The organism is Mesorhizobium sp. M0437 (genome assembly GCF_040321335.1).
Classification (GTDB): domain Bacteria; phylum Pseudomonadota; class Alphaproteobacteria; order Rhizobiales; family Rhizobiaceae; genus Mesorhizobium.
The window spans coordinates 1-46,007 of the sequence record NZ_JAMYRK010000047.1 but is presented as its reverse complement, the minus strand read 5'-3'; the positions used below and the strand labels follow the sequence as shown (position 1 = coordinate 46,007).

Below are 46,007 nucleotides of genomic sequence, written 5' to 3'. Positions count from 1 at the left end.
GCCAAAGTTCCCATCAGCCATCGCATCAAGAAATGCGCCTGGAACGACGACTATCTCATCAATGCCATCACTCATATGCGATAGCCCTGCCCTCGTGGGGGAGATGTCCGGCAGGACAGAGGGGGGCGCGACGGAACGCAATCATCTCGGAAGCACTCTCCCCGCCGCTCGCCTCAAAACACCGTCCGCGAGCGCAGTGCGGCGGCCAGCGTGCCTTCGTCGAGATAATCGAGTTCGCCGCCGACCGGAACACCGTGCGCCAGGCGCGTCACCTTGATGTCGAAGCCGGAAAGCTGGTCGGTGAGGTAGTGCGCGGTGGTCTGGCCCTCGACCGTGGCGTTGACGGCGAGGATCACTTCCTTGACTTCGCCGCCGGCGACGCGGTCGACCAGCGAACGGATGTTGAGCTCATCAGGACCAATGCCGTCGAGCGGCGACAGCGTACCGCCGAGCACATGGTAGCGCACGTTCATGGCTGTCGCCCGCTCCAGCGCCCAAAGGTCGGCCACGTCCTCGACGACGATGAGCATAGTGGGGTCGCGGCGGGGGTCGGTGCAGATCATGCATGGATCCGAGGTATCGACATTGCCGCAGGTCGAGCAGATGCGCACCTTGTCGACCGCCTCGCCCATGGCGGCGGCGAGCGGCGCCAGCAGCTGTTCCTTCTTCTTGATGAGGTGGAGTGCTGCGCGCCGTGCCGAACGCGGACCGAGCCCCGGCACCTTGGCCAGCAGCTGGATCAGGCGTTCGATCTCGGGACCGGCGATTCGCTTCGACATCGCACCGGTTTAGGATTTTTCAACGCGTTTTGGAACTCTGCTGAGGCGGGCGACCGAGCAATCGCTTCAGGCTTGAATTCGCCCGTCACCCTTTTCCGGGCGTTGGCGCTGCCCCTCACCCGCCTGCCGGCGACCTCTCCCCGTATAGTGACGGGGAGAGGAACGCTCTTATCGACGGTTTCGCCAATCATCATCGTTGCAGAATGTACGCCAGGATTGCGGCCGTCCCACTTCTCCCCGTCACTATACGGGGAGAAGTGCCCGGCAGGGCGATGAGGGGCGGCGCCGACTCCTCGTATTTGTCCGAAGCGACTGCAAGCCACTAGGGCCCTCAGTTTTCTTCCAGTGGCCGGGTCTGGCCGGCGATCATCGCGCCGATGGCGTCGGTGTTCTCGGGCGTCGCCTCGAACGACATTGTCGGCTCTGCCGGCACGGCCTGGAAGGAGGTGACAGGCCGCTCGCTCACGGTTCCGCCAAAACGGGCCGCATCCGGCTCCTGCATTGGTTCCTGCAGCGCCACAAGCATCGGCTTCTCCGCCGTCGTCTTCTCCGGGGTCGCCTTTCCGGCGGTCACCCTTGTCTGCTTTGCCGGCAGCGATGCTGCGGCGGTCACATAGGTTGCCTTGGCGAATGTCGGCTTGACCTCGCGAGCCGGCTCCGCCGAGGCGACAAGTATGGCCTGAGCGGCAGGCGCTTGCGGCTTGGCCTGGGCCATGGCGACCACCGGCTCGTCCGGCAGCGGCTGCCAGTTGCGGCCGCGCTTTTCATAGAAGGCATTGCCGCCGGCGACCATGGTGTAGTGCATGTTCTTGTAGGGGAAGCGCAGGCCGGCGGTGTGGAAGAACATGGTATTCTTCAGCTTGGCTTTGCGCTCGCCCTTGAGCACCGCCTCGGCGGCTTCCTCGACGTCGGGCATCGCCTTCGAATTCATCGGCCGTGTCATGACGCCCGGCGCGAACTGCCCGCGCTCGCCGACGACCTGGCAGATGGTGTTGCCGTGATTGCCGGACCGCAACCGGTTCATCACCACCGTGCCGACCGCAATCATGCCGTCACGGCTCGACCGGTTGGACTCGAAGAACATTGCCCGCTCCAGGCATTCCTTCTCCTTCGGCGTGGAATTGTAGGAGCGCGAGCTCAGGAAACTCGGCGTAATGGCATCGGTCAGGCTGGACATGCCGTGCGAGGCGGTCTGACTGCAAGCGGCCAAAAACAGCGGCGAGATAACGACGCCGAGCCGCAACGGCGTCTTCCATCGGGTAGAGATCAACAGGTGTCCCCTCAATTCTGCTGCCAGCCCGCCCCTGGTTGCGGCAAGAATGAGACACTTTCAGGCAAAAAGATGGCTAAAGCGTTATTAAGTGTGGGGAGTTGCCTAATAGACACAGCTGGCGGTGGAGCGAGCACTGGGCCGCTGCACTCTTCGGCCACTGTAACGGCATACCGATTGACTAGCGCGTCGCGTTCGACCGGCTTATGCGACGCGCTTTAGGTTCTTGTTTTGATGCATGTCGTTATCGCAAAACCGCTGCACACTTTTGCGCGACATGCACTAGCCTTAGAACGGCAGTTTCATTCCCGGCGGGATCGGTAGGCCCGCGGTCAGCGCCCTGGTCTTCTCCTGCATGATCTGCTCGACCTTGGTCCTGGCGTCGTTGTGGGCAGCGAGAAGCAGGTCCTCGAGAATCTCGACCTCGTCCTCCTTGAACAGCGCCGGGTCGATCTTCAGCGACTTCATCTCGAATTTGCCGGTCAGCGTCACGCTGACCAGGCCGCCGCCGGCCTGCCCGGTGGCTTCCAGCGTGGCGATCTCATCCTGCATGGCCTGGAACTTGGCCTGCATTTCCTTTGCCTTGCCCATCATGCCGAGAAGGTCTTTCATCGCACTGTCCTTTGCAGCTGGTCCAGGTTGTTCAGGTTTCGTCGTCGTCGGCCGGCGGCTCGACCGGCACTTCGGCCTCGTCGGCTTCCGGCGCATCGGGAATGCGCACGTCGATGATCTTGGCACCGGGAAAGCGCGCCAGGATGGCGGCGACCGTCGGGTCGCTCTTGGCATCGAGGAAGGCGTTTTCGCGCTTTGTCGATTCCATCTCGGCCAAGGTCTGGCCGCCCTCGTCCTTCGACAGCGACACCAGCCAGTTGCGGCCCGTCCAGGCGCGCAGCTTGGCGGTCAAATCATTGAGCAACATCTTCGGCGCATCGTCGGTCAGGCTGACGTCGATACGACCGGGCTCGATGCGCACCAGGCGCACGCAACGCTTCACCAGCACCTTGAAGGCCATGTCGCGCTGGGCGTCGGCAAGGGCGATAATGTCGGCCAGCGATTTCACCGGCACCGGCGACGCCTCGACCGCCGGCTCCGGCGGAGCAACGAAGTTGGTCGGCACGGGCTCGGCCTCGACCAGGCGCATCGTCTCGACCAGGCGCATTGTCTGGGCGCCGCCATTGGACGTCGGCATCCGCGCCTGCGCCACGGCGCCGGCACCACCGCCTGCAGGCGCATGGTTTGCGGGGCCGGGGCTTGCCGGCGTGCCATTCGCGCGCGGCGCGGCACCCGGCAGTGTACCGCCGTTCTCCAGCGATTTCAGCGCCTCGTCCAGCGTCGGCAGGTCGGCGGCATGGGCCAGCCGGATCAGCACCATCTCGGCGGCGCTGACCGGGCGGTTGGAGGTCTGCACCTCGGGAATACCTTTCAAGAGGATCTGCCACGTCCGCGACAGCACCTTGACCGACAGCGTGCTGGCGAAATCGGCGCCGCGCCGGCGCTCGTCCTCGGACAGCGAGGCGTCGTCGATGGCAGCCGGCACGAAACGCAGACGGGTGACCAGATGATTGAACTCGGCAAGGTCGGTCAGCACCGCGGCAGGATCGGCGCCGGTATCGTACTGGGCACGGAATTCGGCAAGTGCGGCGGCGACGTCGCCCTTCATGACATGTTCGAACAGGTCGACGATGCGGGCACGGTCGGCAAGGCCGAGCATAGCACGCACCGCTTCGGCGCTGACCGCGCCGCCGCCATGGGCGATCGCCTGGTCGAGGATGGACTGCGCATCGCGCATCGAGCCTTCGGCCGCGCGCGCGATCATCGCCAGCGCATCGTCTTCGACTTCGATGCCCTCCAGACGGGCTATCCTGGCAAGGTCGGCCTTGATCATTGCCGCATCGATGCGCCTGAGGTCGAAACGCTGGCAGCGCGACAGGACGGTGATCGGCACCTTGCGGATTTCGGTGGTGGCGAAGATGAACTTGACGTGCGGCGGCGGCTCTTCCAGCGTCTTCAGCAGGCCGTTGAAGGCCTGGTTGGAAAGCATGTGCACTTCGTCGATGATGTAGACCTTGTAGCGCGCCGACACCGGGGCGTAGCGCACACGCTCGATGATGTCCCTGATGTCGTCGATGCCGGTATGCGAGGCGGCGTCCATCTCGATGACGTCGACATGCCGGCCTTCCATGATCGCCTGGCAATGCTCGCCGAGCACGGCAAGGTCGACGGACGGCTGGTCGACGGTCGATGTTTTGTAGTTCAGGGCCCGCGCGAGTATGCGCGCGGTCGTCGTCTTGCCGACGCCACGCACGCCGGTCAGCATCCAGGCCTGGGCGATGCGGCCGGTGGCAAAGGCATTGGTCAACGTGCGGACCATCGGCTCCTGGCCGATCAGTTCGGAGAAATTCGACGGTCGGTATTTGCGCGCCAGCACGCGGTAGGCGGCAGGCTTGTCCAATTTCCCGGCCTCGTTTCCGGCTTCGCTCATTCGCCCGTTAAGCTCCAAGGGCTGCCACTGGAGGCGGCCGATTCCTGCGCATAGTTTCGCCCGCGCGGCTTGGCGCCGTCAATGTCGGGGTAAAAGGCGAAGAGGCGGGAGGCTGGAACAATGACCCGTTCCGGGCTCGTTAGGGCTGCTTCCTTCCGGACCTGACCCGGTTGGCGAGTGGACCGTCCACCACCAACCTCCCAACCTCCATATCGGCAATCCGGCGATGAAATGCAAGTGCGGATGATAGGGTCCTTGAGCGATGGCGAAAGCTGAAACCAAAAACCCGCCTCGGCGGGCGGGTCGTTGGTGCGAATAATCACCATAGCGAGATTAGTAGCATAGCTGCCGGCACAAAGCAAGAACAAAATGTGGCCGCGATCAAAATCGTCAATCTCGGCGGGGCAGCGCCAAGCTGATGCAATTTGCCCGGGCCTCACTTCTTCGCGCACAATCAGCGCCGCGACGGCCAATGTTGGTTGCTGCCCCTTGCGGCCCTTCGGAAGCCGCTCTAGCGTCGATGGAGTTCAAAAAACGTCAAAAAGTGAGGGAAACGCCGATGCTGCCGGGCCTCAAGGCCGGATTCACGCTTGACGCCCAGCTGGAAGCCGACAGCGAACAGCTGATGTGGCTCGGCCTGTGCGAATTGCGCGTCATGAAAGACCGCCGCTGGCCATGGCTGCTGCTGGTGCCGCAGCGGCCGGGCATCGAGGAAATCCACGACATGACGCCGCTGGACCAGGCGATGCTGACCTTCGAGACCAACATGGTGGCGCTGGCGCTGAAGCGGGTGACCGGCTGCACCAAGATCAACACCGGCGCACTCGGCAACATCGTGCGCCAGCTGCATGTACACGTCATTGCGCGCTCGGAAGGCGATCCCGGCTGGCCTGGCCCGGTGTGGGGGCACGGCCTGCGCGAGCCCTATCAGCGCTCCGACCTTCGCAAGTTTGCGGAAAAGATCAAGGCAGCGTTATAAGCCTCTCCGTGTCCACCTTGAACCTTCCCGAGTCTGCATGAGCTTTCGCCTGTTTGACGCGCCCTTGCGCGAGCCGAGCCAGTTCGTCGGCTTCGCCGGCAACGTTATCGACCGGCAGTCCGAAAACCGCGCCGACGATTCCGTCGAAAAGGCACTCGCCGATCCCTCGGCGCGGCTTTTGCTGATGCGTGGCGGCCGGCTCTATTTGAAGCTTGCGCAAGGCGCATTCGACCCTTGGTTCGGCGTGGCCGAATGCCGGCCGCTCGAAGCATCGCTCGAAAACGGCGTCCTGCTCGGTTTTTCCGAAAGCGGCCCGGTGCTGGCGGTGCCGGCCGGGGTCGAGCCCGAGCAGCTTCCCGAGACGATCAAGGCGATCGACTATCGCTCGGTCTATATGCAGGGGCTGATCGACGAAGCGGCGGCCGGCGCGCTGGCGCAAGGGGCGGCGCTGCTCGCCTGGCATGCCAGCCATCGCTTCTGCAGCAAATGCGGCACCGAAGCCGCGATGCGGGCGGGCGGTTACAAGCGGCATTGCCCGGCCTGCGGTACGGAGCACTTTCCGCGCACCGACCCGGTGGCGATCATGCTGACGGCAACACGCGAAAAATGCCTGCTCGGCCGCGGCCGGCATTTCGGGCCCGGCATGTATTCGGCGCTCGCCGGTTTCATCGAGCCGGGCGAGACGATCGAGGCGGCGGTGCGCCGCGAAACGCTGGAGGAAGCCGGCATCAGGCTCGGCCGCGTCGTCTACCACGCCAGCCAGCCCTGGCCGTTTCCCTATTCGCTGATGATCGGCTGCTTCGGCGAACCGCTCAACGACGATATCCAGCCCGACCTCAACGAGCTGGAAGATTGCCGCTGGTTCTTTCGCGACGAGGTGCTCTCGATGGTGGCCCGCGAGCATCCGGGCGGCCTGGTGACACCGCCGAAGGGGGCGATCGCCTATAACCTCATCCGCGCCTGGGCTGACAGCGCGTGACACGAAGACATCGCAGGAGCAAAAAATGATCCGTCACACCGTCGTGTTCACGCTGAAACACCCGCCGCATTCGCTCGAGGAAAAACGGTTCCTCGCCGACGCCAAGAGGATTCTCACGGCGATAAAGGGCGTCACGCATTTCGAGCAGTTGCGGCAGGTCAGTCCCAAGAACGACTACCGCTTCGGCTTCTCGATGGAGTTTGCCGATCAGCGGGCCTATTCCGGCTATAACGACCATCCCGACCACGTCGCCTTCGTCCGCGACCGCTGGATCCCCGAGGTCGAGGCGTTTATGGAGATCGACTACGTGCCGCTCGGCTGGGGCTGAGACTGGAAAGCGGCGCTCTAAAAAATTAATACCCGGCGTCGCGATCCACTACATTTTCCAGCGCTTCGCCGCGCTCGAAAGCATCCATCTGACGCAGCATGATCGGCGCCAGGTGGACCGGATCGGAGGTTGCCGCCGCGTGCGGCGTCACGAACACTTTGGGGTGGCTCCATAGCGGGCTGGTCTTCGGCAGCGGCTCGACCTCGAAAACGTCGAGGCTGGCTTCCTTCAGCGTGCCGTCGTCCAGCGCGCGCAAAATGTCGGCGTCCTTCTGCAGCCTGCCGCGCCCGGCATTGATCAGCACTGAGCCGCCGAGCCCGTTGCGCTTGCGCAGCTCCTTCAGCACGCTGTGGTTGATGATGCCGTGCGTCTGCGGCGTCAGCGGCAGCAGCACCACCAGGATATCGGTGGCGTTGAGGAACGGGATCAGGCCGGCCTCGCCCGCGTAAGTCGAGACACCTTGCATCGGCCGGTCGCTGCGCGACCAGCCATTGACGGGAAAGCCGAGCGACAACAGCACCGATGCCGCCGCGCGGCCAAGCGTGCCGAGCCCCATAATGCCGACCGAGATGTCGCTGGCCGGCCGCTGCTGCGGTTCATGCCAGATCTTCTTCTGCTGCTGGGCGCGGTAGAGCATGCCCTGGCGATGGTGGTCGAGCACCCGCCAGACGACGTATTCGGTCATGTACTGGGTCAGGTTGTCGGCCACCACCTTGACGACCGGTACGTCGGGCAAGGTGGGATCGGCGAAGATGTGGTCGACGCCGGCGCCGATCGAGAAGATGGCGCGCAGATTGGGCAGCGACGACAACAGGTTCGGCCGCTGTTTCCACACCACCGCATAGGTGATCGAGGGATCGCCGGCGCCGTTCGGCTCGAGCACCACCTCGCGCTCCGCCGACAGCAGTTCGCGCCAGCGCAGCGGATGAATACCGGTGAGGGCAAGCAGGATGCGGCCTTTTTCCATTGCGGATTGTTTTTCCCTTTTTACCAACAGCGTTCGCGTCCCGACGCGCAAGGCGCGGCTGCGTTTTGATTTTGTGCATGATCTCTGGCGAAAATCTACTCGCTGACGATGCCGACCGGCGCCGTTTCGATCTTGAAGGCGGCCGAGATCAACGCCTTTGTATAGTCGGTCCGCGGTTTGCCAAAAATCTGTTCGGAAGGACCGGCCTCGACGATCCTGCCATTGCGCATGACGATGACTTCGTTGGCGAGCGCGCGGATGACCCTCAGATCGTGGCTGATGAAGAGGTAGGCGAGGTCGTGCTTGGCCTGCAGGCTGCGCAAGAGGTCGACGACCTGCGCCTGCACGCTCATGTCGAGCGCCGAGGTCGGCTCGTCCAGCATGACGAAACGCGGGTTGAGCACCATGGCGCGCGCGATGGCGACGCGCTGGCGCTGGCCGCCGGAGAATTCGTGCGGATAGCGGTTGCGCGTCGCCGGATCGAGGCCGACTTCCTTCAGCACGTCGACGACACGCTCGTCGCGCGCATCAGGCGACAGCTTCGGCTCATGGATCTTCAACCCTTCCTCGATGATCTCGGCGACCGACATGCGTGGACTGAGCGAACCGAACGGATCCTGGAAGACGATCTGCAACTCGCGCCGCAACGGCCGCATTTCGTTGAAGGACAGCTGATCGATGCCGCGTCCGTTGAACTGGATGTTCCCGGTCGACGAGATCATCCTGGCCAGCGCCAGGCCGAGCGTCGTCTTGCCTGAGCCGGATTCGCCGACGACGCCAAGCGTCTGACCGGCCCGTACGGTGACGTCGATGCCGTCGACCGCCTTCACATTGTCGACGGTGCGCCGGAAGAAGCCCTTCTTGATCGGGAACCAGACCTTGACGTCCTTGCCGACCATCACCGGCTTGGCGGCCTGGTTGGCCGCCGGCGGCTTGCCTTTCGGCTCGGCGGCAAGCAGATGCCGCGTGTAGGCGTGCTGCGGATTGGCGAATATCTCGTTGGTCGGGCCGGTCTCGACGATCTTGCCCTTGGTCATCACGCAGACCCGGTCGGCGATCTTCCTGACGATGCCGAGATCGTGGGTGATGAACAGCATCGACATGTTCTTGCGGCTTTTCAGGCCGGCCAGCAATTCGAGGATCTGCGCCTGGACGGTGACGTCGAGCGCCGTCGTCGGCTCGTCGGCGATCAAAAGTTCAGGCTCGTTGGCCAGCGACATGGCGATCATGACGCGCTGGCGCTGGCCGCCGGAAAGCTGGTGCGGATAGGCGTCAAGCCGCTTCTCCGGCTCGCGGATGCCGACCTCGTGCAGAAGTTCCAGCGTGCGCGCCTTGGCTTTGCGATCGCCCAGGCCCTGATGCAGCTTCAATACCTCGACGATCTGCTGCTCGATCGTATGCAGCGGGTTGAGCGAGGTCATCGGCTCCTGGAAGATCATGGTGATCTTGTTGCCGCGCACGCGGCGCAGGTCTCTCTCGTCGGCGGCAAGCAGGTCGGCGCCGAGGAACAGTATCCTTCCCGACGGGTGGCTGGCGGTCGGATAGGGCAGCAGCTTCAGCACCGACAGCGCGGTGACCGACTTGCCGGAGCCGGATTCGCCGACCAGCGCCACCGTCTCGCCCTTGGCAAGGTCGAAGGAAATATGGTCGACGGCGATCGACTGGTCGCCGGCTTGCGTGAAGGCGACGCTGAGATCCTGGACCGAAAGCAGCGGGGTGTCGCTCATCTGAACGTCTTGCGCGGATCGAAGGCGTCGCGCGTGGCCTCGCCGACGAAGACCAGCAGCGACAGCATCAGCGAGATGACGACGAAGCCGGAAATGCCGAGCCAGGGCGCGTTGAGGTTGCGCTGTGCCTGCTTCAACAGTTCACCGAGCGAGGCGGAGCCGGGCGGCAGGCCGAAGCCGAGATAGTCGAGCGAGGTCAGCGTCGAGATCGAGCCGCTGAGCAGGAACGGCAGGAAGGTCAGCGTCGCCACCATGGCGTTGGGCAGCAGATGCCGGAACATGATGGTGACGTTGGACACGCCGAGCGCGCGCGCCGCATTGACATATTCGAAGTTACGGGCGCGCAGGAACTCGGCCCGCACCACGCCGACCAGTGCCACCCAGGAGAACAGCAGCATCAATCCGAGCAGGATGAAGAAGCCGGGCGGCAGGATGGCGGCAACGATCAGGAGCAGATACAGCACCGGGATCGCCGACCAGATCTCGATGAAGCGCTGGAACAGAAGATCGGTCCAGCCGCCGAAATAGCCCTGCAGAGCGCCGGCCGCCACGCCGATCAGCGCCGAGCCGGCAGTCAGGATCAGGCCAAACAGCACCGAGATCCTGAAGCCGTAGATGACGCGCGCCAGCACGTCGCGGGCCTGGTCGTCGGTGCCCAGCCAGTTCCAGTTGCCGACGTTGCAATTGGGGTCTGCCTCGCCTTTCGGATACTGGTTGCAGCGCGTCTTCTTGTCGTAGAGCCAGGACGGCTTGGTCGGTGCTGCTTCGGGAATAGCGTTGTTGACGGTCTGGTAGGAGTAGCGCACCGGCGGCCAGACCATCCAGCCATTGGCGTTGATCTCGTCCTGGATGACCGGGTCGCGGTAGTCGGTGACCGCATAGAAGCCACCGAACTTCTCCTCGGGATAGGCGACCAGGACCGGAAACAGGATCTCGCCCTTGTAGGAGGCGATGATCGGCTTGTCGTTGGCGATCAGTTCGGAAACCAGCGACAGCACGAACAGGAACAGGAAAATCCACAATGACCAGTAGCCGCGCCGGTTGGACTTGAAGTTCTGCAGGCGCCGCTGGTTGAGCGGCGACAGAAAGGGCCGCGCGATCCGAGCCGGCGCCGTTTCGGCCATGGTCCGCGCCATCAGACGTCTCTCCGCTCGAAATCGATGCGCGGATCGACCCAGGTATAGATCAGATCGGACAGCAGCCCGACGAACAGGCCAAGCAGCGAGAAGATGTAGAGATTGGCGAAGACCACCGGATAGTCGCGCTGCACCACCGAGTTGAAACCAAGCAGGCCGAGGCCGTCGAGCGAAAAGATGTTCTCGATCAGCAGTGACCCGGTGAAGAATGCCGAGATGAAGGCACCGGGAAAACCGGCGATGACGATCAGCATGGCGTTGCGGAAGACGTGGCCATAAAGCACCTGCCGCTCCGACAGGCCCTTGGCGCGGGCGGTGACCACATATTGCTTGCGGATTTCCTCGAGGAAGGAATTCTTGGTCAAAAGCGTCGTCGTGGCGAAGGCCGACAGCACCAGCGCCGTCAGCGGCAGGGTCATATGCCAGAAATAGTCGACGATCCGCTGCGGCCAGGACAGCTGGTCCCAATTGTCGGAGGTGATGCCGCGCAGCGGAAACCAGTCCCAGAACGAGCCGCCGGCAAACAGAACCATCAGCAAGATGCCGAACAGGAAGCCCGGAATCGCGTAGCCGACGATGACGACGCCGCTGGTCCAGACGTCGAAAGTGGAGCCGTCCTTGACCGCCTTGCGGATGCCGAGCGGGATCGAGATCAGGTAGGACAAAAGCGTGATCCACAGCCCGATCGAGATCGACACCGGCATCTTTTCCAGGATCAGGTCGAGCACCGATATGTCGCGGAAATAGCTGTCGCCGAAATCGAAGCGGAGATAGTTCCACAGCATCATGCCGAAGCGCTCGAGCGGCGGCTTGTCGAAGCCGAACTGCTTCTCCAGCTTCTTGATGAATTCCGGATCGAGCCCTTGCGCGCCGCGGTATTTCGAGCCGACGTCGCCGGCGACATCGACATTGGCGCCGCCCGCATCGCCCCCGCCGCCGCCAAGGCGATTGCTGCCGCCCTGGTTGGTCAGCCTGGCGATGACCTGCTCGACCGGCCCGCCTGGAGCAAACTGGATGACGGCAAATGACACCGCCATGATACCGAACAGGGTCGGGATCATCAAAAGGATGCGGCGCAATATGTAGGCGCCCATCAGGCTTTACCCTCCTTGAGGACGACCATTGTGTCTGAAGGTGCCCCTAAGGCAATCGCCCCAGGCCAATTGCCGAAGACGGTGCCGCCCTTCATTGTCCTGCCGGACATTTCTCCCCGTATAGTGACGGGGAGAAAGGGGCTGGCCGTAGTCTCGGCGCTTCTATTGCGACGCTTATGATCGGCGAAACCATCGATGAAAGCGCCCCTCTCCCCGTCGCTATACGGGGAGAGGATGCCGGCAGGCAGGTGAGGGGCGGCGCCAGCGCTCGCAAGAAATTCAGGCTTTGCCAATCTTTGCCGCCTTGTCTTTATCGAACCACCACAGCGTCTCGACCGGAAAGTCGTAATCCGGCTTTTGAGCGGGAAAGCCGAACATGTCCCAGAAGGCTGCCCGGTGATTCGCCAGATGATATGTTGGAATCCAGTCTAGCCGCGCGCGCAAGACCCGATCGAGCGCGTTGAGCGCGGTGACGAGTTCGATCCGGCTCTGCGCCTTGCCGGCTGCCTCGATCAGCGCGTCGATGGCTTTGCTTTCCGTACCCGGATAGTTGCGCATCCCCGGCGTTTTCGCCATCCGGGAAGCATAGAGGATCTCCAAACCATCGGCGGTTGGCGTCGCTCCGATCGACCATGCGAGCATGTTGAAGTCGAAGTCGAAATTGCTCTGCCGCGCTTCAAACTGCGCCGAATCGACCTGCCGGACCGAAGCGTCGATGCCGATCGCCTTCATATTCTCGGACCACGGAAGGAAGATGCGAACGAGGCCATCGTCCTCGGCCAGCATTTCCACCCGCAGCCGGTCGCCCTTGTCATTGACGACGAAATTGCCCGTTCGCTTCCAGCCGGCTTCGGCAAGCAGTCTCGAAGCCTCGCGCAGCAGCTTGCGGTCGTGGCCCGAACCGTCGGAGAGGGGTTGCATCACCGGATCGCCGAAGGTCTCCGGCGGCAACTCGGCTCGAAACGGCTCCAGCAGTTTCAATTCCTGGGGTGAGGGCAGGCCCTTGGCCTTGTAGTCCGACCGCTCGAAGTTCGATTGCGAACGCTCGTAGGAGTCGAAAAACAGAACCCGCCTGGTCCATTCGAAGTCGAAGCAATAGGCGATTGCCTGTCTCACGCGAATGTCGCGGAACTGCGGACGGCGCTGATTGAGTGCGACAGCCTGCATGGATGGCGTTTTCTCGCCGGGAAATTCGCGTTTGACGACCCTGCCATCCTTCAGCGCTGGAAAGTCGTAGCCGGTCGCCCATACCCGCGCAGTGAACTCCTCGCGAAAATGCGTATCCCCTTTCTTGAACGCTTCAAACGCTGCCTGGCGATCAAGGTAGAAATCGATACGGATGCGGTCGAAATTATTAAGCCCGCGGTTCACGGCCAGATCGCGGCCCCAATAATCGGCGACGCGTTCATATTCGATGGTCTGCCCGGCCACCACCCGCCCCATTCGGTACGGCCCGGAACCGAGCGGTGGGGTCATCGTCGAGGCGTCGAAATCATTGGCCGTGTAGAAGGCTTTGGACACGATCGGCATTACGACGATCGCGAGGATATTCTGCGCCGACTGTTGGCCGTTGAAGGTAAGGCTGACTGTAAGCGGATCGATTGCGACCGCATCCGTCATGTGCCGCAGCGCTTGGGAAAGGTTCGGATGTCCCCGATCTTTGTAGAGGTTCAAGGCGAAGGCAACGTCCTCGGCGGTCAGCGGCGAGCCGTCATGGAAACGCGCTTGTGGCCGCAGGCTGAAGCGGAAGCCGTTGCGGTCCTGCGACAAGGTAACGGATTCGGCAAGCTGGCCGTAGACCGCATCCGGCTCATCGACTGCCCTTGCCATCAGCGAATCGAAACAGAGTTCGGTGCGCGGCGGCGAATCCCCTTTCAACACCAGCGAGTTCAGCGTGTTGAAAGTCAGGAAGCTCTGATTGAGGGTGGAGTTCGGCGGGGCGAAATTCATCCGGCCGCCCTTGGGAGCGTCCGGATTGACATAGTCGAAATGCGCGAAATCCGGAGGATATTTGAGATCGCCGAAGGCCGACAGGCCGTGCAGTTTCACGCCGGTCGGGATCGTGGCGAAAGCCCGGCCGGGCAGCAGCGCCGCGGCCGCGGCGGCACCGCCCAGGGCGAGGAAGTCGCGACGGGGCAGCACCGCCATCAATTGCCACTCTTGTATTTGGCCGCCAGCGCCTTTTCCTTGACCGGATCGATCCACCAGGAATTCTGGTCGACGCCGCTATAGGCGGGCTGCTTCTCCGGCATACCGAACTTGTTCCAGTAGGCGAGCCAGACCACGGCACGGTAATATTGCGGCACGACATAGTAGTTCCACAGCAGCACCCGGTCGAGCGCATGGGTGGCGGCAACCAGATCGTCGCGGTCGGTGGCAAAGATGATGCGGTCGACCAGCGCATCGACGACCGGATTCTTGATGCCGGCGTAATTGCGCGATCCCGGCGAATCGGCGGCCTTGGAACTCCAGAAATCGCGCTGTTCATTGCCAGGAGAGTCCGACTGCCCGAGTATCGAAGTGACCACGTCAAAGTCGAAGTGAGTGACTCGGTTGATATACTGGGTTTGGTCGATCAGGCGCAGCGTTGCGTCGACGCCGATCTTGCGCAGATTGGCGATGTAGGGGCTGGCGATGACCTGGTCGGTGTCGTTCCAGCCGAGGATTTCGAACTTGCATGGCTCGCCGGTCTTGGCGTTGACCATCTTGCCGCCCTTGATGATCCAGCCTGCCTTGGCGAACAGATCGACCGCGGTTTTCAGGTATTTGCGCTCAGCCTGCGGGTTGTCGTAGACCGGCAGCTTGAATTCCTGGGTAAAGACTTCAGGCGGCAGCTTGTCACGGTACTGCTCGAGGATTTCGAGTTCCTTGCCTTGCGGCAGGCCGCTCGACGCCAGTTCGGTGCCCTGGAAATAGCTGCTGGTGCGGGTGTTGGAACCGAAGAACAGGGTCCGGTTCATCGTCTCGAAATCGAACGGATACATCAGCGCGGCGCGCACCAGGCGATCCCTAAACAGCGGGCGCCTGGTGTTGAGCATGAAGGCCTGCATCGGTTCGGGCGACGCGGTCTTGAATTCCTTCTTGATGACGTCGCCGGCCTTGACCGCCGGGAAGTCATAGGCCGTGTTCCAGCGCCTCGAACTGTTCTCCGGCTTGATGTCGTCCAGCCCGCCCTTGGTGAAGGCCTGCCAGGCGGCATTGTCGTCGAGAAAATAGGTGAAACGCTGCCTGTCGAAATTCTCACGGCCAATTTTCACCGGCAGCTTGGCCGCCCAGTAGTCCGGCACGCGCTGCCAGATGATTTCGGACCCCGGCTTGAAGCTGGCGATCTTGTAGGCGGCCGAGCCGAGCGGCGGCTCCTGCGTCGGCTTTGTGACGTCGCGCTTCCTGCCGTTGGCGTCGGTACCTTCCCACCAGTGCTTCGGCAGCACGACGAGACCGCCGAGAATCTGAGGTAACTCCCGATTGCCCTTCTGGTTGAAATGGAACTCCACCTCGCGATCGGAGATCGCAACCGCGTCGGTGACGTTCTCGAAATAACGGCTGTACATCGGGCTGTTGGCCTTCAGCACCTGGAACGACCAGATCACATCGTCGGTCGTTATCGGCTGGCCGTCATGCCATTTCGCCCGCGGATCGAGCCTGTAGGTCGCCGAGGAATAGTCGGCCGGGTATTTGTAGGCATCGGCGATCAGCGGATGGTTGACGCTGCCCTCGTCGGTCGCCTGCTCCATCAGCGTGTCGTAGAGCAGGCCGCCGCCGAACTGCGCGAAGCCGGCGGCCGGCGAACCCTGCACGACATAGGGGTTGAAGCTGTCGAACGTGCCGAGCACCACTGAGTTCACTGTGCCGCCCTTCGGCGCATCCGGAGTGACGTAGTCGTAGTGCTGGAAATTGTCGCCATATTTGGATTCGCCGATCAGCGACGAGGTCGTGCGCCATTCGTCCGCAAAGGCCGCCTGCAGGCCGCCGGCAAAGGCAGCCAGCATCAGCACCGATTTCAGAAGCGTCCGCGCTCGGCCAACCGTCATGCGTTCTCCTCTTCGCGATATAGCGCCGTCACCATAGCGTCTGGGCCCAATCTAGATCATTTGGCGGCGCTGAAAACCGCAACCGAGGGGCTTTGTCGTCGCATATGCATTTTTCCTAACGAAAAAGCCGGGCTGAACCCGGCTTTTTCAAGGATAATGTCATTACAGTTTTGTTATTTTGCGGGTGCCGCCGGGGCGGCTGGCGCCGCGCCTTCTGCCGGCTTGGCAGGGGCTGCACCTTCGGCCGGCTTGGCGGGCGCGTTTTCGGCCGAGGCGCCGGGCGCCGGCAGCGGCTTCGGATTGTCCGACAGCGTGCGCAGATAGGCGATGACGTTGGCGCGGTCCTCATCCTTCGGCAGGCCGGCGAAGCCCATCGCGGTGCCCTTCACGAACTTCTTCGGCGAGGTGATGAAGTGGTTGAGATTGTCGTAGGTCCACTTCTCGCTGCCGCCCTTGGAGAACTCCTTCATGCCGGCCGAATAGGCAAAGCCCTCATGCTCGGCGACCGGACGGTCGACGATGTCCCAGAGATCGGGCCCAACCTTGTTGGGGCCACCCTTTTCGCCGGAGTGGCAAGCCTGGCATTTCTTGAAGATGGCGGCGCCCGCTTCGGCGTTGGCGGTGGTCAGCAGCTCGGCGATCGGCTTCACGGCCGCGGCGGGAACGGCCGGGCCGCCTTCGGCGGGCTCGGTCGCCTCGATGGCGAAGCCGGGCTTTTCCGGCGCCGGCGAGGCAAACAGCGCGTCGGACACGATGCCAACGGAAAAGACGATGAACACCGTGCCGAGAAAGCCGGCGAGCAGCTTGTTGACTTCGTTGGAATCCATACGCCCCAGGCTCCCTTTTCCGGCGGACCGATCCGTCCACTCCGTCCGTCGGTATCGTGAACCACCCTGCGAGGCGGTCAAATCGCGCGGAAACTAGGTCTTTTGCTCCGGCGTTGCAACACCTATAAGGGCGCTGCCAGTGAGACCTTTTGCCACTTTTGTCCCCCTCTTTTTCGAGCCCCTGCCCGCCTCATGTCCACGCTCATCCTGATCCCGGCCCGCATGGCCTCGACCCGCCTGCCGGGCAAGCCGCTGGCCGACATTGCCGGCACTCCGATGATCGTCCACGTCGCTCGCCGTGCTGCCGATGCCGGGCTCGGCCGGGTCGTCGTCGCCACCGACACGCAGGGCGTTGCGGGGGCGGTGCGCGCGCATGGTTTCGAGGCGGTGATGACGCGGGCGGACCACGAAACCGGTTCCGACCGCATCTTCGAAGCGCTGACCATTCTCGACCCTGGCAACAGCGTCGAGACCATCGTTAATGTGCAGGGCGATCTGCCGACCATCGACCCCCTTGTTATCGGCGCCGCGCTGAAGCCTTTCGAGAACGCAGCGGTGGATATCGCCACGCTCTGCGTCGAGATCGTACGCGACGAGGAAAAGACCAATCCGAACGTCGTCAAGCTGGTCGGCTCGCCACTCTCGACGACGCGGCTCAGGGCGCTCTATTTCACCCGCGCCACCGCCCCTTGGGGCGAAGGCCCGCTCTACCATCATATCGGCCTCTATGCCTATCGCCGCGCCGCGCTCGAACGCTTCGTTGCGCTGAGGCCGTCGCCGCTGGAGCGCCGCGAGCGGCTGGAGCAGTTGCGGGCGCTTGAGGCCGGCATGCGCATCGATGCGGAGATCGTGCAGTCGGTGCCGCTTGGCGTCGACACGCCGGACGATCTCGAACGCGCCAGGGCGCTCCTTTCCGACTAAGAAATTCCCTCAATTCCCGAGACTCCGCGCATGCCTGAAAAGACCAACAAAATATCCTTCCAGGGCGAGCCGGGCGCCAATTCCGACACCGCCTGCCGCAACATGTTCCCGTCAATGGAGCCGTTGCCGTGCCCGACCTTCGAGGACGCCTTCAACGCCGTCGAGACCGGCAAGGCCGATCTGGCGATGATCCCGATCGAGAACACCATTGCCGGCCGCGTCGCCGACATCCATCATCTCTTGCCGGAATCGAAGCTGCACATCATCGGCGAATACTTTCTGCCGATCCACTTCCAGCTGATGGTGCTGCCCGGCGTCAGGCGCGACGAGATCAGGACCGTGCACAGCCACATCCACGCGCTCGGCCAATGCCGCAAATACATCCGCAAGAACGGCTGGAAGGCGACGGTGGCCGGCGACACCGCGGGCGCCGCCAAGATGGTCGCCGCGATGAAGGACCGCACCATGGCGGCGCTGGCGCCGGCGCTGGCCTCAACGCTCTACGGGCTCGACATCATCGAGGAGAATGTCGAGGACACCGACAGCAACGTCACCCGCTTCGTCGTGCTGACCAAGAACAAGCAATGGGCTGAACGTCCCTCGGCCGACGCCAGGATGATGACGACCTTCATCTTCCGCGTCCGCAATGTGCCGGCGGCGCTCTACAAGGCGATGGGCGGCTTCGCCACCAACGGCATCAACATGACCAAGCTGGAAAGCTACCAGCTCGGCGCGTTTACAGCGACGCTGTTCTACGCCGATATCGAGGGTCATCCCGACGATCCGCTGGTGAAGCTGGCACTCGACGAGTTGCGCTTTTTCTCGCGCGAAATGCGCATCCTCGGCGTCTATCCCGCCAGCGCCTCGCGCGAGCAGTGGAAGGTGGCGGATTAAGATCCGGTCAGGTCAGGCCGAGCTTGTTCCGTTTGGCCGGCTTGCCGCATTCGCGCCGGCTGATCGACCGGTTCATGGCGTCGATCTTGCCGCTTGCCTGGTCGGCGTCGCGTTTGGCTTTTGAGCGCATATCCGGCGTGAACGGGCCAAAGCCCGTCGCCGGGTTGGAGAACGACGGCTTGGCGTCCACCGGCAGATGATATTGCTGCGCCAGGCCGTTTCGTTGCGCCAGCAATTGATCGCAAGGCACCTTGTCAAATAGCAGCGAGGACTGGACGTTTTCGTCCTGCCGTTCGGACATCGAATTGCCGACGCAGCCGGCCATCGCCAGGCAAGATGCCAAGACCGTCATGTTCCAGCGCATGAACGTGCTCCTTGTCTTTCGCAGCTGCGGCTTCTCATGCGCAGCGGCAGAAGTCTTAGCCAGATTTTACGCTGCCGGAAAGCGAGCTTGCCACTACGGCCAGCCCTTCGACCGGTTGGCGGCGATCCTGCCGGATGATCGTTGCCTGCAGCGACAGGATCGAAAAGCCGTCGGCATCCAGAACCCGCTCTACATAGCCTTGCGAATGCGCGTAGCGGCGCGACGGCTGCAAGGCGAAGCCGGCGCTGTCAGACGATTCTCCGCTCGGGAGCGTCTCGACGGAGAACGCAAACAGACCGCCGCCGGCAAGCATTCCGGCAATCTTGTTCACCACCCTGTCGAGCGCGCCGGCATAGATGAACACATCGGCCGCCGTCACCAGATCGGCTTTCGGGCCAGAATAGCAAAAGTCCTGCAGGTCCGTCTTGACGAGCAGATCGTAGACGCCTTTGGCGCGCGCCTGCCTCAGCATGCCGGCCGAGATGTCGTAACCCTCCAGCCGGTCGGCGATCGGCCGCAGCCTCTGGCCCATGAGGCCGGTACCGCAGCCGAGATCGAGCGCCAGCGAAAACCGGCCCGGCCGTGCTGCCCGGATGGCGCGGTCGAGGCATTCGGGCAGACGGTAGCCGAGCCTGTCGACCAGTTCACCCTCGAAACTCCCGGCATAGTGGTCGTACAGCGTCTCGACGAAGGCGCTGGGCGGCGCCTGGGCCGCCGCCGCCCTGCCGATCAATTGCAGCTTGAGCACCGCGCCGAGCCTGTCCGCCGGGTCCAGCCGCAGCGCCGTCGTCCAGGCCTGCGCGGCACGATCGCGCGCGCCCGCCGCTTCCTGCATCTCGCCGAGGCGGAACCAGCCGGCTGGCCATTGCGGCGCCAGTTCGAGCGCGCCGAGCAGCAATTCCGCCGCTGCCGTATGATCGCCGGATGCATAAAGCATTTCGGCATAGTCGGCGCGGCGGTCGGCGGTCAAATCGCCGGACGAGGTCTGGAGCGGTTTCATGCGATCGGGTTCCGCCGGGTGTTTGCAGCCGGCTTGCGCTCTATGCTGGAGTCAGCAGTGACTTACAACAGGCTTCCCGCGCCGGAATTAGCGCCTATCTTGGGGCCATGCGCGCCAGCGACCTGCTTCATCCCCGGCCGGAAGGGCTGTATTGCCCGCCCGGCGATTTCTTCATCGACCCGGTGCGGCCGGTCAACCGGGCGCTGATCACACATGGCCATTCCGACCATGCCCGCTCCGGCCACCGCTCGGTGATGGCGACGCAGCAGACGCTCGACATCATGGGGCTGCGCTACGGCGACAGTTTTGCCGGAACGACGCAAGCCGCCGTGCTCGGCGAGACGATTGCGCTCGACGGCGTCACCGTCAGCTTTCACCCGGCCGGCCATGTGCTGGGCTCGGCCCAGATCAAGGTCGCGCACCAGGGCACGTGCATCGTCGCGTCCGGCGACTATAAACGCCAGAAGGACGCGACCTGCGAGCCGTTCGAGCCGCTCAAATGCGATGTCTTCATCACCGAGGCGACGTTCGGCCTGCCGGTGTTTCGGCATCCGCCCGATTCCGAAGAGATCGCCCGGCTGCTGAAATCGACCGAACAGTTTCCCGAGAGAACGCATCTGGTCGGCGCTTATGCGCTGGGCAAGGCGCAGCGCGTCATGCGGCTGCTGCGCGATGCCGGCTACGAAAAGCCGATCTACATCCACGGCGCGCTGGCCAAGCTCAGCGAATATTACCAGAGCCAGGGCATCGATCTCGGCACATTGGAACCGGCGACCGTCGAGACCGGCCAAAAAAGCGACTTTGCCGGCGCCATCGTCGTCGGCCCGCCATCCGCCTTCGCCGATCGCTGGGCGCGGCGTTTTCCCGATCCGATGTCGTGCTTCGCCTCAGGCTGGATGCGCATCCGCCAGCGCGCCAAGCAGGGCGGCGTCGAGCTGCCGCTGATCATCTCCGATCACTCCGACTGGGACGAGCTGACGGCGACGATCAAGGAGACCGGCGCCGAAGAAATCTGGGTAACGCATGGCCGCGAGGAGGCTCTGGTGCGCTGGTGCGAACTCGAAGGCATTGCCGCCAGGCCGCTGCATCTCGTCGGCTACGAGGACGAGGGCGATTGATGGTGTTTTTGGATCCAGCAATCGCCGGTACGGCGCTCTGCGGCAAGCCTTTCTCATTGGCGTCGCCCCTTCCATGAACCGCTTCGCCGAGCTTCTCGACCGGCTGGTGCTGACGCCGTCGCGCAACGGCAAGCTGACGCTGTTGACCGACTATTTCCGCAGCGTCGAGGATCCGGACCGCGGGCTGGCGCTGGCGGCCATTACCGGCGATCTGTCCATCGCCGCGGTCAAGCCGGCGATGCTGCGCACACTGGTGATCGAGCGCATGGATCCGGTGCTGTTCGGCTATTCCTACGACTATGTCGGCGACCTGGCCGAGACCGTGTCGCTGGTCTGGCCGCAAGCGCCGGTCGACGTTGCGAACCACGAGCCGACGCTGGCCGAGGTGGTGGCCAAGCTGCAGGCGGCGAGCCGTTCCGACGGGCCGCAGGTGCTGGCCCGGCTGCTCGACAGCGCCAGCACGTCGGCGCGCTTCGCCATCATAAAGCTGGTCACCGGCGGCCTGCGCATCGGCGTCTCGGCGCGGCTGGCCAAGCAGGCACTGGCCGATTTCGGCAAGGTCGATATCGCCGAGATCGAGGAACTCTGGCACGGGCTGACGCCGCCCTATATCGGGCTGTTCGCCTGGCTGGAGGGTAAAGCGGAAAAGCCCAGGAAAACGGCGCTGGCGCTGTTCAGGCCGGTGATGCTGTCGAATGCCGTCGGCGACGGCGACCTCGAAAGGCTCGACCCGGCCGACTACGCGGCCGAATGGAAATGGGACGGCATCCGCGTCCAGGCGGCTTGCGAAGGCGGCATTCGCCGGCTCTATTCGCGCACCGGTGACGACGTCTCCGGCGCCTTTCCGGATCTTGCCGAGGCGATGGATTTTTCAGGCGCCCTCGACGGCGAGCTTCTGGTCGGAGACCCCAGGCAGGCGACGGGCACGTTCTCGGACCTGCAGCAACGGCTGAACCGCAAGAGCGTGTCGCCCAAGATCCAGCAGCAATACCCCGCCTTCATGCGGTGCTACGATGCGCTGCAGATTGGTGACGAGGATTTGCGCGGACTTCCCTTCCGCGAACGGCGCGGCCGGCTCGAGGCCTTCGTCAGGACGCTCGATCCGAGCCGCTTCGATCTGTCGCCGCTGGTCGAATTCACCAACTGGCAGGCACTCGAGGAATTGCGCCGCAAGCCGCTGCATCCGGTCATCGAAGGCGTCATGCTGAAGCGCTGGGATTCGCCGTATGTGGCCGGTCGGCCGAAGGGCCCGTGGTTCAAATGGAAGCGCGATCCGCACACGGTCGACGCCGTGCTGATGTACGCCCAGCGCGGCCACGGCAAACGCTCGAGCTTCTATTCCGACTACACATTCGGCGTCTGGTCCGGGCCGGAAGGATCGGAGGAGCTAGTCCCGGTGGGAAAAGCCTATTTCGGCTTCACCGACGAGGAACTGAGGCAGATCGACAAATATGTCCGCGACAATACGATCGAGCGCTTTGGCCCGGTCCGCTCGGTGCGTGCCGACCGCAGGAACGGGCTGGTGCTTGAGGTAGCATTCGAAGGGCTCAACCGCTCGACGCGGCACAAATCCGGCGTCGCCATGCGCTTTCCGCGCATTTCGCGGCTGCGCTGGGACAAGCCGGCGGCCGAAGCCGACCGCATCGAGACGCTGCAGGCGCTGCTCGATAGTTAATGCATGTCGCGCAAAAAAGAGTGCAGCGGTTTTGCGGTAACGACATGCATCAAAACAAGAACCTGAAGCGCGTCGCATGAGGCCGGAACGCGACGTGCTTTAGGGAACGACAGAAACGCGGATCTCGTAGATGTCGACCGACTTGCCCTGCTTGTCGAAGTCGGAATTAATGGCGATGGTGCCGGCAGCGCCCGGACGCTTGTTGGGAAAGCGCACGTCGAACAGATATTCATTGCGCTCGCGACCGACGGCATAGCGCTTGCGGCCGCAGTCGCCGAGTTCGCCGAAATTGCAATCGACGGAAATCTGCGTCTCCTGGCCCTCCTCGCAGCGCGCGATGATGTCGAATGTGGCATGCTTGCCGGCCAGTTTTTCCAGCACGCCTTGTCCGACGTCGAAGCTGATGGCCGAGCCGGATGCCCCCGAGCGGATGCGCAGGAAGGAACCGCTTTCGTCCTGGATGACGTCGGCCTTGGTGTCCGACGGTGCATTGACCTGCGTCGGGTCACCCGGCGAAAAGACGTTGATCCAGTCGTGCGCCTGGTCCGCCTCGCCCTGCTTCGGCGGCGAAGCGGTGTCGTCCGGCGTGAAATCATCGCCGTCGACCGTTGGCGGCGCTTCCGGCGGCGCCGTGTCGAGCTCGGTCGCCGATTTGAAGACGCCGGTCTGGTTGGCGAAATAAAGGCCGATGCCGGCGGCTGCGAGCAGCGTCACACCGAAGAAGATCGCGGTCAAGGGCAGGCGCCGCCGCCTCGCCCGCCGGTCGTCGCGGTCGGGCGTCACTTCCGCGTCGTCGGTTTCGGCGTCGGCTTCGGTCGGAACCGAGGCCCCCATGTCGATCACCGGCGCCTCGGCAACAGGCGCATCGGGCATGATGTCGGGAACGACCGGCAGGACGCGCGACCGCGGCGCATCGGATTCGGGCGGCTGCGCCGGACCGTCAACGACGACATCGGGCGACGGCGCGGCTTCAGCTTCTGCCGGGGGCTCCACCTCCGGTGCTGCCTCCAAACTGTCGGTCGGCGCGGCGACGTCGGCAACCGCCGGCAGGAATTCCGATTCGATTTCGGTGATCTTCGCCTGGACCGCCTTGCGCCGCTTGATGGCGACTTCCACGGTGACGTTTGGATTGGCCTGCAGGGCACGGTCGAGTGCCGCGAAAGCCGATCGATAGACCCGCTCGCGAAACGCCCGGTCGTCGGCATTGCCTTTCTCGAAGGCATTGCGGATCGCTTTTTCGATCGCGTCCAAGCGAATTCCCTCTGCAATTTCACTCACATTGCCATGATCGTTAGCCGCAGGCGACCAATCAATCAACAAGCGAGCGGCCGCATTCTGCCTTGCCGAGGGGCACAAAGCTCATTTCGGCGGTTTTCGGTAAAGGAATCAACATTTTTCGCTGATTTTCCCGCCACCGCCAACGTGGCGGACGGGACGGCCTGCCGATACGGCATCACGCGGCCAATGGTAGATCCGCGCGGCGGCTGCCCTTGCGCCCGGCCGGAGGCGGCACGAATTGCCTCGTCCTGAAATCGCGACTGCCATCTTGAATTCGCGGCCGGTTGCGTCTATCACGCAGCCCATCTTGGAAGCTCGGCTTCCCGGGCCGCTTTAGCTCAGTTGGTAGAGCACATCATTCGTAATGATGGGGTCAGGTGTTCGAGTCACCTAAGCGGCACCAAACGGCCTATCCCGCGCGCCTGCTTCAACCAGCGCTCAGCCGAGTGGAAAAGCTGACGCCGCCGAGACGAGGGCGAGCATTGCCAGCACGATCCCCGCCGCCCGACAGATGACGCGATGATGCCGCACCGCGGCAGCGCGCACGAGCGGACGCGAAAGCGCGACGGCCAGGAATCCGTACCAGCCTATGTCGATGATGGCGACGATGGCCGCGACCATCAGCATCTCGTTCGAGGTCCGGATCGGCAGCATCAGCCCCATGAAGGCGACGGCGAAGAAAGTGGCGGTTTCAGGCGAGAGAATGCTGATGAGAAACCCTCCGGCAAACAATCCGGCCTGCCGAGGCGCTTCGCCGATGGCCGGCGGCGCCGTTCTGGCGATGCGCAGGGCCATCCAGCCAAGGACGGCCGCACCGGCGATCTTGACCGCCGGCACCGACAGCGACCCGGAAAGATGAACGGCGCCAAACGCCACCAGGACCGCCAGCACGGCGGTACCGGCGCCGATCCCGGCCACCAGCGGGATCGTCCTGCCAAAGCCGTGCAAGGAGGCAAGGCTGCCGGTCGCGAGGCCAATAGGGCCTGGCGTGATCATGATCACCGTATATGCCGCCAGGAATTGCAGCATCGCCGTCGACAGAATAAGCGAACTTGACATGCCAGTCTCCCGTTTGCTGCGCCGGTTACAGATTAGAGAAGAATCACCGTCGCGCTCCCACTCCCTGTTTCTCACCATGCGACGCGAAAATGCTTAGATGTTTTCAGATTTACTTTCCAAATAGAAGAATATCCCCGCGTGCCCAAAGCAGGTAACAGACGAGAAGCGTCGCAGGGATTGCGATAGCCTGGATCTGATCGGTGCGAGCGTCAGCAATGACGCGGGCGACTTCGGTCGCGGTGACGATAATTGCCGGAAAGCGGCTGAGCAGTACCGAAAGGCGGAAGAGCTCCGGCATTTTGAGGCCGAAGAGCACCGCGCCATGCGCGCCGAGCCTGAAGGCGCTGCCGAACTTGCCCACGGCATGGAGCAACCCCGATGTCACGACCAGGATTGGATTGCCGACGAGCAGCAGACTTGACCCGAGCACCAATGACCCGGTGCCGGACAGAAAATCTGCGCGCTGTATTACCGACGGGTCGAGATGTCCGTTGCTGAGGGCGCGATGATACTCCTCGCCGCTGCGCAAGAAGATGGCGCTCGCCACCAGCAGCGCCAGTGAGTTCCAGCCGCCGGCGAGGTCGTGGCCGAACATTAGAGGCGCGGCGAAAGTGCTGCTCGCCTCGGTTAGCGCCAACCGAATCTGCATGAACATGGCCATGCCGAGGCCCAGCACATTACCGGCAATATAACAGCCTCCGGGTCCTGAAAGCCGCACCGCGACCGCTTGTGCCAATCGTTGTCCTGGCCAGCGCCGCTGGGCATCCGCTTTTTCGCTTGCCGACATCGCCCCTGCTCCTGGTACGATCCGCCCCAGCGACGGACGCCGGCGGCGGCCCCCGTTCCGCCGCCGTTGCCCGCCTTCTCCCCCGGATCGTGAAGGCGTCGTGGTGTTGGGAGGTCCATCCACGCTGCGAGCAGAAGCCTACGCGGAGCGGCGGGCGTGCAAATCGGTACCGCCACCCATTTTTAGGCGGTCGATTTCCCAGTTTTCGCGGAAATTTTGCTGTGGGAACTACCCAGAGCCTGTTCCATCTCGACAGAATCGGCTGGGATCATGATCCAGTCTGGTGCGGTTCCAGCGGATGGGTGCCCGTCAACAGCCACGGCTCGCCTCGCAGGCGCAGGAGGATTTCCATGCGGTTTGCGGCATTGAGCTTGCCGAGCAGCGAGGAGACGTGATGCTCGATCGTGCGGGGCGAGCGCGACAGCTGGCGCGCGACCTCCTTGTTGCTGATGCCCTGGGCGATCAGGGCGAGCACCTTCTGCTCGTGCCGTGTCAGGCCGAGTGGATGGCGGCGAGCTGCCGCATAGGGTCCGCGCTGCACCTTCGGCAGCAGGCCTGACAGGCCCTGACGCTGCGCAAGCTTGCGCGCGAGCGCCCCGGCCGCGGGCGCGTCGATCTGGTCGAGCATCGCCACGGCGCGAGCGCGCGCCGCCCCCGCATCCGCCCCACGAACCTGCATGAGGGAAAGCGCTGCCTCATAGGGCAGCGACAAACGCGTCCACTCCGCCGCGGCGGTCTGCGGATCGCCGAGAAGCTCGGCGGACCAGGGCGAGGGAATCGGCGCCGATTGCGCCGGCAGCGACCCGGGCATTCCGCATCGACGCCACCAGACCGACAATTCGCCAAGGTCCCGGGGGCGGAAATTGTCGAGGTTCATAGCCGCCAGCTCGGTAAGCTGCGCGTGGCTGGCGCCGACATCCTCGGCAAGCCAGGCCGCCTCCGCCAGCGCCAGGCGAACCGGGACGATACGCTGCGGCTCGCCGGTCGTCTGGCCCTCCACAAGCGCGCGCTGCAAAAGGTCGACGCCGTCGGTCTCGCCCAGCCTTACGCGGACCGTGCCAAGCACGGTGAGCGCCGGCAAGTGCATCACCATCGGCAGGCGTTCCACATTCATGACGCCCTGAGCGATGGTTGCGGCCTCGCGAAACCGGCCCTGTTCCATGCAAAGCTGCGCCTGCCGGCCGAGCAGGTATTGCGCCGCCGAATCGAGGTCGTGCCTGGTGCAGAATGCGATGCCTTCGGCCAGCAGCCGCTCCGCCAGCTCGAAGTCCTTGGCCACCACCGCGCATTCCGCAAAGTTCGTATAGGCCCGCGCCGCATGGTCGTGGAGCCCGTGCTCGAGCGCCAGGGCAAGGCTTTCCTCCAGCCGCTCAACGCCGCCGGGGCGGTTGGCAAACATGAGCGCGGTTCCGACATTGTTGAGGGCGTGAACACGCGTCTCGACCTCGCCCAGCCGATCGGCCAGACTGATCGCGCGCTCGCCCCATTCGATCGCCTCATCGAAACGATAGTGCAGCATGTGGAGCTGCGAGCGCGTGCTGTAGGCCATTGCCACCTCGGGACCGGGCGGCAGGCTTTCCACCTCACGCACGGCCTGGTCCGCATATTCCTCCGCCTGCGGGCCTTCGCCGCGCCGCCAGTGCAGCCGCGACAGCCAGCGTAGATTAAGGCCTACCTTGTCGATCCGGCCCAGCTGCCGCCAGATAGCGATGGCGCGATGCCGGGCCTCGATGATGGCGTCATAGACAAGCAGCGCCAACCCGGCCTCGTATGCCCAGTCCTCATGGAGCTGCGCGGCCAGCTCCGGCGGGGCCTGGTCGACATATCTGAGTGCGGTCGCCAGATGCGAGGCCGCCTCCCGATGCGCCCCCAGGCGCGCGGCTTGGCTGGCGGCGAGCGGCGCAAGTTCGAGCACGCGTTCGCCATTGTCGGCGCCGCCGGCGTGGTGCACGCGGCGCGAAAGCAGAGCGCTTGCCTGCGAGGCCGGAACTTCCGAGAGTGCCGCTTCGACCTTCGCATGGAGCGAGCGTTGCACAGAGGGGGAGAGCCGGTCGAGCGTCGCTTCCCTGGCAAGCTCGTGACGAAATGTCAGCGCGCCCTGGTCGTCCCGCCGCAGCAATCCGCGCACGACACATCGATCGACGAGCACTTCGGCCTCGGCCCCGAGAAGGGCCCGGATCAGCCACGGCTCAACGCTGCCCGGCATGATGCTCATGACCTCCAGGACGTCGCGCTCTCCCGGCGTCAGGCGCGACAGGCGCGACCACACCGCGTCGCGTATGGAATCGGGCACACGCGCCCATTCGGTCTCGCTGCTGGACAGGAGCTCGGTAACGAAGAAGGGATTGCCCTCGGTAATGCGATAAAGCCCATCGGCGGAGCGGCCGGCCTGTTCGGCCAGCATTGTCACCGCCTGGGGAGACAGCGGTCTAAGCGTCACGCGGCGTACCGAGGCGGCGGGAAGATCGCCGAGCACGTGGGTCAGCGGGTGATCGGCGTTCAAATCCTCTCTGCGCATGCTCAGCACCAGCATGGTGCGGAGCAGGGAGACGCGGCGCCCGAGATATCTTACGAGGTCGAGCGTCGCATTGTCCGCCCAATGCATGTCCTCGAAGATGAGCACGGTCGTGCCCTTGGCGCGCTGCAGCGCATTCAGCAATGCCGGGAAAAGCCGCTCCGGCGCAGCGGTCTCCTCAAGCAGCGCCGCCACGCGCGGGTCGAGCAAGTGCGCCATGTCCTGGAGAGGGCCCAATGGGCGCGGCGTGAAGAGCGCCTCGCACCAGCCCCACAGCACCCGGCAGTCCCGGTCGGCGTTTTCCGCGAATTCGCGCAGCAGAGAGGTCTTGCCCAGGCCCGCCTCGCCGTGCACCAGCACGGTCCCGCCATGTCCGGCAGCAGCTCTCTCGGCCGCGGCCAACAAAGCTCCAAGTGGGTCCTCTCGCTCAAGCAGCATCAAGCCCGCGCCTCCAGAATATTGAAGGTACAACAGCAGGCAATGAGTGCAACACAGTCGTTTCACATGGCCGGGGATGTTTGGCAAATAGCCGCTCGGAACCGGGCGTCATTTGTCCTGGAGCAGATATGTTTGCTGCTGCCGTAGGCACGAAGGCCACAGAACAGGCAGACCGCCACGGCTGCAAGCCGTCGGCAGGCCTGGCGAAGCGGACAGGATAGCCTTCACTTCCTTGGTGACAGTGGCGAAAGAAACGCGTTCCATAGATCCAGCCCCAAGCCCATCTCATCGTCGGCTGTTCCGGCCTGACGTTCAACAGGGGGAGAAAATCATGGAAGAGGAAGACGACATCCTGAGCGACCTGAGCTATGTCGCCGAAAATTTCGACGATGTGGGAAAGGAAACGATCATTCTGGTGCTGGAAGCCGCGATCGCCGAGATCATCGGCCTCAGAATCACCGTGCAGACTGCCGCGTCGAAGGCGAAATGGGCGCCAGACTGAGTTGCAGCCGGGGTTGAACGAGCGCCTCAGCTCACCGGATTGTCGCCCAGCGACGCCACAGTCTTCAGCGCGCCGTCGAGCATGTCGCCCTTTTCGTCCTTCAGCGCCGCTTCGCGCAGGCGCCGGATCCAGTCTGCGGCGTCCGGGCGGCCCTTGAGCTGGTCGAGCGCCGACAGCACCCGGTCGAATTTCGACTGGGCGCGGGCGTGGGTGTCGCTGTAACCCTTGATCAGCCGGCGGCAGTTGAGGATCTCCGTACCAAGCGCGTAGTCCTGGCCGACTTGGCCCAGCGCCAGCGCATACCAGCGCTCGAGATGCGCGGTCTCGGCCTTGTGGCGCAGCAGGCGGCGGCGCCAGCGGCGCAGGCCGGCGATGAACCACAAAGCGGCAAAGCCGGCGAAACTGTCGGTGCGGATGCGGCGGCCGCGATTGATGCGGCGGTCGAGAAAGGCGGCGAGCTTCGGCCGGTCCTCGATGTAGCTGCCGAGCCCGGCCGGCAGCGTGCCGCAGAATTCCTCGATGCGCGGATGGAAATATTCGGTCACCTGCAGGACCGAGCCGTCCCTGACGCCGACCTCGCGGCGTACGCGTCGGTCGCGGCTAGAGCGCGTCTTCAGGTCGGCGACGCGGATCATGTCGTCGTAGCACATGGCGTTGGCCAGATGCTTGGCGGCGGCGATCGACAGCGCGTAGGCGTGTTCGACATCGTCCAGAGCGACGGCCTTGTCGAGCCTATCGAGATACTCGCCGCCATAAGCAACGTCCTGATAGTCAACCACTTTTTTCAGGCCGCGAAGCGCCATGTCGCGGACCGGAGCCGGCAAAGCATCGACCCGGGCGGCCAGCGATTGCCAGCCTTTTAACAGGCTTTCCGGACCGCTGACTTTTGTCGTCGCGGCTAAGCCGGTTTCGGCGGCCGCCGGCCCTGCAGTCTTGTCGCCCGAAGGCGCACTCGCGATGCCGCGCGCCCGATCGTAGGCGGCGCCGAAGGCGGCTAGGCTGGCCTTGACACCACGGCCGCCGGCACTGACCGCCTGCTCATAGCTTTCGCGACTGAACGGCAAGGCGTCGGAGCCGGCCAGCGCGCCGAGCAGGCTGGCCGAGATCATCGAGCCATTGTCGGCGGCGATCTTCTCCATGTCGAAGGCAATGAAGCGCTTGGCCGCGGCTTCCGCCGTGGCATGCACCTTGGAGGACGAGGCGCGGCCGTCGCCGGGCTCGATCTTCTCCGAGACCGCGGCGATGCGGTGCGACGAGGCGATCAGCGTGGTGCGCTCGGGCGTGACGAAGCCGCGGATGATGGCGCGGCCGGCCTCCATCAGTTCGGCGGCAATCAGGATGTCGACGTCGCCCTGCGACGGCGACAGCGCGAAGACCGGCAGGCGGCCGGTGTCGCGGCACATTTCGACATAATAGATGGTGGCGCCGGTGCGCTGGGCAACGCCGGCAACGGAGGTCGATTGCGCGACGTAGCCGTTGCGCTCGGCGACGTCGGTGATCCAGTCGGCCAGCACGCCACCGCCCTGGCCGCCGACCGCCAGCACGGCAAGCTTGATGACGCGCTCGTCTTCGGGGGCGCCGGCTTTCGAGCGCGATGAGGGCACGGCGTCAAGCATCGGCGAATGTCAGGCGCCGGTTTTCACGGCGCCGCTGCAAGAGACCGATCATGGCGCGACGCGCGGCTTCAAGGAAACGGTCCCAGCGGCTCGGATTGTGGACGACATCGGCGCGGTAGAAGGACGGGCAGAGCACCGCCGCATCGGCGACCTCGCCGCAATTGCCGCAACCGACGCAGCTTTGGTCGATATGCGCCACCGGATCGTCGCGCAACGGATCGTCGAGCGACTTCACCGAAAGCGACGGACAGCCGGACAGCCGCATGCAGGCATGGTCGCCGGTGCAGATATCTTCGTCGACACCGAATTTCGGCTTGACTATGCGCGTCCCGCCCTTGATCGCCTTGTCGACCAGCGGCTTTTCGCGGCGCTGCCGGTTGAGCATGCATTCGGACGAGGCGACAATGACTTTCGGGCCCTTCTCGTCCGTCGTCAGCGCCTCGCGCAGCGTGTCTTGCATTCTGGTTACGTCGTAGGTGCGGTCGATGTGGCGCAGCCATTTGACGCCCATGCCCTTCACCGCCTCGGTGATCGGGTGCTTGGTCGACTTGGTCTTGTTGCCGGCGCGGGACGACAGGATGTCCTGCCCTCCGGTCGCGGCCGAATAGAAATTGTCGACGATGACGATGACGCCGTCATTCTTGTTGAACACGGCATTGCCGACCGAGGAGGTCAGGCCGTTGTGCCAGAAGCCGCCGTCGCCGACGAAGGAGATCGAGCGGCGCTTGGCATCGGGCGAATTGAACGCCGAAGCCGAGGCCGGCCCCAGCCCGTAGCCCATGGTAGTGGCACCTAGCTCGAAAGGCGGCATGATCGAGAACAGATGGCAGCCAATGTCGGAGGCGATGTGGTGCTTGCCCAGCTCCTGCTCGACCAGCTTGGTGGCGGCGAAGATCGGCCGCTCCGGGCAGCCGACGCAGAAGCCGGGCGGCCGGCCCGGGACGACGTTGATCAGGTCGGCGGTGTCGAGCCCGTCGCCGATCTTGTTCGGCGCGCGGACCTCGCTTGGCAGCAGATGCGGGATGGTGGCACGCAGGAACGATCCGATGCCGTCGAGCATCACCTGGCCGGTATATTCGCCGGCCATAGGCAGATGTTCCTTGCCGACGAGCTTGGTGCCGCGGCCGGCCTTGTGCAGCATCGCGGCAAAGGCCTGTTCGATGTAGTTGGGCTGGCCTTCCTCGACGACGAGAACGGCGTCCTTGCCTTCGCAGAAGGACAGGAATTCGTCATCGACCAGCGGGTAGACGGCGTTGAGCACATAGAGCGGTACGTCGGTGTCACCATAAGTGTCGGCGAGGCCGAGCCGCTGCAGCGCCCGAATGACCGAATTGTACATGCCGCCCTGCATGACGATGCCGACCGAGCCGTGCTCCGGGCCGAAAAACTCGTTGATCTTGTTGGCGCGGATGAAATCCACCGCCGCCGGCCAGCGTTTCTGCACCTTTTCCTTTTCGTGCAGGAAGGACGCCGGCGGCAGCACGATGCGGCCGGTGTCGCGGCGCGGCGCCTCGAGCGCATCGGCCACAGTCATCGCCGGGCGCTTGTTGTCCTTGGCGATGAAATGGCCGTGGACATGGCAGCAGCGAATACGGACCTGCAGCATGACCGGCGTGTTGGAAACCTCGGACAGCTCGAAGCCGTCCTCCACCGCCTTGACGATCGACGGCAGGTTCGGTCGCGGGTCGAGCAGCCAGACCTGGCTCTTCATGGCAAAGGCGTGGCTGCGCTCCTGCATGATCGAGGAGCCTTCGCCGTAATCCTCGCCGACGATGATCAATGCACCGCCGGTGACGCCGCCGGAAGCGAGATTGGCGAGCGCGTCGGAGGCGACATTGGTGCCGACCGTCGACTTGAAGGTCGCCGCGCCGCGGATAGGATAATGCACCGATGCGGCAAGCATGGCGGTGGCGGTCGCTTCCGAGGCGCTCGCCTCGAAATGCACGCCGAGCTCGCCCAGGATATCCTGCCCGTCGGCCAGCACGTCCATCAAATGGCTGATCGGCGCGCCCTGATAGCCGCCGACATAGCCGACGCCGCATTGCAGCAGCGCCTTGGTGATGGCGAGAATGCCTTCGCCGGAAAACTCCTCGCCGGCGCCGAGCCTGAGCTTTTCGACTTCCTTGGCAAAAGACCGTTCGGCCATTTTGGGCTCCTTCCGTTACCGCCCCGATGGCGGCGCGTAAGATCAGATGTCGTGCTTGCGAATGTTCTTCAGCATCTTCTGCAATGTCGCGATCAGCGCCGCGTATTCGGCATCGTCGACATCGTCGAACATTGCCTCGAAAGCGTCGTGCATGGCCGGCCAGGCGCGCGCGAACTCGGCGCGGCCATCGTCGGTCAGGAACACATGGCGGATACGGCTGTCGGTGACCCCCTGCTCGCGCCGCACAAACCCTTGCCCCTCCAGCGTGTCGAGCGTGCGGCTCAAGGTCGACTGCTCGATGACGGTATAGACCGAGAGATCGTTGACGGTGACGCCATCGGTGACCGACAACACGGCCAGCGTACGCACCTGCGGAATGGTCAGGCCCTGCTTGCGGAAATTGTCACGCAAGGTGGCGTTGTAGCGGCCCATGATGCGGTTCATCAGATAGGGCGCGAATTGCTGCAGGCCGATCTGGCCCAAAGTCGAGATGCGCTGGCGCTTTTCAACCTTCTGTTCCATCACAGCCTCCCCGCCAGGAGAAAGCCGGAGCCGCCGCCCAAGCCAGCACCCGGATGGGTCGAGGCACCGATGTGGTAGAGACCCCTGACCCCGGTGGCGTGATTGCGGCTCGTCTTGAACGGCCGCCACAGAAACGACTGGTCGATAGCCGAGGAACCGCCATAGGGGTCGCCGCCGACCAGATTGATGTTCATCGCTTCCAGGTCGGCCGGCGAACAGGCGCGGCGTGCGATGACGCTGTCCTTGAACCCATCGATATGGCTGGCAAGGATCGCTTCGGCGCGGTCGGCATAGGCTTCGCGCAGCGCCTCGGTCCAGCGACCGTCTGCCGGTGTTTGCAGTTTGCCGGCGGCATCGCCCTTGATATGCCGTGGCGCCTCGGGCAGTTGCAGCCACAGGACCGCCTTGCCGTCCGGGCAGCGCGATGGGTCTAGCGCGTGCGGCTGGCCGATGCACATGGTCGGCACCTCCGGCAGCATGCCGCGCACGGCTTCGTTGCAGGCCTTCGAGACGCCGTCGAGCCCCGGCGTCAGATGCAGCAGCGCGACCTTGTCCAGGCCCTCGCCGCGCCATGCCGGCGGCTTGTCCAAGGCATAGTGGATCTGGAAATTGCCCTTGCCGTAGCGGTATTTTTGCGCTGCCTGGACGTCTGCTTTCGGCGCCGCGTCGCCGAGCAGCCGCTCGTAGAGCTGGGTCGGCGTGACCGAGCAGATGACGCTCTTGTTCACGTTGATCGTTTCGCCCGAAGCCAGCCGCACGCCGGCGGCGCGGCCTCCGCTTTGGACAATAGCCGCGACGTCGGCGCCGGTGCGGATTTCGCCGCCACGTTCCCTGATCAGGGCCTCGAAGGCGGCCAGCAGATTCCTGGCACCGCCCTTGACGATCGGCGCGCCGGCCGCCTCAAGCGCGAAGGCGATGACCTTGGCGATCTGGCCGGAGAACGCGTCCTCAGGCCCGAGGCCGGCATGCAGCACCCAGGGCGCCCACAGCGCGCGCATCGTTTCCGACTGGTAGGTGCTTTCCAGCCAACCGCGCGCCGGCACCAGCGCGCTGCCGAGAAAGGCGGCAAGGCCACGCGGGCCGCGCCGCCAGGCTTCACCCGCCAGCAGCCTGGCCGTCGGGTAGGACCACAGGCTGCCACCGAGCAGTCCGAACAGCAGACCGGCGTTGCGCTCGATCTCGCCGACATCGTTTGCGTGCCGGTCGCCGTCGCCCGCGGCAAGCGCATTGATCGCCGCTACATTGGCGGTACGATCGGTGCGCAGGACGGCATGGCTGCCGTCCGGGCGCAGCACACCGGTCGGCGTGGAGGTGTTGCAAAACTCCAGGCCGTGCCGCGCCAGATCCTTGCCCAGCGCCGCATAGGCCGGCGAGGTGATGAACAGGACAAAGGTCGTCGCCATCACGTCGTGGATGAAGCCGGGCGCGGTGATTTCTTCGGTGCGCATGCAGCCGCCGATGCGGTCGTTGCGCTCGAGCACCAGCACCTTCGCCCCCTTGCCGCCAAGCATCGCCGAGCAGACCAGCGCGTTGATGCCGCTGCCGACGACGATGTGATCGGGAGCGCTCATCGATGCGTGCTCCTAGCAGAGATTGGCGCTCTACGGCGCCGTAGAGCCGCAGCTTTGCAAGGCTGCCGCTCCCACTCCGTCACCACAGTGCCACTTCCGCACATGATCTTCTCCCGAAGACCGCAGCTACCCTATTGCCTTGGCACCAACGCCAACGCGCGGATCGGGCTGCCGGTGCCGTGCTCGATCTTGAGCGGCGCCGCGATCAGGATCGCGCCTTTCGGCGGCAGCCGGTCGAGGTTGCAAAGGCTGGCGAGACCGTAGCGGTTAGCCTTGTGCATCAGGCTATGCGCCGGGAACGGCGGCTCCATTCCCCCTGCTTTTCCAGCATCCGTGCCGATCGTCTCGCTGCCCCAGCCCTTGATGTCCTTGCTAATCAGATACTGGATGGCTTCGGCGGTCGGGCCAGGCGTGTGCGGTCCGGTCTCATTGGCGTTGAGGAACTCGGCTTCCGAGCCGTTGCGCTTATACCAGTCGGTGCGCATCACCACCCACTCGCCGGGGTTGATAGCGCCATGTTCGGCTTCCCATGCCTTGATGTGATCGACGGTGAGCAGGAAATCGTGATCGGCTGCCGCTTGCTTGGAACAGTCGATGACGTTGACGGGTCCGACGAAGTTCTGCGCCGGAATGGTGTCGGTGGCGCCGTCCGGATAATCCTTGCCGGTGATCCAGTGGTTGGGCGCGTCGAAATGCGTGCCCGAATGCTCCCCGAGCTTGAGCCAGTTCCACGCCCACCACGGACCGTTCTTGTCATAGGCGGAGATGGCGTGGATCTCGATCTTCGGCGTGTCGACCGCCAGTTCCGGCGGCAGCTTGATCAGCGGTGTGTCGGGCCCGAGCGGCGCCGTCAGGTCGACCACCTGAATGGCGCCTGAAAGCAGCTGGCCGGCGACTTCGCCTAAAAGTTGTTGTGTGTCCATGGTCTCTGTTCCCTCTTTCTCGATGGTGCTGAAGGCTCTCGCGGCCCTTAATATCCTACTAGACGAAAACATATGCATCTGCAATTATCTTTAAGCATAAAGGAAATGGGACGGGGCGTGAGCGAGTTCGACGCCATATTTGTCGGGGCAGGCCACAACAGTCTGGCATGCGCCGCGCATCTGGCGCTCAAAGGCTGGAAAACCGCAGTTTTCGAGCGTAATGCAACGATCGGCGGCGCCGTTCAGACGCGCGAATTGACGCTTCCGGGCTTCCGGCACGATTTCGGCGCGATGAATCTCAGCCTGTTCGCCGGCTCGGCCTTTCACAAGAAATATGCAAATGAATTGAAAACCCACGGGCTGGAATTCGTGCCGGTGGCCGACTGTTTTGCCAGCGCCTTCCCCGACGGTCGCTGGTTCGGCGTCAGCAGCGACCTGGAAGTGACCGCCTCGCGCATGGCCGCTTTTTCCGACGCCGACGCACAGACATGGCGCCGTCTGGTTGCGGCATTCCCGGCGGAGGCCGAGCATCTGTTCCGGCTGCTGGGCTCGCCGATGAGCGGCCGTGCGCTCGCCGGCACCGCCTGGAACCTCTGGCGCAAGAAGGGTTTTGCCGGCGCGCTCGATACAGGTCGGTTGCTGCTTTCGTCACCCCGCGCCTGGCTCGAGGATACTTTCGAGTCACCGCATGTCAGGGCGACGCTGGCCACCTGGGGCATGCATCTCGATTTCGCGCCTGACATCGCCGGCGGCGCGGTGTTCCCTTACCTCGAATCCATGGCCAACCAGTGCTTCGGCATGGTGCTCGGCAGAGGCGGCGCCGACACGATTATCCGCGCTTTGTCGGGCATGCTCACGGCCGCCGGCGGCAAGATCGTCACTGGGGCTGATGTCGCCGAGATCACGGTTTCGGCCGGCAAAGCGACCGGCGTGCGGCTCACTTCCGGCGAGACCCACACCGCCACCAAGGCCGTCATCGCCGGTGTAGCGCCCAAGGCGCTGACCGGGAAACTGTTGCCTAACGGATCCGGCGACACCGGCTTCGACACGGCCGTGAAAAAATTCCGCCACGCGCCGGGGACGTTGATGATCCATCTGGCGCTCGACGACCTGCCGGACTGGCGCGCCGGTGCCGAGCTTCGGCAGTTCGCCTATGTGCATCTGTCGCCGTCGCTCGATGCCATGTCCTGGACCTATCAGCAGGCGATGTCAGGGGTGCTGCCGGACGAACCGGTGCTGGTCGTCGGCCAGCCGACGGCCGTCGATCCCTCGCGCGCGCCGGACGGCAAGCACGTACTTTGGGTGCAGGTGCGCATGCTGCCAGCCGAGATTGCAGGCGATGCGGCGGGCACGATCGCGGTGGCTCACTGGGACGAGGCTAGGGAGCACTACGCCGAGCGCGTCCTCGACATTATCGAGCGCTATGCGCCCGGCCTTCGTCGGAAGATCCTCGGCCGCGCCGTGTTCTCGCCCATCGACCTCGAACGCGAGAACCCGAACCTTGTCGGCGGCGACCAGATCTGCGGCAGCCATCATCTGGCGCAGAATTTCCTGTTCCGGCCGGCGCGCGGTTACGCTGGCTGGAACACGCCGGTCGGCAATCTGCACCTGACCGGGGCGGCAACATGGCCCGGCGCCGGCACCGGGGCGGCGTCGGGCTTCATGCTCGCGCAACAACTTGGCGGGAGGTAGGCTCCATTTTTCATCTAGGGTGAAGGAGGACAAGGCGCGGTTGCCCAAGGAGCCTGAACCCACCGATTGACAACGACACCGCGCATAAAAGCAACAGGGGAACGACCATGACAATCAACAGACGAGAATTGCTCGGATATGGCGCGGCCGCACTTGGCGCCACGGCGCTCGGCCTGCCGCAAATCGCCAGGGCTGCCGGCGAACTGACCATCGCCTACAATGTCAATTTGCCGTCCTGGGACCCGACCACCGGGCCTTCAGCGGTCAACCCGACCATCCAGGGTCTGTACCAGTCGGTGTTCGACCAGTTCATCCCGCAGAAGCCGGATCTTTCTTTCGCGCCCGGCCTGCTCACCGAATGGGGCTGGAACGAGGGTCGCAGCAAGATCATGATGACGGTGCGCGAGGGCGTCACCTGGCATGACGGCTCGCCATTCACGGCCGAAGACGTGGTCTGGTCGCTGCAGCGGGCGGGCGATGAAAAAACCGGCAACCCGATCCAGTTCGTCTGGAAGAACGTCAACAACTTCAAGATCGACGGCAACAAGATCACCGGCGACGTCGTGCAATTCGACCCGGTGTATTTCAAGTGGATGTCGTTCCTGACCGGCTACATCATGCCGAAGGCCTATTACGAAAAGGTCGGCGCCGAGGGTTTTGAGAAAGCCCCGATCGGCACCGGGCCCTACATGGTCGACAAATTCGAGCGCAACGCCTTCCTGCGGCTCAAGGCCAACCCGAACTACTGGGGCGGCAAGCCGGCCTTCGAGAACGTAACCATCAAGTTCGTTACCGATGCGGCGAGCCGCGTCGCCGAGATCGAGTCCGGTTCCTCGCAGGTGACGCTGGAAATCCCCTATGAGGAGTATGACCGCCTGATCGCCAAGGATGGACTTGCCGGCTCATGCAAGAACGTTTCCGACATCGGCATGATCTTCTTCAACGACATCGACGTGATGCTGGACAAGAACGTGCGCCAGGCGGCGGTGATGGCGGTCGACAAAAGGCTTTTGGTCGACCGGCTGCTGCGCGGTTACGGCCAGCCCATCGATACGCTGGAGACGCCGGAATACGCGGCCTACGATGCGTCGATCAAGATGGAGCACAATCCGGACAAGGCCAAGGAACTGCTGGCCGCCTCCGGCTATTCGCCGGAAAAGCCGGTCAAGTTCACGATACAGACGACCAAGGGCTTCAAGCCCAAGGACTACGAGATGATCCAGGCGATCGTCGGCATGTGGCGCAAGGTCGGCATCGAGGCGACCATCGAGGTCTACGAGATCGCCAAGCACTACGAGCTGCGCGCCGCCGACAAGCTGGCGCCGGCGGCCTTCTACAATTGGGGCAATGCCATCGGCGATCCCACCACGTCGACCGGCTTTGCCATGTATGGCCCGAGCCCGCACTCGGTGTGGGACAGCCAGGACCTGATCGACATGATCAACCCGCTATGGGGCGAGAAGGACGAGGCCAAGCGCATTGCCGGCTGGAAGGCCGTCGACAAATATATCGCCGAACAGGCCTATGTGCTGCCGCTGATCCAGTATGCGCAGCCGATCGTGCATGCCAAGGGCGTCAATGTCGTGCAGCATGTGTCGGGCGCACTTCTGCCGGCGCTGATGAGCCCGGCCTGAGACAGTCTTCGGCTTGTCGCGCGCCGTCCGGAATGACGGCGCGCATTTTCCGCCACGGGCGACCATGCTGCTGCAAAGATTCCTGATCCGTCTTCTGACGATGGCGATCACGCTGTTCGGCGTGGCCGTCGTCGTCTTCGTCGTCATCCGTGTCGCGCCAGGCGATCCGATCGCGATGATGCTGCCGCCCGGTGCAACCGATGCCGACATCGCGCGTCTGCGCGCGCTTTACGGGCTGGACAAGACCATCGTCCAGCAATTTTTCATCTGGCTGGCAGGTGTCGTCAGGGGCGATTTCGGCACTTCGATTTCGCTCCGGCAGGATGTTCTGGGCCTGGTCTTCAACCGCCTGCCGGCGACGCTGGAACTCGCGATCGTCGCGCTTGTGATGGCGCTGGCGATCGGCGGCACGACGGCGATCCTCGGCGCGCGCGAACGCGGCACCGCGGTCGAAGCCGGCATCGACATTGCCAGCGGTGCGGCACTCTCGATTCCCGATTTCCTGTGGGGCCTGGTGCTGATCCTTCTGTTTGGCGTGCTGGTGCCCATCTTCGACATTTCTGGCCGGGTGTCGCCGCAGCTCGACCTGCCCTTCGCCACGCAATTCTATCTGTTCGAAAGCATCGTCCGGCTGCGCTTCGACCTGACCAGGGACCTGCTGGCACACATGCTGATGCCGGCGATTGCGCTGGCGCTGCCGCTGGCCGCGATCATCTCGCAGCTGCTGAAACAGTCGCTGAAGGAAGTGCTCGACCTCGACTACGTCGTGCTGGCGCGGGTAAAGGGCTTTTCGGAAACGCAGGTCATCCTGCGCGAGGCGCTGAAGAACGCGGCCCTGCCGACGCTGACGCTGGTCGGCGTGCAGTTCACCTTCCTCATCGGCGGCACGGTCATCGTCGAACGACTGTTTTCCTATGAAGGTCTCGGCAACATGGCGATCGATGCCGTCATCAACCGCGACCTGCCGCTGATCCAGGGCATCGTGCTGGTCTTCGCGCTGCTGTTCGTGCTGATCAACCTTGCCGTCGACATGATGTACGCCCTGCTCAATCCGAGGCTGCGCCATGGATGAGGCCCGCATTTCGAGACATGGCTCGCGGGCACGCCTGTGGCTGGCCGGCGGCTGGCTGCTGATTGCGCTGCTGGCCGCGATTTTTGCGCCGTTGGTCGCACCGCAGGACCCGCTGGCGCAGGATTTGATGCTGGAGCGGCTGCCGCCTTTCTGGATTGATGGCGCCGAGCCCGGCTACTGGCTCGGCACCGACAGCCTCGGCCGCGATCTTCTGTCACGGCTGATCTTCGGTGCCCGTATCGCCTTCATCGTCGCCTTCGCGGCAGCCTTTGCCGCCTGCCTGGTCGGCTCGACGCTCGGCCTGATCGCCGGCTATTTCGGCGGCTGGGCCGACCGCATCATCTCACGTATCGTCGATGTCTGGATGGCGTTTCCGCCGGTGCTGTTTGCCATCCTTCTGGTCGCCGTGCTCGGCACCGGCTTGAGCTCGGTTATCATTGCCATTGCCGTCATCGACTGGACGCGCTTCTGCCGGGTGATCCGCGCCGAGACGATGGGCCAGTCGCACATGGACTATGTCGAGAACGCCCGCATCGCAGGCTACGGCCGCATCGGCATCATGCTGCGCGAAGTGCTGCCCAATGTGGTGCCGTCGATCGTCGCGCTGCTGTCGCTGGAGATGGGCATTGCCGTCATCGTCGAGGCGATCCTGTCCTTCGTCAATCTGTCGATCTCGACCGACGACCCGACCTGGGGCGGCATCATCGCCGAGGGTCGCCTGTCGATCCATCAGGCCTGGTGGGTGCTGGTGTTCCCGCTGGTCACCCTGATCCTGACGGTGCTGTCGTTCAGCCAGTTTGGCGAGGGCCTCAGGGCACGTTTCGATCCGGTGCTGCGATGAACGCGCAGGCGAAACCCTGCCTCGACATACGCAGCCTTAGCGCGGTGCTGCCTAATGGCCTGCGCGTGCTGCGCTCGGTGTCGCTCGCCGTCGAGCCCGGCGAGGTGCGCGCGCTGGTCGGCGAGAGCGGCGCCGGCAAGACGATGATCGGCAAGGCGGTGCTTGGCGTCCTGCCTTCGAGCGTGCGCATCGTCGAAGGCGATATGCTGCTCGAGGGCGAGGACCTCGGCAAGCTTCAGCCAAAGGCAAGGCGCACGCTGATCGGCGCGCGCACGGCGCTGATCCCGCAGGATCCGCTTACCGCGCTCAACCCGTCACGCCGCATCGGCCCGCAGATGACCGACCGGCTGGTGCGCATCCTCGGCTGGAGCGGCGAGAAGGCCGATGCACGCATCCGCCGATTGCTGGACGAGGTGCAGATCCGCGACCCCGAGCGTGTCCTCAAATGCTATCCGCACGAGCTGTCCGGCGGCATGCGCCAGCGCGTGCTGATCGCCGCGGCGTTTGCGGCCGAACCAAGGCTGATCGTCGCCGACGAGCCGACCACGGCGCTCGACGTGACGGTGCAGAAGCAGATCCTGCGGCTGATCGCGCAGCTGCAGCGCGAGCACGGCACGGCGATCCTGTTCGTTACCCATGATCTCGGCGTCGTCGCCAAGATCAGCCAGAAGGTCTCGGTGCTCTATGCCGGCAAGGTGGTGGAGGAGGCCGAAACGGCCGCTCTCTTCGCTGCCCCGCAGCACCCCTACACGCGAGCGCTGATGGCCGCGACTCCGCGCTACACCGATCCCTTCGCTTCGCTGAAACCCGTGGACGAGGCGGTACTGGCCGGGCTAGCCGCGGAGATCGCCGCCGCCGATCAGGCCTGGAGGCGCCCGCATGGCTGAGCCGCTGTTTTCCGTGCGTGGGCTGAAGGTCGCGCTGCCCGACATGACGCGCAAGCCGCTGATCGGCCGCGCGCCCTTGGCCGAGATCCTGAAAGGGCTGGATTTCGACCTGCCAAAGGGATCGGTGACCGGCATCGTCGGCGAATCCGGCTCCGGCAAATCGACGCTTGGCCGCGCCTTAGTGCGGCTTCTGGAGCCGAGCGCCGGCAAGGTCATCTTCGACGGCCGCGACATCACACACCTGCCTGAGGCCGAGCTCCGGCCGCTGCGCCGCAATCTGCAGATGATCTTCCAGGATCCGATGTCGTCGCTCAACCCGCGCCGCACCATCTTCAGCATCATCGCAGCACCGCTCAAGCAGAACGGGCTTGGCGACAATCTCAGGGATCGTGTCGCGGAGGCGTTGCAGCGCGTCGGCCTGCCGCAAGGCTTCGCCAGCCGCTATCGTCATGAATTGTCGGGCGGCCAGCGCCAGCGCGGCGGCATTGCCCGCGCGCTGGCGCTGTCGCCGAAATTCGTGCTGGCCGACGAAATCGTCTCAGGCCTCGACGTGTCGACGCAGGCACAGATCCTGACGCTGCTGGAAAAACTCGCCGCCGAAATGGGCCTGACCGTTGCCTTCATCAGCCATGACCTGTCGGTGATCCGGCGGCTCTGCCGGCAAGTGATCGTCATGCGCGAAGGCGCGATCGTCGAAGCCAGTGCGACCGACGCTTTGTTCGAGCAGCCGCAGCAGGGCTACACGCGCGATCTCCTCGCCGCCATTCCGCTGCCCGAGATCGATGATGCCTGGCTACTTCCCGCCGCAAAGGCGCCGGCATGAAACACAATCCTATTCGCACGCTAAAGAGCGGGCCTCAGGCGTGCACCCGGCAAAATGTCCCGCGATGGAGGATGACTGACATGAAGAATGCAATCCGCTACGCAGTGCTCACCGCCACCGTGCTGGGAGGCATCGGCACGGCTTACGCCAGTTCCATTCCCGGCATGCGTGGCCACGACCACACCGGCGTCACCGTCCCCGACATGGAGCAGGCGGTCGATTTCTTCACCGAGGTGGTTGGCTGCAAGAAGGCGATGTCGTTCGGCCCGTTCGCCGACGACAAGGGCACATTCATGCAAGATCTGCTGGGCGTCGATCCCAAGGCGGTGATTGAGGAGATCATCCTGGTCCGCTGCGGACACGGGTCGAACATCGAGCTGTTCAAATACACCGCGCCGGACCAGAAGGACCTGACGCCTCGCAACAGCGACATAGGCGGCTTCCTTATCGCCTTCTATGTCGACGACATCGCCGCCGCAAAAGCTTATCTTGACGGCAAGGGCGTCAAGACGCGGATGGGACCGCTGCCGGTTACCGAAGGCCCGGCCGCCGGCCAGACCATCCTCTACTTCCAGGCGCCCTGGGGCTTGCAGTTGGAAGCGATCAGCTATCCCAATGGCATGGCCTATGAAAAAGATGCGGAGACGGTGCTGTGGAGCCCGAAGAACCCGGAAAAATAGCCCGGGGCGTCCCTGGCCTGCGCAAGCCGACTGCCGGCAAGCTGGGTTTCTGGAACGGATTGTTTCAATCCTGAAACTTCAAGCTTGAATTAATCCGTCTCAGGCGTAAACTCGACAAACAGAAGCGAAGAGGAGATCGCACGATGAAAGTTGCGGTTCTCGGCGGCGGACCAGCCGGGCTCTACTTTGCCATCTCGCTGAAGCTCAGGGATGCCGCGCATGAGGTCACGGTGTTCGAGCGCAACCGTGCCGATGATACGTTTGGCTGGGGCGTCGTGCTGTCGGCCGAAACGCTGGAGAACCTGACCAAAAACGACCCGGTCAGCGCCGTCTGGATCCGCAAGCATTTCGCCTATTGGGACGATATCGCCGTCATCCATGACGGCGTGCGCACGGTCTCGACCGGTCACGGCTTTTGCGGCATTGGCCGCAAGCGGCTGCTCACGTTGCTGCAGCGGCGGGCGCGCGAACTCGGCGTCAAGCTGGTCTTCGAAACCGACATCGCCGATCCCAAGCCATATATGGAGACGCACGAGCTGGTTGTCGCCGCCGACGGGTTGAACTCGAAAGCGCGGGGCGCCTTCGTCGACGTGTTCAAGCCCGATATCGACATTCGTAGATGCAAGTTCGTCTGGCTCGGCACCCACCAGAAATTCGACGACGCCTTCACCTTCATCTTCGAAAAGACCGAGCATGGCTGGGTGTGGGCGCATGCCTACCAGTTCGACAGCGATACCGCGACCTTCATCGTCGAATGCAGCGAGCAGACCTGGCAGCGCTTCGGCTTCGGCGCGATGTCGCAGCAGGAATCGATTGCCGTCTGCGAGCGCATCTTTGCCCGTCATCTCGGCGGCCACGCGCTGATGACCAACGCCAATCATATCCGCGGCTCGGCGTGGATCAATTTCCCGCGCGTCTTGTGCGAACGCTGGTCCTACAAGAACCTGGCGCTGATGGGCGACGCGGCGGCGAGCGCGCATTTCTCGATCGGTTCCGGCACCAAGCTGGCGCTGGAAAGCGCGGTGGCGCTGGCCGACTATGTCGAGTCCGAGCCAGACCTCGAGGCCGCCTTTAGCAAATATGAGGACGCCCGCCGCACCGAAGTGCTGAAGCTGCAGTCGGCGGCGCGCAATTCGCTCGAATGGTTCGAGGAGGTCGAGCGCTATCTCGGCCTCGATCCGGTGCAGTTCAACTATTCGCTGCTGACGCGTTCGCAACGCATCAGTCACGAGAATTTACGGCTGCGCGATGCCGAATGGCTGGCCGGCGCCGAGGAGTGGTTCCAGCGCCAGGCCGGCGCCGGGGGCAACAATCTGCGTCGCGCGCCGATGTTCGCGCCGTTCCGGCTGCGCGGCATGGGGCTGCAGAACCGCGTCGTCGTCTCACCGATGGCGCAGTACAAAGCGGTCGACGGCTGTCCGACCGATTGGCATTTCGCCCATTACGCCGAACGGGCCAAGGGCGGCGCCGGTCTCCTCTACATCGAGATGACGTGCGTCAGCGCGGAGGGCCGCATCACGCCTGGCTGCCCCGGTTTCTATGCGCCCGAGCATGAGGTCGCCTGGAAGCGGCTGGTCGAGTTCGTCCATGCCGAAACCGAGGCCAAGATCTGCGCCCAGATCGGCCATTCCGGTGCAAAGGGGTCGACCAGGCTCGGCTGGCAGGGAACCGACGTGCCGCTGCCCTCAGGCAATTGGCCCGTCATGGCAGCATCTTCCGTGCCGTGGTCGCGGGAAAACCAGGTGCCGAAGGCGATGGACCGCGCCGACATGGATATGGTGCGCGACCAGTTTGTCGCTTCGGCCGAGATGGCGGCGCGCTGCGGCTTCGACATGCTCGAAATCCACGCCGCGCACGGCTATCTCCTGTCCTCCTTCATCACGCCCTTGACCAACCGGCGCACCGACTCCTATGGCGGCTCGCTGGAAAACCGCATGCGCTACCCCTTGGAAATCTTTCATGCGGTGCGCGCCGCGTGGCCGGCCGAGAAGCCGATCTCGATGCGCATCTCCGCCAATGACTGGCTGGGCATCGAAGGCGTGACGCCGGCCGATGCCGTAGAGATCGCGCGGCTGCTGCATGAGGCCGGCGTAGACATCTGCGACGTATCGGCCGGCCAGACGTCGGCCGTGGCAAGACCGGTCTATGGCCGCATGTTCCAGACGCCGTTTTCCGATCGCATCCGCAACGAGGTCGGCATGGCGACGATGGCGGTCGGCAATATCTATGAGCCGGACCACGTCAACTCGATCCTGATGGCGGGCCGCGCCGATCTCGTCGCACTGGCTAGGCCGCATCTTGCCGATCCGTATTGGACGCTGCACGCGGCCGTCACGCTTGGCGATCGCGGCGTCAAATGGCCGGATCCCTATCTGCCCGGCCGCGACCAGCTCTACCGGCTGGCCGAACGCGAAGCGGCAGCGGGCTTGAAAATATGAGTGCCGCGGGGA

Annotated in this window: 38 protein-coding genes, 1 tRNA gene and 1 other RNA gene; 17 read left to right on the top strand and 23 right to left on the bottom strand. The window is 64.0% G+C overall.

Annotation, left to right across the window (positions count from 1 at the left end; all coding sequences use genetic code 11):
* Positions 1-173: 173 nt before the first annotated feature.
* The 5 genes from recR to ffs form a co-directional block, all read right to left on the bottom strand.
* On the bottom strand, positions 174-779 hold the full coding sequence (gene recR / locus NKI72_RS24480) for a recombination mediator RecR (protein ID WP_352767079.1): 606 nt from the start codon (positions 777-779) through the stop codon (positions 174-176).
* A gap of 331 nt (positions 780-1,110) precedes the next feature.
* A complete protein-coding gene (locus NKI72_RS24475; RefSeq protein WP_352767081.1) occupies positions 1,111-2,049 on the bottom strand; it encodes a cell wall hydrolase in 939 nt (312 codons plus the stop codon).
* A gap of 288 nt (positions 2,050-2,337) precedes the next feature.
* Complete coding sequence (locus NKI72_RS24470; RefSeq protein WP_352470044.1) at positions 2,338-2,661, bottom strand: YbaB/EbfC family nucleoid-associated protein; 324 nt, start codon at positions 2,659-2,661, stop codon at positions 2,338-2,340.
* A 31-nt stretch (positions 2,662-2,692) separates the two neighbouring features.
* Positions 2,693-4,531 (bottom strand): DNA polymerase III subunit gamma/tau, encoded by a 1,839-nt coding sequence (locus tag NKI72_RS24465; protein WP_352767084.1) that lies wholly within the window; start codon positions 4,529-4,531, stop codon positions 2,693-2,695.
* A 104-nt stretch (positions 4,532-4,635) separates the two neighbouring features.
* Positions 4,636-4,732: signal recognition particle sRNA small type (gene ffs, locus NKI72_RS24460), an RNA gene on the bottom strand.
* Positions 4,733-5,090: 358 nt separating this feature from the next.
* On the opposite strand from ffs, the gene NKI72_RS24455 reads away from it, so the two are divergent.
* The 3 genes from NKI72_RS24455 to NKI72_RS24445 are packed head-to-tail and all read left to right on the top strand — an operon-like array spanning position 5,091 to position 6,817.
* Positions 5,091-5,510, top strand: coding sequence for an HIT family protein (locus NKI72_RS24455; protein WP_352851060.1), 420 nt, complete (start codon positions 5,091-5,093; stop codon positions 5,508-5,510).
* 37 nt (positions 5,511-5,547) lie between these two features.
* Positions 5,548-6,489 (top strand): NAD(+) diphosphatase, encoded by a 942-nt coding sequence (gene nudC, locus NKI72_RS24450; protein ID WP_352830426.1) that lies wholly within the window; start codon positions 5,548-5,550, stop codon positions 6,487-6,489.
* Between the two features lie 25 nt (positions 6,490-6,514).
* The gene (locus NKI72_RS24445; RefSeq protein ID WP_023676866.1) at positions 6,515-6,817 is read left to right on the top strand and encodes a Dabb family protein; all 303 of its coding nucleotides are present in this window, start codon (positions 6,515-6,517) and stop codon (positions 6,815-6,817) included.
* A 25-nt stretch (positions 6,818-6,842) separates the two neighbouring features.
* On the opposite strand, the gene NKI72_RS24440 is transcribed toward NKI72_RS24445, so the two are convergent.
* The 7 genes from NKI72_RS24440 to NKI72_RS24410 form a co-directional block, all read right to left on the bottom strand.
* Positions 6,843-7,784 (bottom strand): 2-hydroxyacid dehydrogenase, encoded by a 942-nt coding sequence (locus NKI72_RS24440; RefSeq protein ID WP_352613864.1) that lies wholly within the window; start codon positions 7,782-7,784, stop codon positions 6,843-6,845.
* 95 nt (positions 7,785-7,879) lie between these two features.
* Positions 7,880-9,511 (bottom strand): ABC transporter ATP-binding protein, encoded by a 1,632-nt coding sequence (locus NKI72_RS24435; protein ID WP_352767090.1) that lies wholly within the window; start codon positions 9,509-9,511, stop codon positions 7,880-7,882.
* Positions 9,508-10,647 (bottom strand): ABC transporter permease, encoded by a 1,140-nt coding sequence (locus NKI72_RS24430; RefSeq protein ID WP_352767092.1) that lies wholly within the window; start codon positions 10,645-10,647, stop codon positions 9,508-9,510. The genes NKI72_RS24435 and NKI72_RS24430 overlap by 4 nt, the downstream gene beginning before the upstream one ends.
* Complete coding sequence (locus NKI72_RS24425) at positions 10,647-11,741, bottom strand: microcin C ABC transporter permease YejB (protein WP_352851059.1); 1,095 nt, start codon at positions 11,739-11,741, stop codon at positions 10,647-10,649. The genes NKI72_RS24430 and NKI72_RS24425 overlap by 1 nt, the downstream gene beginning before the upstream one ends.
* 279 nt (positions 11,742-12,020) lie before the next feature.
* Positions 12,021-13,889, bottom strand: coding sequence for an extracellular solute-binding protein (locus NKI72_RS24420; RefSeq protein ID WP_352830419.1), 1,869 nt, complete (start codon positions 13,887-13,889; stop codon positions 12,021-12,023).
* The gene (locus NKI72_RS24415; protein WP_352851058.1) at positions 13,889-15,772 is read right to left on the bottom strand and encodes an extracellular solute-binding protein; all 1,884 of its coding nucleotides are present in this window, start codon (positions 15,770-15,772) and stop codon (positions 13,889-13,891) included. Before NKI72_RS24415 ends, NKI72_RS24420 begins: the two co-directional genes overlap by 1 nt.
* A gap of 173 nt (positions 15,773-15,945) precedes the next feature.
* Positions 15,946-16,599, bottom strand: coding sequence for a c-type cytochrome (locus NKI72_RS24410; protein WP_352470035.1), 654 nt, complete (start codon positions 16,597-16,599; stop codon positions 15,946-15,948).
* A gap of 192 nt (positions 16,600-16,791) precedes the next feature.
* Here NKI72_RS24410 and NKI72_RS24405 point away from each other — a divergent pair, with 192 nt between their 5' ends.
* Complete coding sequence (locus tag NKI72_RS24405; RefSeq protein WP_352470034.1) at positions 16,792-17,520, top strand: 3-deoxy-manno-octulosonate cytidylyltransferase; 729 nt, start codon at positions 16,792-16,794, stop codon at positions 17,518-17,520.
* A 30-nt stretch (positions 17,521-17,550) separates the two neighbouring features.
* A complete protein-coding gene (locus NKI72_RS24400; RefSeq protein ID WP_023717847.1) occupies positions 17,551-18,414 on the top strand; it encodes a prephenate dehydratase in 864 nt (287 codons plus the stop codon).
* Positions 18,415-18,421: 7 nt separating this feature from the next.
* Here NKI72_RS24400 and NKI72_RS24395 read toward each other — a convergent pair whose 3' ends face one another.
* Both NKI72_RS24395 and NKI72_RS24390 read right to left on the bottom strand, forming a co-directional pair.
* Complete coding sequence (locus tag NKI72_RS24395; protein ID WP_352470032.1) at positions 18,422-18,778, bottom strand: hypothetical protein; 357 nt, start codon at positions 18,776-18,778, stop codon at positions 18,422-18,424.
* Positions 18,779-18,833: 55 nt separating this feature from the next.
* On the bottom strand, positions 18,834-19,778 hold the full coding sequence (locus NKI72_RS24390) for a methyltransferase domain-containing protein (protein WP_352813723.1): 945 nt from the start codon (positions 19,776-19,778) through the stop codon (positions 18,834-18,836).
* A 107-nt stretch (positions 19,779-19,885) separates the two neighbouring features.
* Between NKI72_RS24390 and NKI72_RS24385 the strand changes: the two genes are divergently transcribed.
* A complete protein-coding gene (locus tag NKI72_RS24385) occupies positions 19,886-20,896 on the top strand; it encodes a ligase-associated DNA damage response exonuclease (RefSeq protein ID WP_352470029.1) in 1,011 nt (336 codons plus the stop codon).
* A 73-nt stretch (positions 20,897-20,969) separates the two neighbouring features.
* Complete coding sequence (locus NKI72_RS24380) at positions 20,970-22,571, top strand: cisplatin damage response ATP-dependent DNA ligase (RefSeq protein WP_352540485.1); 1,602 nt, start codon at positions 20,970-20,972, stop codon at positions 22,569-22,571.
* 99 nt (positions 22,572-22,670) lie between these two features.
* Here NKI72_RS24380 and NKI72_RS24375 read toward each other — a convergent pair whose 3' ends face one another.
* The gene (locus NKI72_RS24375) at positions 22,671-23,822 is read right to left on the bottom strand and encodes a hypothetical protein (protein WP_352851056.1); all 1,152 of its coding nucleotides are present in this window, start codon (positions 23,820-23,822) and stop codon (positions 22,671-22,673) included.
* 354 nt (positions 23,823-24,176) lie between these two features.
* Here NKI72_RS24375 and NKI72_RS24370 point away from each other — a divergent pair.
* Positions 24,177-24,252 (top strand) — tRNA-Thr (locus NKI72_RS24370).
* Between the two features lie 35 nt (positions 24,253-24,287).
* Here the strand turns inward: NKI72_RS24370 and NKI72_RS24365 are convergent.
* From NKI72_RS24365 to NKI72_RS24355, 3 genes are all read right to left on the bottom strand, one after another.
* A complete protein-coding gene (locus NKI72_RS24365) occupies positions 24,288-24,908 on the bottom strand; it encodes a LysE family translocator (protein WP_352767109.1) in 621 nt (206 codons plus the stop codon).
* A gap of 109 nt (positions 24,909-25,017) precedes the next feature.
* Complete coding sequence (locus NKI72_RS24360; protein WP_352470024.1) at positions 25,018-25,644, bottom strand: hypothetical protein; 627 nt, start codon at positions 25,642-25,644, stop codon at positions 25,018-25,020.
* A gap of 319 nt (positions 25,645-25,963) precedes the next feature.
* A complete protein-coding gene (locus NKI72_RS24355; RefSeq protein WP_352851054.1) occupies positions 25,964-28,648 on the bottom strand; it encodes an ATP-binding protein in 2,685 nt (894 codons plus the stop codon).
* 331 nt (positions 28,649-28,979) lie between these two features.
* On the opposite strand from NKI72_RS24355, the gene NKI72_RS24350 reads away from it, so the two are divergent.
* A complete protein-coding gene (locus NKI72_RS24350) occupies positions 28,980-29,150 on the top strand; it encodes a hypothetical protein (protein ID WP_352681299.1) in 171 nt (56 codons plus the stop codon).
* A 26-nt stretch (positions 29,151-29,176) separates the two neighbouring features.
* On the opposite strand, the gene NKI72_RS24345 is transcribed toward NKI72_RS24350, so the two are convergent.
* From NKI72_RS24345 to NKI72_RS24325, 5 genes are all read right to left on the bottom strand, one after another.
* Positions 29,177-30,766, bottom strand: coding sequence for an indolepyruvate oxidoreductase subunit beta family protein (locus tag NKI72_RS24345; protein ID WP_352767116.1), 1,590 nt, complete (start codon positions 30,764-30,766; stop codon positions 29,177-29,179).
* Entirely contained in the window at positions 30,759-32,912 is a 2,154-nt protein-coding gene (locus NKI72_RS24340) for a thiamine pyrophosphate-dependent enzyme (RefSeq protein WP_352851052.1), read from the bottom strand. The genes NKI72_RS24345 and NKI72_RS24340 overlap by 8 nt, the downstream gene beginning before the upstream one ends.
* A 42-nt stretch (positions 32,913-32,954) precedes the next feature.
* On the bottom strand, positions 32,955-33,434 hold the full coding sequence (locus tag NKI72_RS24335) for a MarR family winged helix-turn-helix transcriptional regulator (protein WP_352455076.1): 480 nt from the start codon (positions 33,432-33,434) through the stop codon (positions 32,955-32,957).
* A complete protein-coding gene (locus NKI72_RS24330) occupies positions 33,434-35,005 on the bottom strand; it encodes a phytoene desaturase family protein (protein WP_352851051.1) in 1,572 nt (523 codons plus the stop codon). The genes NKI72_RS24335 and NKI72_RS24330 overlap by 1 nt, the downstream gene beginning before the upstream one ends.
* 131 nt (positions 35,006-35,136) lie before the next feature.
* Positions 35,137-35,928: a cyclase family protein gene (locus NKI72_RS24325; protein ID WP_352540480.1), complete on the bottom strand. Its 792-nt coding sequence runs from the start codon at positions 35,926-35,928 to the stop codon at positions 35,137-35,139.
* Between the two features lie 117 nt (positions 35,929-36,045).
* Between NKI72_RS24325 and NKI72_RS24320 the strand changes: the two genes are divergently transcribed.
* From NKI72_RS24320 to NKI72_RS24285, 8 genes are all read left to right on the top strand, one after another.
* Entirely contained in the window at positions 36,046-37,620 is a 1,575-nt protein-coding gene (locus NKI72_RS24320) for a phytoene desaturase family protein (RefSeq protein ID WP_352540479.1), read from the top strand.
* Between the two features lie 107 nt (positions 37,621-37,727).
* A complete protein-coding gene (locus tag NKI72_RS24315; protein WP_352813732.1) occupies positions 37,728-39,254 on the top strand; it encodes an ABC transporter substrate-binding protein in 1,527 nt (508 codons plus the stop codon).
* 64 nt (positions 39,255-39,318) lie between these two features.
* The gene (locus NKI72_RS24310; protein WP_352540477.1) at positions 39,319-40,326 is read left to right on the top strand and encodes an ABC transporter permease; all 1,008 of its coding nucleotides are present in this window, start codon (positions 39,319-39,321) and stop codon (positions 40,324-40,326) included.
* A complete protein-coding gene (locus NKI72_RS24305; RefSeq protein ID WP_352851049.1) occupies positions 40,319-41,167 on the top strand; it encodes an ABC transporter permease in 849 nt (282 codons plus the stop codon). Before NKI72_RS24310 ends, NKI72_RS24305 begins: the two co-directional genes overlap by 8 nt.
* The gene (locus NKI72_RS24300; RefSeq protein ID WP_352767129.1) at positions 41,164-42,054 is read left to right on the top strand and encodes an ABC transporter ATP-binding protein; all 891 of its coding nucleotides are present in this window, start codon (positions 41,164-41,166) and stop codon (positions 42,052-42,054) included. The genes NKI72_RS24305 and NKI72_RS24300 overlap by 4 nt, the downstream gene beginning before the upstream one ends.
* Positions 42,047-42,877, top strand: a complete 831-nt coding sequence (locus NKI72_RS24295) for an ATP-binding cassette domain-containing protein (protein WP_352851047.1) — start codon at positions 42,047-42,049, stop codon at positions 42,875-42,877. Before NKI72_RS24300 ends, NKI72_RS24295 begins: the two co-directional genes overlap by 8 nt.
* Positions 42,878-42,957: 80 nt before the next feature.
* Positions 42,958-43,557 carry a VOC family protein gene (locus NKI72_RS24290; RefSeq protein WP_352830399.1) on the top strand — a complete coding sequence of 200 codons (600 nt, stop codon included), beginning with the start codon at positions 42,958-42,960 and terminating at the stop codon, positions 43,555-43,557.
* A gap of 143 nt (positions 43,558-43,700) precedes the next feature.
* Positions 43,701-45,995, top strand: a complete 2,295-nt coding sequence (locus NKI72_RS24285; RefSeq protein WP_352813735.1) for a bifunctional salicylyl-CoA 5-hydroxylase/oxidoreductase — start codon at positions 43,701-43,703, stop codon at positions 45,993-45,995.
* The last annotated feature ends 12 nt before the right edge of the window (positions 45,996-46,007 follow it).

Coding starts and splice junctions, on each gene's coding strand:
- NKI72_RS24415 (WP_352851058.1), bottom strand. CDS start 15,772: ATGACGGTTGGCCGAGCGCGGACGCTTCTGAAATCGGTGCTGATGCTG.
- NKI72_RS24340 (WP_352851052.1), bottom strand. CDS start 32,912: ATGGCCGAACGGTCTTTTGCCAAGGAAGTCGAAAAGCTCAGGCTCGGC.
- NKI72_RS24440 (WP_352613864.1), bottom strand. CDS start 7,784: ATGGAAAAAGGCCGCATCCTGCTTGCCCTCACCGGTATTCATCCGCTG.
- NKI72_RS24350 (WP_352681299.1), top strand. CDS start 28,980: ATGGAAGAGGAAGACGACATCCTGAGCGACCTGAGCTATGTCGCCGAA.
- NKI72_RS24445 (WP_023676866.1), top strand. CDS start 6,515: ATGATCCGTCACACCGTCGTGTTCACGCTGAAACACCCGCCGCATTCG.
- NKI72_RS24410 (WP_352470035.1), bottom strand. CDS start 16,599: ATGGATTCCAACGAAGTCAACAAGCTGCTCGCCGGCTTTCTCGGCACG.
- NKI72_RS24435 (WP_352767090.1), bottom strand. CDS start 9,511: ATGAGCGACACCCCGCTGCTTTCGGTCCAGGATCTCAGCGTCGCCTTC.
- NKI72_RS24385 (WP_352470029.1), top strand. CDS start 19,886: ATGCGCGCCAGCGACCTGCTTCATCCCCGGCCGGAAGGGCTGTATTGC.
- NKI72_RS24290 (WP_352830399.1), top strand. CDS start 42,958: ATGAAGAATGCAATCCGCTACGCAGTGCTCACCGCCACCGTGCTGGGA.
- NKI72_RS24310 (WP_352540477.1), top strand. CDS start 39,319: ATGCTGCTGCAAAGATTCCTGATCCGTCTTCTGACGATGGCGATCACG.
- NKI72_RS24295 (WP_352851047.1), top strand. CDS start 42,047: ATGGCTGAGCCGCTGTTTTCCGTGCGTGGGCTGAAGGTCGCGCTGCCC.
- NKI72_RS24470 (WP_352470044.1), bottom strand. CDS start 2,661: ATGAAAGACCTTCTCGGCATGATGGGCAAGGCAAAGGAAATGCAGGCC.
- NKI72_RS24285 (WP_352813735.1), top strand. CDS start 43,701: ATGAAAGTTGCGGTTCTCGGCGGCGGACCAGCCGGGCTCTACTTTGCC.
- NKI72_RS24390 (WP_352813723.1), bottom strand. CDS start 19,778: ATGAAACCGCTCCAGACCTCGTCCGGCGATTTGACCGCCGACCGCCGC.
- NKI72_RS24315 (WP_352813732.1), top strand. CDS start 37,728: ATGACAATCAACAGACGAGAATTGCTCGGATATGGCGCGGCCGCACTT.
- NKI72_RS24305 (WP_352851049.1), top strand. CDS start 40,319: ATGGATGAGGCCCGCATTTCGAGACATGGCTCGCGGGCACGCCTGTGG.
- NKI72_RS24300 (WP_352767129.1), top strand. CDS start 41,164: ATGAACGCGCAGGCGAAACCCTGCCTCGACATACGCAGCCTTAGCGCG.
- NKI72_RS24465 (WP_352767084.1), bottom strand. CDS start 4,531: ATGAGCGAAGCCGGAAACGAGGCCGGGAAATTGGACAAGCCTGCCGCC.
- NKI72_RS24365 (WP_352767109.1), bottom strand. CDS start 24,908: ATGTCAAGTTCGCTTATTCTGTCGACGGCGATGCTGCAATTCCTGGCG.
- NKI72_RS24420 (WP_352830419.1), bottom strand. CDS start 13,889: ATGGCGGTGCTGCCCCGTCGCGACTTCCTCGCCCTGGGCGGTGCCGCC.
- NKI72_RS24335 (WP_352455076.1), bottom strand. CDS start 33,434: ATGGAACAGAAGGTTGAAAAGCGCCAGCGCATCTCGACTTTGGGCCAG.
- NKI72_RS24405 (WP_352470034.1), top strand. CDS start 16,792: ATGTCCACGCTCATCCTGATCCCGGCCCGCATGGCCTCGACCCGCCTG.
- NKI72_RS24395 (WP_352470032.1), bottom strand. CDS start 18,778: ATGCGCTGGAACATGACGGTCTTGGCATCTTGCCTGGCGATGGCCGGC.
- NKI72_RS24380 (WP_352540485.1), top strand. CDS start 20,970: ATGAACCGCTTCGCCGAGCTTCTCGACCGGCTGGTGCTGACGCCGTCG.
- NKI72_RS24400 (WP_023717847.1), top strand. CDS start 17,551: ATGCCTGAAAAGACCAACAAAATATCCTTCCAGGGCGAGCCGGGCGCC.
- recR (WP_352767079.1), bottom strand. CDS start 779: ATGTCGAAGCGAATCGCCGGTCCCGAGATCGAACGCCTGATCCAGCTG.
- NKI72_RS24345 (WP_352767116.1), bottom strand. CDS start 30,766: ATGCTTGACGCCGTGCCCTCATCGCGCTCGAAAGCCGGCGCCCCCGAA.
- NKI72_RS24425 (WP_352851059.1), bottom strand. CDS start 11,741: ATGGGCGCCTACATATTGCGCCGCATCCTTTTGATGATCCCGACCCTG.
- nudC (WP_352830426.1), top strand. CDS start 5,548: ATGAGCTTTCGCCTGTTTGACGCGCCCTTGCGCGAGCCGAGCCAGTTC.
- NKI72_RS24325 (WP_352540480.1), bottom strand. CDS start 35,928: ATGGACACACAACAACTTTTAGGCGAAGTCGCCGGCCAGCTGCTTTCA.
- NKI72_RS24330 (WP_352851051.1), bottom strand. CDS start 35,005: ATGAGCGCTCCCGATCACATCGTCGTCGGCAGCGGCATCAACGCGCTG.
- NKI72_RS24355 (WP_352851054.1), bottom strand. CDS start 28,648: ATGCTGCTTGAGCGAGAGGACCCACTTGGAGCTTTGTTGGCCGCGGCC.
- NKI72_RS24455 (WP_352851060.1), top strand. CDS start 5,091: ATGCTGCCGGGCCTCAAGGCCGGATTCACGCTTGACGCCCAGCTGGAA.
- NKI72_RS24430 (WP_352767092.1), bottom strand. CDS start 10,647: ATGGCGCGGACCATGGCCGAAACGGCGCCGGCTCGGATCGCGCGGCCC.